This is a genomic window from Colwellia sp. 12G3 (assembly GCF_002836775.1).
GTDB lineage: Bacteria > Pseudomonadota > Gammaproteobacteria > Enterobacterales > Alteromonadaceae > Colwellia.
The window spans coordinates 461,372-519,042 of record NZ_PJAQ01000017.1; the positions used below are offsets into that span (position 1 = coordinate 461,372).

General features: G+C 37.1%; 46 protein-coding genes and 1 other RNA gene (2 of these 47 running past the window's edge). 15 read left to right on the plus strand and 32 right to left on the minus strand.

What is annotated here, in order from left to right; translation table 11 throughout:
- The 4 genes from CXF71_RS07480 to CXF71_RS07495 form a co-directional block, all read right to left on the minus strand.
- A protein-coding gene (locus tag CXF71_RS07480; RefSeq protein WP_101232426.1) for a glycoside hydrolase family 3 C-terminal domain-containing protein crosses the window boundary here: on the minus strand, positions 1 to 2,471 show its 5' portion. Its footprint begins 139 nt before the window's first position; the window shows 2,471 of its 2,610 coding nt (coding positions 1–2,471); the start codon lies at positions 2,469 to 2,471; the stop codon falls past the left edge of the window.
- A gap of 194 nt (positions 2,472 to 2,665) precedes the next feature.
- Positions 2,666 to 4,192 (minus strand): tryptophan halogenase family protein, encoded by a 1,527-nt coding sequence (locus CXF71_RS07485; RefSeq protein WP_101232319.1) that lies wholly within the window; start codon positions 4,190 to 4,192, stop codon positions 2,666 to 2,668.
- Positions 4,193 to 4,374: 182 nt separating this feature from the next.
- Entirely contained in the window at positions 4,375 to 7,431 is a 3,057-nt protein-coding gene (locus tag CXF71_RS07490; RefSeq protein ID WP_101232320.1) for a TonB-dependent receptor, read from the minus strand.
- A gap of 328 nt (positions 7,432 to 7,759) precedes the next feature.
- A complete protein-coding gene (locus tag CXF71_RS07495; RefSeq protein ID WP_101232321.1) occupies positions 7,760 to 8,521 on the minus strand; it encodes a sugar-binding protein in 762 nt (253 codons plus the stop codon).
- 702 nt (positions 8,522 to 9,223) lie between these two features.
- On the opposite strand from CXF71_RS07495, the gene CXF71_RS07500 reads away from it, so the two are divergent.
- The 7 genes from CXF71_RS07500 (at position 9,224) to CXF71_RS07530 (ending at position 19,094) form a co-directional block, all read left to right on the plus strand.
- Positions 9,224 to 12,256 (plus strand): TonB-dependent receptor, encoded by a 3,033-nt coding sequence (locus tag CXF71_RS07500; protein WP_101232322.1) that lies wholly within the window; start codon positions 9,224 to 9,226, stop codon positions 12,254 to 12,256.
- 307 nt (positions 12,257 to 12,563) lie between these two features.
- Positions 12,564 to 14,114 carry a tryptophan halogenase family protein gene (locus tag CXF71_RS07505; RefSeq protein ID WP_101232323.1) on the plus strand — a complete coding sequence of 517 codons (1,551 nt, stop codon included), beginning with the start codon at positions 12,564 to 12,566 and terminating at the stop codon, positions 14,112 to 14,114.
- Between the two features lie 39 nt (positions 14,115 to 14,153).
- A complete protein-coding gene (locus CXF71_RS07510; RefSeq protein WP_101232324.1) occupies positions 14,154 to 14,888 on the plus strand; it encodes a SapC family protein in 735 nt (244 codons plus the stop codon).
- Between the two features lie 20 nt (positions 14,889 to 14,908).
- Positions 14,909 to 15,925 (plus strand): cupin-like domain-containing protein, encoded by a 1,017-nt coding sequence (locus CXF71_RS07515; RefSeq protein WP_101232325.1) that lies wholly within the window; start codon positions 14,909 to 14,911, stop codon positions 15,923 to 15,925.
- Positions 15,926 to 15,936: 11 nt separating this feature from the next.
- Positions 15,937 to 17,427 (plus strand): tryptophan halogenase family protein, encoded by a 1,491-nt coding sequence (locus tag CXF71_RS07520; RefSeq protein ID WP_101232427.1) that lies wholly within the window; start codon positions 15,937 to 15,939, stop codon positions 17,425 to 17,427.
- 11 nt (positions 17,428 to 17,438) lie between these two features.
- Complete coding sequence (locus tag CXF71_RS07525) at positions 17,439 to 18,146, plus strand: DUF6445 family protein (protein ID WP_101232326.1); 708 nt, start codon at positions 17,439 to 17,441, stop codon at positions 18,144 to 18,146.
- A 399-nt stretch (positions 18,147 to 18,545) separates the two neighbouring features.
- Positions 18,546 to 19,094 carry a hypothetical protein gene (locus CXF71_RS07530; RefSeq protein ID WP_101232327.1) on the plus strand — a complete coding sequence of 183 codons (549 nt, stop codon included), beginning with the start codon at positions 18,546 to 18,548 and terminating at the stop codon, positions 19,092 to 19,094.
- Between the two features lie 47 nt (positions 19,095 to 19,141).
- On the opposite strand, the gene CXF71_RS07535 is transcribed toward CXF71_RS07530, so the two are convergent.
- The 3 genes from CXF71_RS07535 to CXF71_RS07545 form a co-directional block, all read right to left on the minus strand.
- Positions 19,142 to 20,014 carry a transporter substrate-binding domain-containing protein gene (locus CXF71_RS07535; protein ID WP_101232328.1) on the minus strand — a complete coding sequence of 291 codons (873 nt, stop codon included), beginning with the start codon at positions 20,012 to 20,014 and terminating at the stop codon, positions 19,142 to 19,144.
- A 107-nt stretch (positions 20,015 to 20,121) separates the two neighbouring features.
- Positions 20,122 to 22,698 (minus strand): glycoside hydrolase family 3 protein, encoded by a 2,577-nt coding sequence (locus CXF71_RS07540; RefSeq protein ID WP_101232329.1) that lies wholly within the window; start codon positions 22,696 to 22,698, stop codon positions 20,122 to 20,124.
- Between the two features lie 127 nt (positions 22,699 to 22,825).
- Positions 22,826 to 24,097 (minus strand): sugar MFS transporter, encoded by a 1,272-nt coding sequence (locus CXF71_RS07545; protein WP_101232330.1) that lies wholly within the window; start codon positions 24,095 to 24,097, stop codon positions 22,826 to 22,828.
- 321 nt (positions 24,098 to 24,418) lie between these two features.
- Here CXF71_RS07545 and CXF71_RS07550 point away from each other — a divergent pair, with 321 nt between their 5' ends.
- From CXF71_RS07550 to CXF71_RS07565, 4 genes are all read left to right on the plus strand, one after another.
- Positions 24,419 to 25,750 carry a GH1 family beta-glucosidase gene (locus CXF71_RS07550; RefSeq protein WP_101232331.1) on the plus strand — a complete coding sequence of 444 codons (1,332 nt, stop codon included), beginning with the start codon at positions 24,419 to 24,421 and terminating at the stop codon, positions 25,748 to 25,750.
- Positions 25,751 to 25,783: 33 nt separating this feature from the next.
- Positions 25,784 to 27,319, plus strand: a complete 1,536-nt coding sequence (locus tag CXF71_RS07555) for an MFS transporter (RefSeq protein ID WP_101232332.1) — start codon at positions 25,784 to 25,786, stop codon at positions 27,317 to 27,319.
- Between the two features lie 163 nt (positions 27,320 to 27,482).
- Entirely contained in the window at positions 27,483 to 28,484 is a 1,002-nt protein-coding gene (locus tag CXF71_RS07560; protein ID WP_101232333.1) for a LacI family DNA-binding transcriptional regulator, read from the plus strand.
- Between the two features lie 55 nt (positions 28,485 to 28,539).
- A complete protein-coding gene (locus tag CXF71_RS07565; RefSeq protein ID WP_101232334.1) occupies positions 28,540 to 29,523 on the plus strand; it encodes a glucokinase in 984 nt (327 codons plus the stop codon).
- Positions 29,524 to 29,610: 87 nt separating this feature from the next.
- Here CXF71_RS07565 and CXF71_RS07570 read toward each other — a convergent pair whose 3' ends face one another.
- From CXF71_RS07570 to CXF71_RS07645, 16 genes are all read right to left on the minus strand, one after another.
- Positions 29,611 to 29,940, minus strand: coding sequence for a YbaB/EbfC family nucleoid-associated protein (locus tag CXF71_RS07570; RefSeq protein ID WP_198559850.1), 330 nt, complete (start codon positions 29,938 to 29,940; stop codon positions 29,611 to 29,613).
- A 130-nt stretch (positions 29,941 to 30,070) separates the two neighbouring features.
- Positions 30,071 to 32,227 (minus strand): DNA polymerase III subunit gamma/tau, encoded by a 2,157-nt coding sequence (dnaX, locus tag CXF71_RS07575; RefSeq protein WP_101232336.1) that lies wholly within the window; start codon positions 32,225 to 32,227, stop codon positions 30,071 to 30,073.
- A 28-nt stretch (positions 32,228 to 32,255) separates the two neighbouring features.
- The gene (gene apt, locus CXF71_RS07580) at positions 32,256 to 32,801 is read right to left on the minus strand and encodes an adenine phosphoribosyltransferase (protein ID WP_101232337.1); all 546 of its coding nucleotides are present in this window, start codon (positions 32,799 to 32,801) and stop codon (positions 32,256 to 32,258) included.
- A 112-nt stretch (positions 32,802 to 32,913) separates the two neighbouring features.
- Positions 32,914 to 33,309, minus strand: a complete 396-nt coding sequence (locus CXF71_RS07585) for a response regulator (protein ID WP_101232338.1) — start codon at positions 33,307 to 33,309, stop codon at positions 32,914 to 32,916.
- A gap of 152 nt (positions 33,310 to 33,461) precedes the next feature.
- Positions 33,462 to 34,142: a DUF1456 family protein gene (locus CXF71_RS07590; RefSeq protein WP_101232339.1), complete on the minus strand. Its 681-nt coding sequence runs from the start codon at positions 34,140 to 34,142 to the stop codon at positions 33,462 to 33,464.
- A gap of 69 nt (positions 34,143 to 34,211) precedes the next feature.
- Complete coding sequence (locus CXF71_RS07595; protein ID WP_101232340.1) at positions 34,212 to 34,691, minus strand: aminoacyl-tRNA deacylase; 480 nt, start codon at positions 34,689 to 34,691, stop codon at positions 34,212 to 34,214.
- Between the two features lie 154 nt (positions 34,692 to 34,845).
- Positions 34,846 to 35,343, minus strand: coding sequence for an HvfA family oxazolone/thioamide-modified RiPP metallophore (locus CXF71_RS07600; protein ID WP_101232341.1), 498 nt, complete (start codon positions 35,341 to 35,343; stop codon positions 34,846 to 34,848).
- 201 nt (positions 35,344 to 35,544) lie between these two features.
- Positions 35,545 to 36,837, minus strand: coding sequence for a tetratricopeptide repeat protein (locus CXF71_RS07605; RefSeq protein ID WP_101232342.1), 1,293 nt, complete (start codon positions 36,835 to 36,837; stop codon positions 35,545 to 35,547).
- On the minus strand, positions 36,837 to 37,454 hold the full coding sequence (locus CXF71_RS07610; protein ID WP_101232343.1) for an energy transducer TonB: 618 nt from the start codon (positions 37,452 to 37,454) through the stop codon (positions 36,837 to 36,839). Before CXF71_RS07610 ends, CXF71_RS07605 begins: the two co-directional genes overlap by 1 nt.
- Before the next feature lie 3 nt (positions 37,455 to 37,457).
- On the minus strand, positions 37,458 to 37,859 hold the full coding sequence (locus CXF71_RS07615) for an ExbD/TolR family protein (RefSeq protein ID WP_033093352.1): 402 nt from the start codon (positions 37,857 to 37,859) through the stop codon (positions 37,458 to 37,460).
- Between the two features lie 12 nt (positions 37,860 to 37,871).
- A complete protein-coding gene (locus CXF71_RS07620; protein WP_101232344.1) occupies positions 37,872 to 38,396 on the minus strand; it encodes a MotA/TolQ/ExbB proton channel family protein in 525 nt (174 codons plus the stop codon).
- Positions 38,396 to 39,745 carry a MotA/TolQ/ExbB proton channel family protein gene (locus CXF71_RS07625; RefSeq protein ID WP_101232345.1) on the minus strand — a complete coding sequence of 450 codons (1,350 nt, stop codon included), beginning with the start codon at positions 39,743 to 39,745 and terminating at the stop codon, positions 38,396 to 38,398. The genes CXF71_RS07620 and CXF71_RS07625 overlap by 1 nt, the downstream gene beginning before the upstream one ends.
- A complete protein-coding gene (locus tag CXF71_RS07630) occupies positions 39,745 to 40,524 on the minus strand; it encodes a DUF3450 domain-containing protein (protein WP_101232346.1) in 780 nt (259 codons plus the stop codon). The genes CXF71_RS07625 and CXF71_RS07630 overlap by 1 nt, the downstream gene beginning before the upstream one ends.
- Before the next feature lie 547 nt (positions 40,525 to 41,071).
- Positions 41,072 to 41,527 (minus strand): hypothetical protein, encoded by a 456-nt coding sequence (locus tag CXF71_RS07635; RefSeq protein ID WP_101232347.1) that lies wholly within the window; start codon positions 41,525 to 41,527, stop codon positions 41,072 to 41,074.
- Between the two features lie 127 nt (positions 41,528 to 41,654).
- Complete coding sequence (locus tag CXF71_RS07640) at positions 41,655 to 42,629, minus strand: class I SAM-dependent methyltransferase (protein WP_101232348.1); 975 nt, start codon at positions 42,627 to 42,629, stop codon at positions 41,655 to 41,657.
- 126 nt (positions 42,630 to 42,755) lie between these two features.
- Positions 42,756 to 45,371: a TonB-dependent receptor gene (locus CXF71_RS07645; protein ID WP_101232349.1), complete on the minus strand. Its 2,616-nt coding sequence runs from the start codon at positions 45,369 to 45,371 to the stop codon at positions 42,756 to 42,758.
- Positions 45,372 to 46,020: 649 nt separating this feature from the next.
- Here CXF71_RS07645 and priC point away from each other — a divergent pair.
- Positions 46,021 to 46,713: a primosomal replication protein PriC gene (gene priC / locus CXF71_RS07650; protein WP_101232350.1), complete on the plus strand. Its 693-nt coding sequence runs from the start codon at positions 46,021 to 46,023 to the stop codon at positions 46,711 to 46,713.
- Positions 46,714 to 46,819: 106 nt separating this feature from the next.
- Positions 46,820 to 47,089: a late competence development ComFB family protein gene (locus CXF71_RS07655; protein ID WP_101232351.1), complete on the plus strand. Its 270-nt coding sequence runs from the start codon at positions 46,820 to 46,822 to the stop codon at positions 47,087 to 47,089.
- 310 nt (positions 47,090 to 47,399) lie between these two features.
- Here CXF71_RS07655 and CXF71_RS07660 read toward each other — a convergent pair whose 3' ends face one another.
- From CXF71_RS07660 to CXF71_RS07690, 5 genes are all read right to left on the minus strand, one after another.
- Positions 47,400 to 48,011 (minus strand): hypothetical protein, encoded by a 612-nt coding sequence (locus CXF71_RS07660; RefSeq protein ID WP_101232352.1) that lies wholly within the window; start codon positions 48,009 to 48,011, stop codon positions 47,400 to 47,402.
- Positions 48,008 to 49,036, minus strand: coding sequence for an AAA family ATPase (locus CXF71_RS07665; protein WP_101232353.1), 1,029 nt, complete (start codon positions 49,034 to 49,036; stop codon positions 48,008 to 48,010). The genes CXF71_RS07660 and CXF71_RS07665 overlap by 4 nt, the downstream gene beginning before the upstream one ends.
- A 3-nt stretch (positions 49,037 to 49,039) precedes the next feature.
- Positions 49,040 to 49,666, minus strand: a complete 627-nt coding sequence (locus tag CXF71_RS07670; RefSeq protein ID WP_101232354.1) for a recombinase family protein — start codon at positions 49,664 to 49,666, stop codon at positions 49,040 to 49,042.
- 781 nt (positions 49,667 to 50,447) lie between these two features.
- The gene (locus tag CXF71_RS07680) at positions 50,448 to 52,469 is read right to left on the minus strand and encodes a hypothetical protein (protein WP_157826706.1); all 2,022 of its coding nucleotides are present in this window, start codon (positions 52,467 to 52,469) and stop codon (positions 50,448 to 50,450) included.
- Positions 52,470 to 52,521: 52 nt separating this feature from the next.
- The gene (locus CXF71_RS07690) at positions 52,522 to 53,007 is read right to left on the minus strand and encodes a CC0125/CC1285 family lipoprotein (RefSeq protein WP_101232358.1); all 486 of its coding nucleotides are present in this window, start codon (positions 53,005 to 53,007) and stop codon (positions 52,522 to 52,524) included.
- A gap of 150 nt (positions 53,008 to 53,157) precedes the next feature.
- Between CXF71_RS07690 and CXF71_RS07695 the strand changes: the two genes are divergently transcribed.
- Positions 53,158 to 54,150, plus strand: a complete 993-nt coding sequence (locus tag CXF71_RS07695; RefSeq protein ID WP_101232359.1) for a helix-turn-helix transcriptional regulator — start codon at positions 53,158 to 53,160, stop codon at positions 54,148 to 54,150.
- Between the two features lie 225 nt (positions 54,151 to 54,375).
- Entirely contained in the window at positions 54,376 to 54,576 is a 201-nt protein-coding gene (locus CXF71_RS07700) for a hypothetical protein (protein WP_101232360.1), read from the plus strand.
- A gap of 6 nt (positions 54,577 to 54,582) precedes the next feature.
- On the opposite strand, the gene CXF71_RS07705 is transcribed toward CXF71_RS07700, so the two are convergent.
- From CXF71_RS07705 to maiA, 4 genes are all read right to left on the minus strand, one after another.
- Entirely contained in the window at positions 54,583 to 55,674 is a 1,092-nt protein-coding gene (locus tag CXF71_RS07705; RefSeq protein WP_157826707.1) for a site-specific integrase, read from the minus strand.
- Between the two features lie 69 nt (positions 55,675 to 55,743).
- An RNA gene (ffs, locus tag CXF71_RS07710) (signal recognition particle sRNA small type) lies at positions 55,744 to 55,840 on the minus strand.
- Positions 55,841 to 55,972: 132 nt separating this feature from the next.
- On the minus strand, positions 55,973 to 56,905 hold the full coding sequence (locus CXF71_RS07715) for a DUF3014 domain-containing protein (RefSeq protein WP_101232362.1): 933 nt from the start codon (positions 56,903 to 56,905) through the stop codon (positions 55,973 to 55,975).
- Between the two features lie 213 nt (positions 56,906 to 57,118).
- Positions 57,119 to 57,671, minus strand: partial view of a maleylacetoacetate isomerase gene (gene maiA, locus CXF71_RS07720; RefSeq protein WP_101232363.1) — the 3' portion only. The gene runs 89 nt beyond the window's last position; 553 of the gene's 642 nt are visible here — the last part of the coding sequence; the start codon falls outside the window, past its right edge — the gene reads right to left on this strand; it ends in the stop codon at positions 57,119 to 57,121.

Below are 57,671 nucleotides of genomic sequence, written 5' to 3' on the forward strand. Positions count from 1 at the left end.
ATGCTGATTTTTTTACTTTCACCTGGCGCTAAGAATACTTTAGCAAAACCTTTCAATTCTTTTGTTGGCCTATCAACACTTGACTCAACATCATGTAGATATAGTTGCACCACTTCAGCGCCAGCAACTTTACCGGTGTTTTTAACCATAGCGGTGACGGTAATATTTTCATCCGCACTGATATTTGATGCCGATAAAGCAATATCAGTTAAGGCAAAGTTGGTATATGAAAGACCATGACCAAACGCAAAGATTGGTTTGATATTTTGTTGTTCAAACCAACGATAGCCAATAAACACACCTTCTGTGTATAAGCTTTCTTTTGCGTTGTAATCATTAAGGGCAATAGGTGCAGTATCTTCTAGACGAGCCGGTAAGGTGATCGGCATTTTACCACTTGGGTTAACATCACCTGTTAAGATATCGGTAAAAGCATGACCTGCTTCCATACCACCATACCAACCCCAAACAATCGCGTTTGCTTGCTCTGCCCAAGGCATTTCAACGGCCGAGCCCGCAACCAGGAATACCACAGTTTTCTCATTAGCAGCAATGAGCTTACTTATAATCTCATCTTGTGAATTAGGTAGCTTCATATCAGGTCTATCTATTGATTCTCTGTCATCACCATGACTCAAACCACCAAAGTAAATAACAGCATCTGCCTTTTTAGCCGCAGCAATATACTCTGCTTCACTGCTGAATAACTCACCCGGTGCATCCCAACCTAAAGTGAAGTGCTCACTACCATCGTACTCAATTTCGAAGCTATAACTTTCACCTGCGTTTAACGAAATATCATGAGATAACACAATGGTATCAGCTGATGAATCAAAACTTTCTTTATGTTTAATCACAACGTCATCATTAATTTTTAACTGAAATCCACCTAGGGTTTCAACTTTTAATTGATGCGAGCCCGTAGTTAGCGGCTTGATCTTTGCCGTCATAGTGATGTGCTGAGTTATACTTGTGTCTTTCGCTTTAAACTTGGAATCAACTATCCAAGCCTTATCCGTTATATTTTCACGAACCGAGTCTTTAAAGTAGGATACATTCCAAGCAGGGGTTCCTGTCCAATGACGGCTTTCAACATAGTCACTCGCGATAGCTGCGAGTTCACTACTGCGTGCTCTCATTACCGTTATATTTACCTCATCACCAAACTTTGCTTTTAACCCTTCAAGTGGTGTTACCTCATATAAAGATTTCACTTCTGATGAGCCGCCACCTGTCCCATGTTTTTTATCCGCATTTGGCCCGAGTACAAGAATATTTTTAACTTTTTTGGTATCGAGTGGTAAAACAGCATTTTCGCCAACCGTTTCATTTTTCAATAACACCACACCTTCAGCGGCAATTTTACGAGCAGCTGCTTGATGTGCTTTAGTATTTCTAGCGCCTGGTAAACGATTTTCATCATACATACCGATACTATGTTGCACGCGTAAAATTCGTCTGGCTTTTTCATCGGCAACCGATTCATCAATTTTACCGGATTGAATCATCTCTAAAAAAGGTCTCGCCAAGAAGTAATCTTGATAATCATCAACTTGTGTGCCCATTTCTAAATCTAAACCATTTACCGCAGCATCATAGGTATTAATATCAACATGCCAATCGGTAAGTAATACGCCTTGATAGCCCCACTCGCCCTTTAATATATCCATGACTAAATGTTTGCTTTGGTTAGCATTAGTACCATAGTACTCATTATATGAGCCCATCATACCAAGCACGCCGCCTTCTTTAACCGCCGCTTCAAAAGCAGGTAAATAGACTTCTCGAAGAGTACGTTCATCCGGCTTGGCATTCACACCTGTTCGGTTTAGCTCTTGGGTATTTAATGCATAATGCTTCACGGTTGCGGCAACATCGTTAGCTTGGATGGCCTTAATTTGTGGTACCACTAATTTTGCCGCCAAAATGGGATCTTCTCCCATATATTCAAAATTTCGACCATATAAAGGTAAGCGCGCTAAATTCACACCGGGTCCTAAGATAAAGTCTTTTTTTCTGTCACGTGCTTCAGCGCCCAATACATGACCATGTAAACGAGCAATTTTAGGATCCCAACTTGCTGCTACAGAGGTAAGATGAGGTAAATAGGTAGAATGATCATCTGTCCAACCAGCCGACGCCCACGTATGACGTTCTATTTGATGACGCACACCATGAGGGCCATCTGATAACCACATTTCCGGAATACCAACACGTTCGATAGCATTAATATGGAATTTACCGCTGGCATGAGCTAGCGAGACTTTTTCAGGTAAAGTCATTTTTGCCAGTAACGCTTCAACGTCTTGCTCTACTGTTTTAAGACGAGCTTCTGATTTTTCAATACCTTGATCTTGCTTGGTACTTTTACTGGCAACATCGGCTTTGTTGTCATTTACACAACCCGAAAGACCGGAAGCTAGTGCCAATACAGTGGAAATTACCAATGTACTTTTTAGTTTAGTGTTCATAAGCATTACTTTCATTCTCTAACCTTTTTCAATTCATTTATTTAAGACGCAACAAAATGTAAGCGCTTTCATTTTATTGTTATAACATAATATCTCGTGATGTTTTTATCAAGTAAATATTGCTATTGATAAAATTTATCTACTTAATAATGTACACAATTACTACATGCCTAAATACTTAACAATGTGCATAGTTATGCCTTACAGTACTTATCAATAAAGTCTTTTTGCATTGGCATAGTCTCTACTGACTTTTGAATAACAGAGTAGATATGTTGCAGCCTGCGTTCTATTTCTTCTTCAGATAAAACATCAACTAACGGGTGATAACCACTAGGGGTTAGTCCTTGACCATGCATTACCGCTAACCAAGAGGTTTCATTAAACAACTCATTATCTTCGCGATAAATACGACCATTTTTTTGATATAAATCCATTTTAGCCTGCAAACGATCTGACACTTTCATTTGCTGACAATCACGCCAAAACTCTGAATCATCTCTATCCGTTGCTTTGTAATGTAATACGATAAAATCTTTGATATATTCAAGTTCAGTTTTTGTCTGTTGGTTGTAAGTATCAATGTCAATTTGATCAAACCCTTGATGAGGAAATAATGCCATTAACTTAGCAATTGACGATTGAATGAGGTGTAAACCGGTAGATTCCAACGGCTCAACAAACCCTGCGGAAAGACCAATAGCAATACAGTTTTTGTTCCAACTTTTTTTACGTACACCCGTTGTCCAACGCAAAAAATTCGGCTCGCCGATAGGCTCACCTTCCATTTGCTCTGTTAATATTTTTACTGCTTCTTCATCGCTAACAAACTTACTTGGGTAGACATAGCCATTTCCCACTCTATGCTGCAAAGGAATTCGCCATATCCAACCTGCCTTTTGAGCCTTAGCTTGGGTATAAGGATGCAATACATCGGCTTCTTTTGGCATACAAGGCATAGCAACAGCACGGTCACAAGGAAGCACATCACTCCAATCATCAAAGCCTGTTTTTAGCGCTCCCTCAATCAGTAAAGCTTTAAAACCACTGCAATCAATAAATAAATCTGCCGCTACTCGCTCACCATTTTCAAGGTAAACACTATCAATAAAGCCATCGCTGTCTCTAACTGAAACATTAACCACTTTACCCTCTGTTCGCGTTACGCCACGTTCAACAGAAAAATCTCGTAAATACTTTGCGTATAAGGTCGCATCAAAATGAAAAGCATAGTTAATCTGTGACAGCGGTGAATTGCCCCTGTTTTGTGGACGCATAAACTTGCCTTGTCTCGCGGCAACTGCAGCTAAGGAGTATTCTTCAAGATCAGGACCTTTACCTTGCTGGTGCATCTTAAGCCAATAATGATGAAATTGAATGGCATCCATGTTGGTACCATGGTCGCCAAAGGGATGCATATAACCACCGCCTTTTTTAGTCCAATCAATAAATTCGATACCTAACTTAAAGCTACCCTGAGTTTTTTTAACAAAGTCGTTTTCATCTATTCCAAGGATTTTGTTAAATAGTGATATTTGTGGAATAGTCGCTTCACCGACCGAAACCGTACTAATTTGGTCTGATTCGATTAATTGAATATCACAGTAATTTGATCCTAAAATTTTAGATAAAGCCGATGCGGTCATCCAACCTGCAGTGCCACCACCAACAATCACTATTTTTTTTATTTTATTTTGTCGATTTGCGGTTGATTGACTCATAACTGTCTCCCAGAAAAAATTTATAAATGAAGGAATTAAATAAAAAAGCCGTCCCTAACATCAGGGAACAATAGGGACGGCTAAAGGGTTGATAAGTGTCGATGTCATCAATGCCCAAAACATTGGCGATTCAATAGGATTACCCTTATTAAACCGCCATTTTACACTGTGTAACTAAGGTGCTAGAAAGTAGCGCGAACTACTAAGCTATAGCGACGATCATTGGTGAACCATGAACGTGTTTGTTTGTCACCTTCTTTATTTACTTGCATCAAGGTTTCTGTGACATTGTTATTAAGGTTGGTGCCTTGCAGACCTAACTTCCAGTTATCACTTACATCCCAGAATACTGATGCGTCTAACTGACCATTAGCTGAGTTATAAATGGGTAATTTAGTGATAACATCGCGGGTCGTAAGCAAGTACTCTGAACGCCAGTTGTAAGCAATACGTGCTGAAATACCAAACTTCTCATATAACAAAGCAGCATTAGCATTTTGCTCTGATAAACCTTCAAGCGGCAAATCATCAAAGGCGATATCACCAGCATCATCAGAGTTACCACTCGAGTCATTTAAACCAGAGTTTGGTGAACCATCTTCATTAATGTGGGTATAGTTTAACTGCACACCTAAGCCAGAAAATGCGCCAGGTAACATGTCGAAGAACTGTTGATAAGAAAGCTCAATACCACTAATACTACCTTCATCCCCGTTAGTTGCACCAGATACTTCAACCTGCTGAGTTACACCATTATTAGTATAGTCACGCACGGTAACACCATTTATAAAGTAGTTACTTAAGTCTTTATAAAACAATGAGGTAGTTAATGAGCCTGCCTCAGAAAAATACCACTCTAAAGATAAGTCATAGTTATATGACTCCATTGGTTTTAAGTATGGGTTACCTGAACTTGCCGTGTAGCGGTCATATTTTGCATAGACAGGAATCGGCTCTTCACCTTCAGGCACGTCAATATCATAAGTAACTTCCATCTCGGTACCACTGATGCCAACGTAATTACGCAAATGACCTAAAGATGGCAAAGCAATAGCTTCAGAAAAAGCAAAACGCATAAGTAACTCATCAGTGAGGTTCAGTTTAAAGTTTACGCTAGGCAATACATTACTGTATTCACTTGCGGCAACCATAGATTCAAAACCGGCATTACCAAAGGCAGCTTGCCCCTCATCCAAGACATTACCAATATCGGTAGGGTCATTTGGATCATTTGGTGCATCATCTGGGAAGCTCAAAAAGCCATGGGTATCATTTTCCAATTTAACGTAACGCATACCAATATTAGCGCTATAGTCTAAACCTGCGATGTCACCTTCAAAGTTAACTTTCAAATAGGCTGCGGTGCTAATTTCTTCAGTTTCATTTATTTCATTGTTAACAAAGTGCCCCATTGCACCATCGCGGTCGGCAAGTGGACTCCAACCCCAGTCAACCGCTTTTGCATCAGCTACAGCATCAGGTAAATTGTCATAATCCTTAACCATAGCAGCCGAAGGGAATAAGAAGTTATTGCCACCTTCTGCATTTAACACACCACCTCGAGCAAAGTTATCAAAGCTAACTTCGTCATAAGGTACATCAGTATCTGCATACCAAATATTTCCGCCAGCCCAACCTTCTGATAATACCGCCCAGTTCCAAGCAGACTGCCTTGTTGTTTGTTGACGATCAGAATAACGTGCACCAAATTGAACTGATTTAACTATACCTTCATCAAAGGTATATTCGGCATCTGCCTGAGTAGCAAATTCCGTTCCTTCATTATCAGAAATATGGTCCATAACATTACGCCAGAAATTAGTACTGGTATCAGTAAATGGCGTGCCTGGTACATAATCTGCTTGGCCATCATAACCAGGATCATGAAAGGTAATGTCTGGTAAGCCACTGCCTCGTAAATCCATACCAACAACAGCACGTGTTGCGCCTGCTACAGAGACATCTTCAATCTCCATCGTTGAGTCGACATATTGAACATCAAAATTAACTGCCCAGCTATCGTTTGGCATAAATTTGACGTTAAAGCTGTAGTCATTAACGGTTGACTCTTCATCTCTAACACGAGTTACCATCGCATGTTGCATACCGTAGCGCGAAGGTGCACCATCACCACGCCAGCCGGCTTCAGAGGTAATGACTCCACTTTCAAAATAACCATTTTCATCAAATTCAAAGCTAGTTCCATCTACGGGTAACATCGGATTAGCATCATCAGCATATTCAATCGCATTCTCATGCCAAATCAAACTCGCTTGTGAGCGAATATATTCACCAGTAAGTAAAATTGTTTTATCTGTATTTTCCCACTGCAATGATGTAGCGAAACCTTCGCGGTCACGATCATCTTGTTTTTTACTTAAGCGGGCTGATTGTGGCACAAATAAGGCTTGGCCATCGGCTCCCTGATATTCTTGTTCCTCATAACGACCAACTTGAGTAGCATTAGACTCAACTTTAGTTTGTGAGTTGGAGTAGTTAACCAAAAAACCTAAACGGCCAGAATCAAGGGTAAAAATATCACTATATAAACCTGAAAATGTTGGTGATACCTCTTCACGCATATCGGTATAAGTTGCATCGGCTGAAAAAGCAAAAACACGACCATCTGAATCAAAAGCTTTACGAGTATTAAGGTTTACTGTACCGGCAATACCGCCTTCAATCATATCAGCCGTTTGGTTTTTAAAGACTTCCACCGAGCCCATCAGCTCTGGCGATACATCTTGAAAACTTAAACCTCGGCCTGAATCGGCAGAGAAACTATCTCGACCATTAAACTCACTGCGAACATGGGTTAAACCACGCACAACAACTCCGCCACCTTCTACACCAAAATGATCTGGGTCATCTGCTGCTGAAAATCGTTCAATGGCAACACCTGGCATACGAGATATAGCTTCTAAAACACTTCTATCTGGCATCGAGCCCATATCAGCTGCAGAAATGGCATCCATTACCGTATCGGCATTCATTTTCATGTTTTGTGCTGAAATTAAATTACCACGTTGACCTTTAACCTCAATAACTTCAATAGTATCTTCTTTTATTTGAGCTTTAGTTTTTTCATCTGCCTCTGCAGCATAAACAGAAGCAGAGCTTAAACCTAAAATGGCCGATGCTATAATTGAATACGTAAAAGTACTATTATTTTTTCGTGAGTTAATATGTGAATTAGCGCGTGAATTTTTTCTGCACAAAGTGCCTGTTTGGTTTTGCATGTTCTTAATCCCCTTTAATATTTCCGCCTAACTCATTAGCTATATTAAGTTGCCTAAATAAGGCTTAATGAGCAGGTTGAATATTTTTATAATCGTTATTGCTCTTGGCGAGCTTACTCAACTTAGCAATAACAATTAGGGGGTTCGTCTCTACTTAAAAAAAAGCTCGAATTTGAACGTTCAACTTTATGTATACAGACATTTAAACTTGTGTATAAATGTAACAAACTGTTTTTTAATGACTTTATTTTAAAGACTCTTTTTGTACATTTTCACAATAAAGGTAAAGTGGCACCTTGAATTAGCTTTACTAAGCTAGTCAATCAAGTTATTTAACCAAGGTTAATTTTTGAAAAACATCAGCAGTGATATAGCCTAAATTCTTACTACCATTTACCGCTTTAATATCAACTGAGCCAATAAAGTGTTCACGCTCTTTACTGCCATCGTTATCACAATAGGCCAACATAAAGCCCAGCTTCTTACCCAATGATAATGTCACGGGTTGTGATTGCTTTATGTCCTTTGACGTTTTTAAAGTAAAGCTATCGCCATAAACACGAACCGCCAATTCCCAGATAACTTTATTAGGTGATTGTTCACTGCGACGCCATACACTACTAATATGATCATTGAGTAAAACAAAGTTATCTGAGCCATCAGCATTTTTTTCACCGATATCTACAGCTTGATTATCCAAAGCAACATGATAAGCAAAAGCGTTATAGTTAAACTGATGGTTGCCACCGGAGGCATCTTCATCAAGGAAAATCTCTAAACAATCATCATCCCAATATAAATGACGTGGATCCGCATGTTGATCAAATAAAATATCATCGGTAATTTCCACCAATAAATATAACTGCGCTTCATCCCACATTATTTTAAAGCGTCCAGAGAAATCTTCTTTACTCGGCATTTCACCCAAGATAAGTTGATCGATTGGCTGCCAACTGGCTAACTGCCAACTAGCTTCATCAGCAATGCCGTTAATAGCCATTTTTTCCGGTGACTTTTTGGCTTCGAGGGCTGATACATTGATAGAGAAAGCAACCAATAATGAGGTTACAAATTTCAAATAGTTAGACATTGTTTACATTCCTGTTTTTTGTTTTATTGCTAGTGACTTTTTAGTGATTACTTTTCTAGTGATCGATTGATAGACCCTATTTATTTCATTGGCAACCAATAAATAGGGTCTATCAATGTTTACTGTACTGACACATTGTTCACTGAGCAAAGATATTCACATCGCTTCAAATTGTCTATCAAGTAAATTAGCCGAAAAGAAGTGATTCACTCGCTGAGACATTCGCTTAGCAATAATAGCCTTTTTAGCTAAATTTGAGCTGATGTTCTTTTATTTTTGTTATCATTATTAGCTTCACCATCATTATTAAAAGTTACCTTTAGTCATGAAAACCAGTGGCACCCCGCTTACGCTTCATTATTGAACACAACACCAAATGTAAGCGCTTACAAATATACGGGTATTGGTATTATTTTCAACAATGTTTTTATTAGCAATAGTGTAAAATGAGCTAAATTACTATTAAATAACAACAATATAAATAAAAATAAAATATCGCAGCGATCAAAAAACATACATTTAGTGTATAAGCTTTAATTTACTTTTAAATATTTATTGACCTACTTTTATTAATGAATTACCTTTATGTAAGCGCTTACATAATACATTAACCGTTCAGGTTGTATTTTTTTTGTATCATATTGTAAGCGCTTACAATAAACTAATAATTAAAAAATGGTCGGCTAAGACTGGGGATTTAACATGATTCAGAAAACATTCACTAAAACAAGAATTGCAACAAGCTTGTCACTGATACTGGGTGCAACAGCACTACCTGCAATATCAGCAGAAGAAGCTAACATTAATGACAAGGTCGAAGTTATTGAAGTTACCGGTATCCGCGGTAGCTTAGTTAAATCGATGGACATCAAACGCAGTAGCTCAGGTGTTGTTGAAGCTATTAGTGCTGAAGATATTGGTAAATTTCCAGATACTAACTTAGCAGAGTCATTACAACGTATTTCAGGTGTAGCTATTGACCGTGATAACGGTGAAGGTAGTAAAGTAACCGTTCGTGGTTTTGGTCCAGATCGTAACTTAGTATTACTTAACGGTCGTCAAATGCCTACTAGCACCGGTGACCGTTCATTTGATTTTGCCAATATCGCCTCTGAAAGTATCAGTGGCGCTGAGGTTTACAAATCAAGTGATGCAACGATGGCAACGGGGGGGATTGGTGCAACAATCAATATTTTAACCCATAAACCATTAAACAACCCTGAGTTAGTGGCTACTGTTGGTATTAAAGCAGTAAATGATACTTCTGCTAGTGATGGAAGTGTTACACCGGAATTATCCGGCTTATACTCAAATACATTTGCTGATGACACCTTTGGTGTTTCAATTTCAGCGTCATATGCAAAACGTGAAAGTGGTAACCAACAAGCTGAAGTAGGTACAGGTTGGCGTTCATTCCCTGGTACTAAAGACCAAGATTGGTCAGGTGCACCAGGTGCAGATCCAACATGGGGCGGTGTTCCAAAAGAAAACCAAGTAAACCGCGTTACAGGTGCTGATGAAATTTACTCAGTGCCACAAACCACAATTTACAAATTTGAAGAACAACAACGTGAACGTGTTAATGGTCAAGTTGTATTCCAATACGCACCAACAGATAACTTCACTGCAACTGTAGATTACACCATGATGACTAATGAAGTAGATCGTCAATATAACGATGTCTCTGCATGGTTTACTTTTGCACCATCTGAAAGCGTATGGACTGATGGTCCTAATTCATCACCGTTATATTATACAGAAACTTATGGTGCTGATAATAAACAAGATTTCTCTATGGGTGCTTCATCTTCAGCCACTAAAGCTCAATCTCAGTCTATTGGTCTAAATTTAGCATGGCAAGTTAGTGAAAACTTATGGGTAGAGCTTGATCATCATTCATCAACAGCTGAACAAACACCAAATAGCCCATACGGTAGCTCAAACACTATCGGTACAGCTGGTTACATTCGAGAAGCTGCTGCAACTGACTTTACTGGTGATTTTCCAGTGTTAGCAGTAACAGGTGCTAACAGTGTAACTAAAGCCGATATGTTAGTATCAGGTTCTTGGTTTAGAAATGAAGACAATCGCTCTGAAATTGATCAAACACAAATTAATGGTAACTACGTAATTGAGGAGTTTGGTGACATCGATTTTGGTGTTGGTATGATGACCTCTAACAAGCGTAACCTAGCCGTTCAAGTACAACGTAACGATTGGGGCGGTGTTGGAACTGTTGGTGACTTAGCAGGCATTGGTGGTGACATCGACAGTGTGCAGGGTCAATTTGATGATGTGAGCGGTGGTAATTTTGAAAACCACCCTGATGGCCCTGATGGTTTTGAAATTGTTGATACCATCTTTATGTGGGACTTTGATGAACTTCGTAACTATGCAGAAGCAAATTACACACCTGCTGATGTATCAGGTGCCGGTGATTGTGGTACTTTATTCTGCCCATCTACTGATTACGCCCGTGATACTGACCGTTTTGTAGAAGAAGAAATAATCTCTGTTTACGCACAGTGGAACTATGACGGTGAGATTGGTGATATGCCATTCGATGTTCATGTTGGTGTTCGTTACGAAGAAACTGAAATCCATTCTACATCAGTTGTCCCTGACTTCACTGGTGCAACAACTCAGTGGGAAGGCGACACTGAAATTGTAATCGGTCAAACTGGTAATACTGCTGCTCTTAGTAAATCTGGCACATACGATCACCTACTTCCTAACTTTAACTTTAACTTAGAAATTACTGACGATGTTATATTACGTGCTGCTTTTAGTGAAACTATTGGTCGTGCCGGATACACTGATTTACAAGGTGGTACAACTATTGGTACCACTTTTAATAAGTCGGGCGGTAGTGGTAACTCAGGTAACCCTAGTCTTAAGCCATTAGAGTCAACTAATATAGACCTTTCTGCAGAGTGGTATTATGGTGAAGCAAGTTATGTATCTTTAGGTTACTTCAAAAAAGACGTAACAAACTGGATTTCACAAGGACAAGTTAACGAACAATTATTTAGTTTAAACAGCCCTGTTGATGGTCCTAAATATGATGAAGCACAACAAATAAGTGGCGATGCTGGTGAGCAACGTCAGTACATCTATGATACATACGGCGCATCTAACGATGAAGTTTACATGCTAGATGGTAAAATCATTATTGAAGGTGTTCCTGAAGATGAGCTAGTTAGCTTTTTAATCAACGTACCAGTAAATGACAGTATAAAAAATACTTTTGACGGTCTTGAATTTGCAGTCCAACATGTATTTGGTGAATCTGGTTTTGGTGCGTTTGCTAACTACACTATGGTTGATGCCGGTGATGATTATAACAACTTGCTTTTATCTGGCGAGTTTGACAATACTGAACTTATTGGCGACACAAACGATGGTGTTCAAGCAGGTATTTCTGATACAGCTAACTTTGTTTTATTCTATGAAAACTACGGTGTTTCAGCGCGTGTCGCTTATAACTGGCGTGATGAGTACTTAGAAGGTTTTGGTCAAGGTACTGGTGGAAATCCAACTTATGTTGAAGAATACTCTCAAATCGATTTCAACGTAAATTACACGTTCCAAGATATTGAAAACTTATCTGTTTTTGTTGAAGGCATCAACATTACAAATGAGTACCGTCGTAAAATCGGTCGTAGCTCTTCTCAAGTACTTAACGTAACTCAGCAAGGTGCACGTTATAGCATTGGTGCTCGTTATACTTTCTAAGTAGTTAACGGTTTAATGTTGTAAATTAACGAATTAAGCCGCTACTTGTAGCGGCTTTTATTTTCTTTAATCATTGATTGTTTTACTTTTTCAAAAAAGCCCATTTATTTTAATCTAGTGACTAAACGCTGTTTGTAAATTGCTATAACTATCCCCCCATAGGGCTATATAGTTATAGATAGAAGCCCAAAAGACAGATATAGTGATTATAATTTAGGCTTTTTTAAAAGCGTACAACTGTTTGACTAAACATGATAAAACGCAAAAAAATCAACTTTTTACTCGTAAGAAATCCCAATGAAACAGTATGAATAATTCAATCAAAAAAATAACAATTGTAGGTGGAGGCTCAGCTGGTTGGTTAACTGCCGGCATTCTTGCAAGTGAATTTAAAACGCAAGGGGATTTGGCCGTTGAGATAACGTTAATTGAATCGCCAGACGTGCCAACAGTTGGTGTAGGTGAAGGCACTTGGCCGTCAATGCGACAAACATTGAAAAAAATAGGGGTAAGCGAAGCTGATTTTTTAATGGAATGTGATGCCACTTTTAAACAAGCGTCAAAATTTGATAATTGGATAAATGGCACAAACGACAGCTACTTCCACCCTTTTACTCTACCAAGTGGTTTTTTTGAAACAAATATTGCTGAATTCTGGCAGCAACATAGCAAACAAGTTTCATTTGCAGACGCGACAACAGTACAAAGTCATTTATGTAAGAATGGATTAGCGCCAAAGCAAATATCAACGCCTGAATATGCATTTGCTTGCAATTATGGTTACCACTTAGATGCAGGCAAGTTTAGTACATTTTTACAAAAGCATTGTTGTGAGAAACTAGGCGTTAAGCATATCTTAGATCATGTGGTTAAAATAAATAGCCATGAAAATGGTGATATAGCTTCGGTTAGTAGTAAATTACATGGCGATATAGATGGTGATTTATTTATCGATTGTACTGGTTTTAAATCGTTATTGCTGGGTGAACATTACGGTGTCGAGTTTATTAGCCAAAAACATGTATTATTTAATGACACCGCACTTGCAGTGCACGTACCCTACCCTCACGAAAATAGCCCTATTGCCTCACACACTATTTCAACAGCACAGACAAGTGGCTGGATATGGGATATAGGTTTACCCTCTCGACGTGGTGTAGGTCATGTATATTCAAGCGCTCATATTAGCGATGATGAAGCAGAGCAGCAGCTTAGATCATATATATCACCATCATTAGGCAAAAATCAAAAGTTAGCGGACATTAGAAAAATATCTATTAACCCTGGTTTTCGAAGCAAATTTTGGCATAAAAACTGTGTTGCAATAGGTATGTCATCAGGTTTTATTGAACCGCTAGAAGCCTCAGCATTAGCACTTATTGAGCTTTCAGCCAAAATGGTAGCGGATCAATTACCGGCGAATCGTCAGGTGATGGACATTACAGCAAAACGTTTTAACGAAAAATTTAGCTATCGCTGGCAACGCATTATTGAGTTTTTAAAGCTTCATTATGTACTGTCTTCTAGGCAAGAAACTTATTGGCAAGATAATCGTTGTGAAAACAGCATTCCCGAGCACTTAAATGAACTTATAGCGCTATGGAAATATCAAACGCCTTATGGTTATGACACTCATCATACAGAAGAGTTATTTCCTGCAGCGAGTTTCCAGTATATTTTATACGGAATGGGATTTAAAACCGATTTAGCCTTGCGCCAAAAAAGAGAAGATAAAAAAGAAATCGCAAATAAATTTTTTAATGACAATATCGCTCATACACATAAATTGATGAATGCAATGTCATCAAATAGAGAATTACTTAACAAAATAAAACAATATGGATTAAGTAAAGTATAACTTTACCAATCGATATAAAAAATAATAACGGAGAATAAAATGGCGAATCATGCACTCGTGAGCCCTGTAGCACACAAAGATGTAAAAATAATTACCGACCGCAGTGCTAAATACGGCGACAACCTTTGGTATGCTCTTACATTTCCTCGAGAATTTAGAAGCGTCCAAGCCCATTACCCAATCTTTTTCAATAAAAATCCAAGCACAGGTAAGTTTATATCCGTTGCTCTATTTGGCTTTAAAGAACATGAAAACTTATTCCTTGATGATAATGGTTGGAACGCTGACTATATTCCTACATCAGTATTACGTAGCCCTTTTTTAATTGGTAAACAAAAAACTACTGAGAACGGCGTAGAAGAAGAACAACGCATGTTAACGTTAGATATGGATAACCCGCGTGTGAGCAATATTGAAGGTGAAGCACTATTTTTACCTTTTGGTGGTCATTCTGATTTCTTGGATAAGACCTCAAGTATGATGGAAGCATTGCATTTAGGTGCAATTGATGGCCAAGCATTCACTCAAAAACTCGAAGATTTAGAACTATTAGAGCCATGTACATTAGATATTACTTTAGATAATGGCCTTAAAAATCAAATGATTGGCTTTTATGTTATTAACGAAGACAAAGTTGACGCGTTAACAATTGAGCAAATTCAAGATTTACGTGAATCTAAATATTTACAAGCAATCTATATGGCTATTGCCTCACAAAGCAACATACGCTCGTTAGTTACCAAGAAAAATGCTTTAGTCGCAGCGCAAGACTAACCTACACTGAACTATTTATTATGTTGAACATCACTAACCAAGTGGAAGAACTGCACGATATAAAGGTTGATGATATACCTGACTGGCTACTCTTATCTGATAAACCTATGGTTTTAAGAGGTTTTGCCAGTCAATGGCCTTTAGTGCAAGCGGCTTTAAAATCATCACAACATGCTTGTGATTTACTGCGTACTTACTATAAGGGCACGCCAGTTAATACTTGCTATGCTGAGCCTGACATTAACGGTAGAGTATTTTACAACGAACAAGTAGATGGCTTTAATTATCGGGCAAGTAAAGCCGATTTAAATCTCGTTTTAGATAAACTATTAAGCCACCAGCAAGATGAGAAACCACCAACAATGTATGTTGGTTCAACCGAAGTAAATAGTTTTTTACCCGGATTTAAAGAGCAGCACCAAACATCGATAGATAATTACAGCCCCTTAACAAGCCTATGGATTGGTAATCAAAGTAAAATTGCTGCGCACTATGACTTTCCATTAAATTTGGCCTGCTGTGTTGTTGGCAAACGTCGATTTACCTTATTTCCTCCCGATCAAATAGATAATTTATATGTAGGTCCGATGGAGTTTGCTCCTGGTGGCCAAGATATTTCTATGGTCGATTTTGACAATCCAGACTTTGATAAATATCCTAAATTTAAAACAGCCATTAAACATGCCCTTGTTGCCGAATTAAACCCAGGCGATGCGCTATTTTTACCGAGTATGTGGTGGCATCACGTTGAAGGACTTGAAGCAATAAATATGCTTGTTACCCATTGGTGGCGAAATACACCAGCATTCATGGGACGTCCAAACAATGCATTATTAATGGCAATGTTAAGCTTAAGAAACTTACCTAAAGATCAACGTAAAGCATGGAAGAGCATATTTAACCATTATATATTTGAACATGACGAACAATCTAACGATCATATCCCAGACGATGCAAAAGGCATGTTGAAAATGCCCATTGATGAGCTTACTGCTCGAAAGATAAGAGCTGAACTAATAGAGAAGTTAAAACGATGAATGATAATAATATGAATAACACACCAATAAAAAATGTTGTTATTGCCGGAGGGGGCACCGCAGGTTGGATGGCTGCGGCCGCACTAAGTAAATTATTAGGTAAAGCCATTAACGTTACCTTAGTTGAATCTGATGATATTCCAACCGTTGGTGTTGGTGAAGCAACAATCCCTACCCTGCATATTTTTCATCAACTACTGGGTATTAACGAAGCCGAATTTATGGCGGCCACTAACGCAACATTTAAGCTTGGCATTTCATTTGAGAGTTGGCGCGATGTAAATAAAGATTACATACATTCATTTGGCTATTTAGGTCAAGATTGTTGGGCTTGTGGTTTTCAACATTTTTGGCTTAAAGGACTGAAAAAAGGCATCGTATCGGATATCGGAGATTATTGTCCTGAACATTTAGCAAGCCGAGAAGGTCGCTTTGCTGTTCTTGCTAACCAAGATTTAAACCATGCCTATCATTTAGATGCTGGCTTATATGCGAAGTTTTTGCAAAAAATAGCAGACAAGTTTGGTTGCCAACGCATTGAAGGTAAAATTAATAAGGTAAACCTTGATGAGAAAACAGGCAATATAACGAGTTTAAACCTAGAAAACGGTAAAGTGGTAGAAGGCGATCTATTCATTGATTGTACCGGTTTTAGAGGCTTGTTAATTGAAGATGCCTTACATACAGGATATGACGATTGGAGCCACTATTTACCTTGTGATAGTGCAATAGCAGTACAAACAGAAACAGTTAATAAGCCAGTACCCTATACACGTTCAATCGCCAGAGATTCTGGTTGGCAGTGGCGTATTCCATTACAAAACCGCACGGGTAATGGTTTTGTTTTTTGTAGTAAGTACATGACCGACGAAGAAGCCAAAAAAACGCTATTAGATAATGTCGAAGGTAAGTTGTTAAATGAGCCTAGAGTGATCAAATACAAAACCGGTGCTCGCCGTAAACACTGGAATAAAAATTGTATTGCCATAGGTTTATCATCTGGATTTATTGAACCTTTAGAGTCTACAGGTATTCATTTATTTCAAAAAGCGATTGTGCGTTTATTGCAAATGTTTCCATCGCAAGGTATCAACCAGTCAGATGTTGATGAGTATAATGATCAAACGAAAAAAGAAGCTGACAATATTCGTGATTTTATTATATTGCATTACCATTTAACCGATCGCCGGGACACCCGGTTTTGGCGGTATTGTGCAATGATGCCAATTCCGGATTCGCTGGCACATCGAATGAAATTATTTAAAGAGTCAGGGCGAGTATTTAAAAAAGCCAATGACTTATTTGGTGAGACATCTTGGGTACAAGTAATGATGGGACAAGGGTTGATGCCAGAGCAATATCACCCCATTGTCGATATGATGAGTGATGATGAGCTAAAAACGTTTTTAGACAAAATTAAAAACGGCGTGCATAAACGTGTTGCCAACTGGCCTGATCATAATGACTTTATTAATCACTACTGTAAATCAAGCAATGGTTAATCATTTATATAATGACAGAATTTAAAGTAAACCCTAATATAAATCCTGTCATAAAGAAGGTAGGTAAAGAGCAAACACCAGTGATAATCATCGACGATTTTATCACTGACCTTACCCCTATATTAAATGATGCATATCACAACCAAACATTTTCGACGGACTCTAACTCATTCTACCCAGGTATTAGGAGCAGGTTACCCACCGCGTATGTTTTGGAAATTCTAAAAGCTGTCTATCAAGGCATCTATCAAGTTTATGGTATTCCCCGTTCATTGAAGCTCAAGCTAATGCTTAATTATTTCTCTTTAATAAATAAGCCAGAAGAGGAACTTGTGCTACTGCAACGTATTCCTCATTTTGATACCAATAACCCATACCACTTTGCGATATTGCACTACCTTAATCCGAATGAACATGGTGGAACGGGCTTATTTAGGCATACAGCTACGGATTTTGAACGAATAAGTGAAGAGAGAGTTAGTCGCTATATAAAAAGCTGTGAACAATTTATGGAATTAAATGGCAAGCCAGATGCTAAGTACCACAATAGCAGTTCAGATTTATTTAAGCTTTATGATGAAGTTGCATACAAGCAAAATCGGTTAGTTATTTACCCTGGAAACCTGCTACATTCAACTATTGTTGATTTAAAAAAAGATATTGATGAAAACCCTCAAACAGGTCGGTTAACGAGTAATATATTTGTCGATTTCATCTAAGACGAGCTTATACCAATTTGATTAAATTTCTTCCCTACTCAGAACTACATTGCTGAGCTTAGAATAAGCAAAATTTGTCAAACATAGTTATTCTATATTTCATTAATTTTGTGATGTTATTAGTTTACCAATGAGTTCCCAGAGGGCTATTTTAAAAGGTAGTTTCTACTTATCATTAGCCTCCCCTGCTTTTCAAAATAGAAAGCAATAGTGGAAAAAAACAGCTAAAAACGGACATGAATTGGGTAACCATACGATTAATCATGCCTGTAGAGGTTCTTTGCCAAATAGAGACTAGGTAGATACCTTTCGTAATATAAGTTTGCATATAAATAACCACTAAAATGATATCTTACTTCTATAAGTCTTCACTTTTAAATAAATTTTCGAGTAATTATAATGCAAGTAGAAATTCAACATCATGAGTTTAATAAAAACTTGTTTTTTTATGACCTAGTGTCAAGTTTCTCCATCTCTTTATGCGGTTGTCCGGTAATCTTTGAAGAGGAAATAGAAGTATATAAAATGGCTAATCAAATATTGAGTTTTCCTGGTGCTTATTCTCAAACAAAGCACCTATCGCCATTCCAATTGAGAAAGCAAGCGCTTAGAGGTGATATAAACAAAAGCAAACATATCGTTTCGTGTTGCATGATGCTGGCTAATACTGCTTATGAGTCAGTAAAACAATATAATGATGGCTCTGAAGTTTTCGAATTCTTCAGACATATTCGTAATGCATCTTCCCACTTAAATGTTTTTCAATTCAATCACAAAGAGCCTGCTCACCCAGCACAATGGCGAGGTGCGATTATTGAGCATCAACAAAAGGGTGATAAAAATTCGCTTTTTGCTAAGCCTTGTTTTGGCCACTTTATCGGTGTGGCTGATTTACTTGATTTGTTAATGGATATTGAGCACAAGATAATTAAGCAACAAAATAAATAAGTAAAGTGAACGCTAAAATACCTTACTTAATGGTTAATGGTTAATGGTTAATTTAAGAAGGAGTGAAATAAGGCTATTTTTTCTACCACTTGTTGAGTCTCTGATGACATAAAGCGGTTATTCAGTTTAAATACTTTTCTCTGTCCCAACTTGGCAGAAGCTAACATGTTTTTTGTTACAGGATGGCTATCAAATAGCTTTTTAAAACTTCCATTTTTTTCAGCTTTTCTTAGACCTACTTCTATACGACTTTTAAGCTTTGGGTTGTCGTTACTTACAAAAAAATAATAAGGCGATGGGTAATGCAGTGCTAATGAAGATTCAACCTGTAAACCTTCAAAAATTTCCACTTCATTCCATGCCTCATGCAATGCTCTTGGCATATAATCAAAGCGGCCATGCTGCAACATATTAAATAAAGTTTTATGGCCTGGCCCGGTAATTAACCGATAATTATTATCGGTTAAAATTGTTGAGTCTGGCCAATCATACCCTTGTCCCGCAAAGAGTTTTTTAAGTTGTTTCGCTGTCTTAATTTGAGAGAACTTATCTTGCTGGCCCTGCTTTATTAAAAATATACGATAACCACCTAACCCTCTTAGTAGCGGTATTCTGATAGGGTTTACTGCTATTTCACGCTCTTTCGAGGTCATAGTCCAAGTAACACTCACGTTGCGATTATATTTAATCTCAACAAGTGAGCGACCCTGATACATTGGTTGAATCGCCTTTTGAAGCTGATATTCACCAAACTCCTCTTTAGAGCTTTCAAGAGCAAGTTTAAGTAAGGCGATATAGTACGCATCTTCTTTAAATTGCCCTTCATCGAACCAAGGATAATAAATAATATCTTTAGCTTGAGACACGCTGCTAACCGTGACAAAAAACAACATAAACAAAACAATATAACGACTACGCATTACATAAACCTCCATCAATTACTGAAATACATTACTGGCATAACTATGAACAATATTTGTTATGAGTTATGCCAGTTATACTTGATAGCATTACTAAGGTGGATTATTTATTGACAGTTAATCGTTGCATTTTTTGCTTTATTAGCTTGCAATTTCAATGTTGAAAATGACACAACACCTTGGCCTGCGGTGGTGATACCAAATGGCACAGTAACTCGGCCAAAATTAACACCTTGTTTAACAAAGCAATTAAGATCAACGCTAAGCTCTTGCCATTCATGCATAGTAAAACCTTTTATTACTGCGCTGATATCAACCGATTTTTGACAATCAGCTTCATCACAATGCATTTCAAGCATTATAGACTCACTAAATTCTTGGTCTTTACGCACCAGAACAGTTAACGCTGAATCGTTTTCGATATATTGACGTAAATCTTCAACAAAAGTACTTTGTAATCTCACTGAAGCAGATTCTTTACCAGTAAAGCTTAAGGTTCGAGCATCTTCTTGTACATCTTTATCCATGGTACTTAACGTAACACCCGGCAGTTCAACAACCGAACTAGATACACCAATCGCTTGCTCACCTGAAATAACATTTAGCGACCACGGCGCTTTTACCGCATGTTCAAATAACACCAAAGACTGCTCGGCATTAGCCGACTTTTCAACAACTACACTTAAATCATCAGGTAACGTATTGTCGTCACCATATTGCAGACCAAAACCATAAGGTAATAAAGGTGCATAATCTTCATCAAAGCGGTTTACAACGGCTTGTGTCGCCGATTTAGGCCAAGAGAAAGACAGCTTTCCTTTAAAGTTATGGTGAATTTCACCATCTGCTTTAGTGAATAATACATCACTTACGCCAACACCTTCACTACCTGGTAACCAAGCAGCAACGAATGCATCAGACGCATTTAGCTCGGCGTTAACCCACATAGGACGACCAGAGATAAATACAGAAACAACTTTAATGCCTTCAGCTTTAAGCTTTTTAAGTAACGCTAAATCAGTTTTATTACCGCGTTGATAATCAAGATTGTCAATGTCACCTATACCTTCTGCGTAAGGTTGTTCACCAAACACAACAATAGCAACCTCTGGTTTTTGTGTATAAATGCCATCAACCGCTAATTCAATATTACCACCCGCACTGTTTACCACTTGCTTAAAGCCATCATAAATTGAACTGCCACCAGGGAAGTCAGAATTTACATTGCCAGTGCCTTGCCATGTTACCGACCAACCACCAGATTGTTGGCCTATATTGTCAGCTCCACTACCAGAAACTAGAACATTAGTGTTTGGTTTAATTGGTAAAATGTTGTTTTTATTTTTAAGTAAAACAAGTGATTCTCGTACTGCTTGACGCGCAACTTGGCGATGTTCGGCTGCACCAATGAGTTCAAGTTTTCCTGAGATAGCACGATTTTCAGGACTTGGCTTATCAAAGATGCCAGCTCTAAACTTCACCCGTAAAATACGGCTGACTGCATCATCAATACGTGACATTTTAATTTCACCCGACTTAACTTGACCAATGGTATTTTCATACAAAGGTTTCCAAGCATCGGTCGGCACCATAAATATATCTAGGCCAGCATTTACGGTTTGACTACAACTCTCGTTTGTACAGCCTGGAATTTGGCCATGGCCATTCCAATCACCAACGACAAAGCCATCAAAGCCCATTTTTTCTTTTAATACGTTGGTTATTAAATATTTATTGCCATGCAATTTTTCACCATGCCAACTATTAAATGATGCCATTACCGATTGCGCACCAGCCTCTAAGCCACCTACATAACCTTGGGCATGAATATCAAATAATTCCTGTTCTGAAGAAAGGTTATTACCTTGATCATCTCCGCTCTCAGTACCACCATCACCTAAAAAGTGTTTGATAGTGGATATCACGCGTGAATCACCTAAGAAATCTTTATCTGCATGTCCTTGCAAACCTTTTACAATAGCCGCTGAATACTCACGAACTATCTCTGGGTCTTCTGAATAACCTTCATAAGTTCTGCCCCAGCGATCATCACGAACAACAGCAACCGTAGGTGCAAACACCCAATCGATACCTGTAACCATCACTTCGGTGGCAGTAACAGCAGCAATTTTTTCAATAAGTGCAGAGTTATTTGCAGCACCTAAACCAATGTTATGTGGAAACAAAGTGGCGCCTATAACATTGTTATGACCATGTACGGCATCGGTGCCCCAGATAGTAGGAATACTATTGCCATCCAAGCTGTCATCAACTGATGCTTGATACATAGCTTCAGCTAATTTGATCCAATCAGCGGGTGTTGCATGTTTATCATTGTTAGGAAAAGCGCCACCACCATTTAAATATGAGCCAAAGCCATATTTACGCATATCTTCAACAGTAATATCGCGTATTTCTGGTTGGATCATCTGCGCAACTTTTTGTTCAAGTGTCATAGTGGCTAATAATGACGCCACTTTAGCTTCAATCTCTGCATCCGGCTTTACGGCAATATCAAGTACAGGCCAGATATCAATATTCGATGAAGCTGCTGGTTGTGATACTGATTCAACGGTCGCCTCAGCTGTTTCCGAAGAGGCTTGTTTTTGAGCATTACAACCCACAATGAGTGACGACATCGCCAGATAAAGCATACTGGTCTTAATTGATTTATTTTTTATCATAGTTTTACTTCTTGTTTTTATTGATTATATATATTAATTGTTAATTTATATCGTTGCTTTTTATAGCTAACTTTTTATTGTTAGCTTCTTATAAATATTAACGAGGGTACTTCTGATAACCCTGCAGTTATTTGGCTATCGATTTTACTTTGCTGCCTGAAAGACCGTAATAAGCAATAAAAACATAGCAAACAATAGGTAATAAAAGTGCAGGTTGTATACCTACACTATCCACTAAAAACCCTTGCATCAGTGGAATAATAGCGCCACCAACAATAGCTAAACATAAAATTCCTGAGCCTTGGCTGGTATGTTTACCTAGGCCGTTAATCGCTAAACTAAATATCGTTGGAAACATAATTGAATTACATAAACCAACTAATAAAATGGCTACCATAGCAACTGTGCCTGAAGTGAATACAGCAGTTAAAACTAATACAATAGCGACACTCGCGTTGAACAATAACGCCTTACCGCCTGCAATTTTTTGCATAACAGCCGCGCCAATAAAACGACCGACCATAGCGCCACCAAAATAATAAGCGATATATTTTGCGGCTTTAGATTCTTCTAACCCGGCAATACTAGGTTCAGCTAAAAAGCTCACTAACAAACTACCAATTGAAACTTCAGCACCAACATAAACAAAAATACCAACAGCGCCTAAAACCAAATGGCGATATTGCCATGCACTTCCTTCAATTTCCGTAACGTTTTTTTCTTCAGTGCTATCATCAGATACAGATAAGTTAGGTAATTTTAACCAAGCAAAAACGGCAGCAAGCACTAACAACATAGCCGCAAGTAAAACGTAAGGCATTTGTACAGATTCTGCAGATGCTTGTTCAGAAATAGCACCCGCGGCTTCATTTAAGATCAAATAAGCACCAAAGAATGGTGCTACGGTTGTACCCAAGGCATTAAAAGCTTGTGTCATGGTTAAACGGGATGAAGCTGTTTTTGCATCGCCTAACAAACTAACATAAGGGTTTGCTGAAACTTGTAATAAGGTAATGCCACTGGCAAGAATAAATAATGCCATTAAAAATACAGGGTAGCTGTGCATACTTGCTGCAGGATAAAAGCATAAACAACCGGTGGCAGCTATCACTAATCCCAAGACAATCCCTTTTTGATAGCCTAATTTTTTAACAATTGCACCTGCGGGTAGTGACACGATGAAATAGGCACCAAAGAAGCAAAACTGTACTAACATGGCTTGAGCATAGGTTAAATTAAACACACCTTTTAAGTGCGGAATTAAAATGTCGTTTAAACAAGTAATAAACCCCCACATAAAAAATAATGACGTTAGCGACGTTAATGCAAATGTATAATTATTAGCTGGCTGCATTTCACCCACTTGCTCGAAAGTACCTGAATTTGACTGCATTGACATAATTTACCTCTTAAAATTATTTTATTATTAGTTATTAACGCATTTTAGTCTGAGCAAAATATTGACTATTACATTAATTAGAAAACACTTACCTACGAGTGATTAAGTACCAATTTTCAATAACTTAATTATATTTAATTTAAAACTAAGTGAAAGTGGTTGACCTAAGTCATAGAAAGCTCTAATCTAAATGTAAGCGCTTACATGGTTGCATTAAAGAACATCTAGATACTTTTATCAACCTTTTTATAAACGCTACATAAAAATAAAATACAGATAATCGCCAAGTTAACTTGGCTTACAGAAATAGGTAACTCATTCATGACTGTCAAACTTACTCTACCCGCCCAATCTAAAATGTTATCAAAAGATTTCATCTATGGTGTAGCAACGGCTTCATTTCAAATTGAGGGTGGCAAAGACGCAAGACTTCCATGCATTTGGGATACTTTTTGTAATACACCCAATAAAATTATTGATGGCTCAAATGGTGAAGTGGCGTGTGATCATTTTAATCTTTGGCAAGACGATGTTGAGCTAATTGATTCATTGGGGGTTGATGCTTATCGATTATCTATTTCATGGCCACGTGTAATAACCGAATCTGGTGAGTTAAATCAGGCTGGTGTTAATTATTATCTAAATATTTTAGATAGATTGAAATCTAAGAATATTAAAGCGTTTGTCACCCTTTATCATTGGGACTTACCTCAACACCTTGAAGATAAAGGTGGCTGGTTAAATAGAGAAACGGCTTATAAATTTCAAAACTATGCAGACCTAATTTCAAAAGTTTTTGGTGATAGAGTTTATGCCTATGCAACACTAAATGAACCTTTTTGTAGTGCCTTTTTAGGTTACGAAGCCGGCGTTCATGCACCTGGGATTGTTGGTAAAGAATTTGGTAAAAAGGCTGCGCATCATTTATTACTTGCCCACGGTTTGGCCATGCAAGTATTAGCAAAAAATAGCCCAAGTAGCCAAAATGGTATCGTGCTAAATTTTACTCCTTGCTACCCAGAGTCTGATTCAGCAGCCGATATAAAAGCAACTTCATTTGCCGATGATTATTTCAACCAGTGGTATATTAAACCTTTATTTGACGGTGATTATCCTGAAATAATGGCTGAACTGCCTAAAGAAAATCATCCAGAAATTCTTGAAGGTGATATGGCTATCATTTCACATCACATTGATTTCTTAGGGGTCAATTTTTATACCCGTGCAATTTATCGTGCCGATGCTGAAGAACACTTTTTGCAAATTAAGCCACCTGCGCCTCGTACCGATATTGGCTGGGAGATTTATCCAAAAGCGTTTACTGAGTTATTAGTATCACTCAATGACAAGTATGTACTTCCTCCTGTTTACATCACAGAAAATGGTGCCGCAATGGCTGATAAACTGGTTGATGGTGTTATTAATGATTTAGATCGTATAGATTATTACCACAACCACCTGAATGCAGTGAATGATGCAATTGTGCAAGGTGTACAAGTGAATGGCTATTTCGCCTGGAGTTTAATGGACAACTTTGAATGGGCAGAGGGTTACTTAAAACGCTTTGGTATCGTTTATGTTGATTATGATAGTCAAGTAAGAACGATTAAAGCCAGTGGACTTGCTTATAAAGCATTAATAACCAATAGATAAAAATTAGTATTAATCTAAGCGATTGGAACCAAAATGACTAAATTACCGTTTTATGAAAAAGTAGGTTACGCCATGGGCGATGCCGCTGCTAACTTAGTGTGGCGTGGCGCTTTAGCTTACTTAGCAGTGTTTTATACCGATACGTTTGGTTTAACTGCCGCAGCTGCCGCTATGCTTTTTTTAGTCGTTCGTTTATCCGATGGTGTCACTGATATCATCATGGGAATGATAGCTGACAGAACCAATACTAAATGGGGTAAATTTCGCCCTTGGATATTATGGTCAACTCCCTTTTTAGCCATATTTATGGTGTTATCTTTCACCACCCCTGATTTAAGTTATACCGGCAAGCTTATTTACGCCTATGTCACTTATATTGGTTTAACCCTTGCTTACACACTTAATAACGTGCCCTATTCAGCGTTGATGGGCGTAATGACACCAAGCGATACCGAACGTACCAGTTTATCAGGTTTTCGTTTCGCTGGTGCCTTTGCAGGTGGTTTGTTAGTGATGGGTTTTTTACCTGATTTAGTCGCTTATTTTGGTGATGGCAATGATGCCATGGGCTATCAATATTCCATGTATTTATTTGCCGCTATTTTAATTGTATTAATGGTGATAACTTTTGCTAGTACCCAAGAGCGTATTACCCCCGAAATAGACGAATCAGTGAGTTTAAAATCAGAATTAGGAGACTTACTTAAGAACTTACCTTTTATTATTTTACCGTTACTATCCGTGACTTTATTCTTCTATTATCGCGACATTTATAGTGGCCTATTTTTTATTGTGGTCATGGCTTCTATGTGGATACTAATTAAAGGATTAATTAAAAAATCGCCTGATGACATGAGCGGTACACAACGAGACATGGTTGATTTACTGACAAATAAACCTTGGTTAATATTACTCGGCATGGGTTTTTTAACCATGATGTTTAACGGTATAAAGTACGGCACTATTGCCTATTACTTTAAATACCAAGTAGGCGATGAACTCATGGCTGGACAATATTTTATCGCATTGTTGATGGTGTCTATTTTAGGCGCATTAGCCACTGGATATCTTTCGAAAAAATTAGGTAAACGTAACTTATTTATTGTATCACTTATCCTCAGTGGCTTACTTACGGCTGGTTTTTATTGGGTACCTAAAGGTAATATTAGTGCCATCTTCATTTTAGGATGTAGTGCTGAGTTTTTTGCCGCAATGATGCCAACACTATTCTTTACCATGTTAGGTGATTCAGCTGATTACTCTGAATGGAAAAATGGTCGTCGCGCTACGGGACTTATTTATTCTGCAGGCACGTTTGTCCAAAAAACGGGTGGTGGCTTTGCCGGTGCATTAGTATTAGTAGTGCTTGCAGGTTATGGCTACGACGGCATGGACAAAGCTACGGTCGAAGCGTCGTTACCTGGCATGCAATTACTGATGAGTTGGATACCCGCAGCTTTCGCTTTTTCTGGTGCTGCATTAATGATTTTTTATCCCTTAACAAGTAAAGAAAATAAACAGATTGGTGATGAATTAATACAACGTAGAGCTAATTTAGTCAGCGTTTAAGTGTATTGACTGCATTAGGTTAAACATACATCGGTATGTTTAATAGATTATCTATCAAGCAGAATTAACACGGCTTCTAGTTAATCCATTGGTAAACATGCTAGAATTTTGCGGTTACAATTCAATATATTTTTACAACTAGATTGCTCTACTTAGGAATAACATGGCGACAATATACGAAGTTTCAACACTGGCAGGGGTTTCATTAGCAACCGTTTCTCGTGTGATAAATAAAAATTCACGCGTTAGCGATAAAACACGCCAAAAAGTTTTAGACGCGATGGCTGAACTTGGTTATCGTCCTAACTCTATTGCCCAATCCCTTGCTTCTAACAGAAGTAATAGTGTTGGTATATTAGTCTCTGAATTACATGGTGCTTTCTTTGGTCAAATGATGGCAGGCATTGAGTCTGAATTAAGAGCTGCGGGTAAACATGTCATTATAACCACAGGTCACAGTGAAGAAGATAAAGAAAAGGACGGTATTGAGTTTCTAATTAGTAGAAATTGTGATGCTATTATCTTACATGTTGAAGCGGTAAGTGATGAATATCTTATTGAGCTATGTAAAGGCAGCACACCTATTTATTTAATGAGCCGTTACGTTGATGAAATTAGTGATAATTGTATTAGTTTAAATAATGAATTAGGTGGCTTCCTTGCAACCCAGTCAGTGATAGAACAAGGACACACAAATATTGCTTATATTGCCGGACCACAATTTAAAGCCGATTCAAGAGACCGTTTGGCTGGTCATAAACGTGCACTGACTGAAAATAATATTGCTTTTAATAACGCATTATATTTTGAAGGGGATTTTAAAGAAACAGGCGGCAGTGATGGTTTAAAGCACTTCATCGCAAATAAACAAGCTTACAGTGCCTTAGTTTGTGCCAATGATGAAATGGCTTCTGGTGCTATAACTTATGCCAGAGAACAAGGGTTTTCCTTGCCAAACGATTTATCAATAATAGGCTTTGATAATATAAACTTTGCGAGACATACCTACCCTAAATTAACAACTATAGACAATCCGGTAAATTTAATGGGTCATATGGCCGCAAAGTTGGTGTTAAAAAACAATTATAAACAAAAGGACATAGCCATTACCCACTATTTTGAACCAACACTGATAACCAGAGATTCAGTTATTGGCAAAACCTAACGCAACGGCTAGTAAAATTTAATATATTCCCATTGAACGAAAAGTAATAGAGAAGATGATGAACTCACAAAATACTCAAATAGTTAATTTAGTGGCTGATATTGGTGGCACTAATATCAGGTTAGCAATCACTGATAAGAACAATAATATTAATGAAATTGAAACCTATCAGTGCCAAGATTTCCCACATTTAAGTAATGTAATTCATCACTATTTAAAGGAGAAATCGTTACTTAATTCCAAAGTTAATGCTTGTTTAGCCATTGCTTGTCCTGTCGATACAGATTCAATATCCATGACAAATTTACCATGGAAGTTTTCACAAAAGCAGCTTAAAGAAGAGCTTAAATTAAATAGCTTAACGCTAATAAATGATTACACAGCAATAGCGATGGCGATTCCTTTGCTAAATGATCAGCAGAAAATAAAGATTGGCCAAGGAGAAACAGTAGATAAACAACCTATAGCGGTATGTGGGCCAGGTACAGGTCTTGGCGTTGCTAATTTAGTCAACATTAACAATCACTGGCACTGCTTGGGTGGCGAAGGTGGTCATACAGATTTTGCGCCTGTTGATGAACTCGATGTAAAAATATTTCAACAGTTAAAAACAACTAAAAATCGCCTCTCTTATGAACAGCTGCTTTCTGGTTATGGTTTAGAACAAATATACCAAGCCTTAGTTGTGATCAATAATGAAGATACCAAGAATACTAAACTAACCGCTAAAGATATTAGTACTCAAGCAATCGCTGGAACCTGCCTAATTTGCCGACAAGCATTGTCACAGTTTTGTAAAATTTTAGGCAGTTTTGCTGGTAACTTAGCCTTAACCACAGGGTCACTTGGTGGAGTATATATCGCGGGTGGGATAGTGCCGAGGTTTATCGAGTATGTAAAAAACAGTGAGTTTAGAGAACGATTTGAAACTAAAGGTCGTATGTCTCATATAAATAAACAAACACCAACTTATATTATAACAGAAAGCCAACCGGGGTTAATTGGTGCTGCCGCTTACCTTAATCAGATTTGCCAATAGTTAGAGCAAAATATGGCGTTACAAGAACAAAAAAGCTCAAGAGTATCTTGAGCTTTTTTTATGGTAAGTACTACTTTTAAAAGCAGTTTAAAATGGCATTTTCATCCCTGGTGGTAATTGCATACCGCCAGTAAGTGCGCCCATTTTATCTTTGTTTTGCTCTTCAACACGACGTACTGCATCATTTACCGCTGCAGCAAGTAAATCTTCAATCATGTCTTTGTCATCACTCATTAAGCTTTCATCAAGCTCAACACGGCGAACACTATGATTACCAGTCATCGTTACTTTCACCATACCGGCTCCAGCTTCACCAACAACTTCCATATGAGCTAACTCTTCTTGCGCTTTAGCCATTTTTGCTTGCATTTGTTGGGCTTGTTTCATTAAGTTGCCCATTCCGCCTTTCATCATAATCTTTTCTCCAATATTATTAGGTTAACTATTTTATAAATTATTTTGTCATTTTACCCTAAAGCAACCAAGTTTTGAATATTAACTCGGGGTAATTATTCTACTAATGGCAAAGCTGTTACTAACTATTTTGCTACTGGCGTGGAGAAATACTCTCTTCATCCAAACGCGCTTGGAAAGTTTCTTGTAATGCAATCACAATAACATCTTCTTTTAACTGTGTTTTGGCGTATTCAAGACGCTTATCATTTATTTGACCTTGAATTTGATAAGGATCTGCAACCGTTTCATCAACAATATTAAGGGTAACTGTGATTTGTTTTGACAAGAAATCACAAATAGAATCCTGTAATAATTGTTGAGCTACTTCAGTATACAAATGTCGAGTCGCTTGGTTTAATTGAAGTATCAAATTATCATCGGTGGACTCTTCACTGATTGTTGCATGTATTGCTAACTGCCTAATACGTGCAGTAAGCTGCATAGAGTCAATCATATGCGCCCACTTATCGACCTGATTAGCTTTGATAATTTTTGAAGGGTCAATATTATCTTGATGAAAAGGTACTATCGGCTCAGGTGCCATAACCAAGGGCTCAGGTGATACCACTTGCGGTTCAACTGTTGAGTTAGCACTATCGTTACTACTTTCTGCCTTATTAGGTTGACGCGGAGCTGCGTCACGGGGCTTTTTTGTTTGCTTCTCCAACTCTTTCTTTCGACTACGCAACATGTTTCGTGTTGCTAGCACTGACCCTACAGGACTATTAATACTAAGCTGCCCTGCTGGCTCATTAGATACAAGAGGCGGTTTAATTTGTTGTTCTGGAACACTTGTTACCGATGACACAGACTGGGTAGGTGCGACTTGTAAAGCAGCGACTGGCTCTGCAGGAACTCGGTTTAACTGCTCACTCTCATTTTGCTTAAGTTCTATAGCTTGCTGTTCAATAGCAAGCATTTCATCATTTAAGTCGGTTTGTTGAGTATTTTCTGTTGTAACAGATAGTCCATGAGTAACCGCTGCAACTTCAGATAATTTACTTGGAAATATTTCGCTAACAGGCTCATCAACTAGCACGGTATCGATAACTGTATGAATTGAAGTTAATTCAATCGGTTTGTTAATACTGATTTCATCAAAGCTTACATCGTTAACCTGTACACTACTCTCAACTATAGATTCGTTAACAAGCTGTGATTTTTTCATTGGTTTGAAAGCAAACAATCTCAATAATGTCATATCAAAAGCCGCTTGTTCATCAAAAGCGTACGGTAAATCTTTTCGGCCATTTAGACTTATTTGATAATAAAGCTGAACATCTTCAGCGGACATAGCTTTACTAAATTTTTTCAATAAAGCTAATAAATCAGCAGGTAAATCAAAATGCTGTTCAACTATTTGCAGCAACGCAATTTGATGGAATAATTGAATTAATTCTGCAAACAAACGACTATAGCTAGGTGCATAAGAGGCTATCTCTTGAGATAAAGCCATCAACGCTTGGCTGTCTTGCTTTAGTAAAGCAATAACGACTTGATAAACCCAGTTTTGATCTATACCACCTAGCATTTGTTGAATATTGGCTAAACTAATATTCCCTTGCCCTTGAGCAATAGCTTGATCGGTTAAACTCAATGAATCACGCATACTACCGCGAGCAGCTTTAGCTAACAAAGTTAAACAGCCTTGCTCATGGCTTACTTTTTCTTGAGATAATATATCAGCAAGTTTAACTTCAATCTGTTTAACCGTTAATGCTTTTAAATGGAACTGTAAGCAGCGGGATAATACAGTAATCGGCAATTTTTGAGGATCAGTTGTCGCTAAAATGAATTTAACGTGCTCTGGTGGCTCTTCGAGCGTTTTAAGTAGTGCGTTAAAGCTGTGACGAGATAACATATGTACTTCATCTATCAGGTAAACTTTAAATCGACCTCGACTTGGTGCATATTGAACATTATCAAGAATTTCACGCGTATCATCAACTTTCGTTTTCGAAGCAGCATCTATTTCTAAAAGATCAACAAAGCGTCCTTGGTCAATATCAATACAAGCATCGCATTGTCCGCAGGGCTTATCTGTAATACCTAGGTCACAATTTAAACTTTTAGCAAATATTCTGGCAATAGTCGTCTTTCCAACACCACGTGTACCCGTAAAAAGATAGGCATGATGTAAGCGTTTTTGGGATAAGGCATTTGCAAGTACTGTAACGACATGCTCCTGGCCCATCAATTGCTGAAAGTTCTTAGGTCGCCATTTTCTTGCTAAAACTTGATAACTCATATTAAATTACTTTTTATCCATGGATAAACTATTCGCCTTGATATTGTATCAGTGAATAAGGCGTAATATTTAGCTCTGCTAAACGCTTTTCTCCACCTAAATCAGGTAAAGATATAACAAAACCGGCATCTTGTACTTGCGCACCTAGACGACGGATTAATTTAGATGTCGCTTCAATGGTGCCACCCGTTGCTAATAAATCATCAATGATAAGCACTTTATCTTCTGAACTCAGTGCATCTTGATGAATCTCTAAAACGTCTTCACCATATTCTAATTGATAAGCCTGCGCGTAGGTATCTCGAGGAAGTTTTCCTGGTTTTCTTACGGGAATAAAACCGATATTTAAGGCTAACGCTAAAGGGGCACCAAAAATAAAGCCACGAGCTTCAGTACCAACTATTTTGGTAAAGCCTTTATTCCTATAAGTCTCGGCCAATAATTCAATCGTTAAGGTAAAAGCGTCTGCGTCTTCTAATATACCGGTAACATCACGGAACATGACGCCTTTTACGGGATAATCTGGGATAGTATGTATTGCATTAACCAGTTGCTGCTGTTGTGTATTATTCATGATAGTAAGTAAGAAAACCTTAAGTTGATTTTCTATAATATTAATAAATAGATAGACAAAGCATAAAGCAATTCATGTCACTTTTACAGGGATAAAAGGACCTTAAATAATATTATGCATTAACTTGCAGTGTTTCACTCTCAAAGTCAGTGCCGGCTATTGCCGATAAAATACTAAGAAAGCGCTCTTCGTTAATTGGCTTATCAATAACTTGATCAAATAGGCTAAACTCAACTAGTTTTTTCAGGGTATGTATCCCTTGCGTGGTCATAAAAATGACTGGCACTTGTGCAGATAGTTGACTAGCTTTAAGGTTTTTAGTGAGTTGTACACCATTCATCAACGGCATTAAATGATCAATGACAAATAGTTGGTAGTTTCCTTGTTGTGCTTTTCCTAATGCGTCCAGACCATTAATGGCTAGATCGACATTATGTCCTTGTGAAATGATAAGCGCTGCAAGCTTTTCTTGCACAGCTTTATTATCATCAACAACTAATATATTCATATAGAATTTTTAATAGTAATAACTAATTTGGGCGGATCTTACCCTATAATTATTTGAGTATATAGGGCTTTATTAGATCAATGACGAAACAAATTGATATTAATGTAACGAGAACTTAGCACTAATGTATAATTTATTTGCCAATACTGAAATTACTTAGACAGTTTTAGACGTTGGCGTTTGGGTGTAGTGGTGCTATTGGGGTTAACATAAACATTACTCGCATTAGGTCTAGCACCTTCTACCCATGGTGTTGAAGGTGCAGGTTTATTAACTTTTTTCTTAGCATAAACCTTTTTATCACTGCTCGGTTTTGAATTCCCTGCCGATACTTTAGAAAGCGATGTAGCAGGATTAACTATTTTATTCGTTCTCTCAACATGATAAGTTTTATCAATTGCGTGCAAAAGATTTCGTAAAACTTGATCTTTACATTCACGGTAGTGCTGATGGTCAACTTTACGCGAAAAGGCACTCAACTCTGGCTTACTGATTCTAAAATCGACTTCTTCTAATAACGAAATGATTTGTTCAGCTTGCAGGTTTAGTGCAATTTTAAGCTTAGTCAAAATGATATTATTTGATAAACGTTTTTCTGGTATTGCTTGAGGTCCAGGTTTTTTCCCACGTTTTTCATTTATAAAACCGTTTAAAAACACAGCTAATTTGGTATCAAATAAGGCGACAAAGTCACTATCACTGTCCTTTTTCAGCCATTGACTGACTTCCTCACGGCTCACTTCCTCACCTGCCGAAGCAAAGATAGCTACCATTTGTTTATCATTAAAATTAAAGGTATAACGCAATTTGCGTAAAACATCATTATTATTCACGGTAAAATCCAATACATAAGCATAATGCAGCTATTATACACGCTAAGTGTATGCGCTAATACCTATCTGCTAATGAAATACTTGATGACTAAAATTTATGTGCTTACCCGAAGCCATAAGGGTATGAAAACCGTCTTGGGTGACACAAAGCAATGTCTCGTGGTCCCCTGCTTCTAGATATACTTTTGACAGTTTGTCTAGTTTTTCGTCACAAACCATATTCATATTGTAAGCATCGGCTGCGGGAGGTATTGCCCCTAAATTACAGTCAGAAAACACTTGATACACCTCTTTTTCTTTCATCAACTGATACTGTCCATATAAACTATCATTAAGAGCAGACAAGCTTATTTTATGGTCCGCGGGTAATATTGCCATTAGCTTCCTATCTTCGTGATTTTTGAGTAAGACGGCTTTCGCAATTTCCTTTAATGAAATATTTGACGTTATTGCGGTTCCAATAGAACTGTTTGAGTGGGAGTGTTCAACCTCTTGATATGGAATTTTGTTGTCAATTAAATAGCGAGTCAGTCTTGTTGATATGTTCATATTAACCTCGAATATAGTTGATACACTTATACAGTATAGCTAAAAAGTCATAATTCCGTATCTATAATAAGTCACTTATCAAAAGAGGCTTTCTTATCATAAAAAAACGAGCCTGAAGCTCGTTTCTTTTAAATGAATAGAAAAAGTTAACTAATTAGCCACCACATTTTTTGCTCTTTTCTTTCATTTTATCTTCGCCACATTTACCATCTTTAGCGTCTTTCATTTTACCTTCGCCACATTTTCCTTCCTTAGCGTCTTTCATTTTTCCTTCACCGCATTTACCTTTTGTAGCGTCTTTCATCTTACCTTCGCCACATTTTCCTTCACCGCACTTACCTTTTTTAGCCGCTTTCATTTTATCTTCGCCGCACTTAGCTTTAGTGGCATCTTTCATTTTGCCTTCACCACACTTGCCTTTGGCATCGTCTTTCATTTTACCTTCACCGCATTTTCCTTCCCCACACTTGCCTTTCTTTTCGTCTTTAGCTTTACCTTCACCACATTTTCCGTCTGCATGATCTGATACTATAGTGACTAATTCATTCTGTGCAAAAGGGTTAGATTCCGCTTTAGCTATATTGCTAGTGAAAAGGCTAAATGCTAGTAAACTCATTACGGCAGTGATTGATGATTTTTTAACGATATTCATGATGTATTTCCTTTAAAAGTGCTTATATTGGAGTTGTCTCATTATTATTGAGATTTAGTTATATGACATTAAACATAGACCTGCAAGGAATAATAAAAATTTCATCCCTGTGAAATTTAGACAAAAAAAACCAGCATTACCTATAAAAGGTATGCTGGCTTTTAATTACATTATTTAATTAACTAACTGAATTAGTCAGTATTAAATAGTAACGTTCTTTCTTTTAGCCGTATCAACAATAAAACTTTTCCAACCCTTAGCAGATTTACGTGTACCAGGATCTTCCATTGCTTTTTGAATAGCCGCGTATGCTTGTTTGTACTTTTCAAGATAGAAGTACGATTCAGCAATACTCATTTGAATTCGGCCTTGATTAGATACACCAAGTTCAATAGCCTTATTTAAAGCAACAACAGCTTTAGCAAATTGCTCATCTTGTTTTAACAACATACCTTGTTTACGATAATGCTTCGCACTACTTGTCATTTTGGCTAATTCACCATAATAACTTGCCGCTTTATCAATATGTTGTGCAGAGTGCCAAGCATTCGCTAATGTGGCGATATTTTTATCATCACGCTTAACTAGACCAGAAGCAATATATTTCTCTAATAGCATAGCCGCTTTATAAGGCGCTTCACTTTGAGAATACAAATTTGCTAACATCTTGATTTGACTTTCTTTATCCAAGTGACCAAGTTTATACGCTAAATCAAGGGTTTGAGTAGCTTTCTCATAATTTTCAACTAATAAATAGAACGATGGTAATTGTGTCCACCATTGTTTATTTTCAGGGAAAATTTGTATTACAGTTTCTAAAACCTTAACAGCTTCTTTATACATCTTACGTTCATAGTAAGATGTAAGTTTCAAGATGTACGGGTTTTGATTTGGCTTATCACCAAAGGCTGCAATAGCTTTGTCAGCCGGTTCAATTACTTTATCTAATTGTTTTAATGAGTAATACGCATTAGCAATTTTGATATAAGTTTGACCATCTTCTTTACCAGAGAAATCCATCCAAGCATAAAAAGCTTTTAACGCACCTTCATAGTCTTTGGTTTGCATTTGCATGTCACCCAACAACTTTAAAGATTCGCTTTGATCACCTTCATTTAGTAAATCAGGCTCTATCGCTTTTTTAAGATATTCAATAGTTTTTTGCTCATTGTCACCTAACGTTGCATACATAACCGCAATCATACGGGCTACATAAGCGATGTCGTAAGGTTTTGAAGCGTCAATATCAAGCAAGACATCTAGGGCACCTTTGACATCGTCAGTACTATAAAGCTCAAAGGCTGCTTGTACTTTCTTACCAACACGAGGGCCAACTAATTGCGTAGGACGCTTTTTTTTCTCTGCTTGATCAGCACCAGCAGCTTCTGCATAATTTGCAAAAGGTGCTTGCGCAACAAGTAGAGAGGCAACAACAATAAGAGAAGTTGATAACTTTTTAAGTTTTAAGTTTTTAAACACTAATTTATTAAACATTATTCTCCCCCTCCCATTTTGAAGTCAAGTTGAACTGTTAAGCCCTTTTGTACAAGCGCCTTACCATCAACAACCTTAGGTCTATATTTCCACTTCCTAAGTGCGCGTTTGGCTTCTTTATCAAAGACACGTTTAGGCTGAGCGTCCAAAACTTCAACGTCTTCAACACCACCAATTTGGTTAATGGTAAAAGAAAGAATAACATAACCTTCCTTACCATCTCGAGCAGCTTGGATCGGATACTTAGGCTCGATGCGAACAATTGGTGTTGCATCGCCATCACGTCCTATACCTGCACCAGGAGCACTTAAGCCAGTAGACGCACCTGACATTTGAACACCTGGCATATTGAAGTTTAATCCTGCAGTATTATTACTGGCTTCAGGTTCAGGTGTTTGCTGCTTCGGCGGCGCTTTTGGCGGCGGTGGAGGCGGCGGTGGTACTCGTCGACGCTGTTCTGCTGCAGACTTTGGCGGCGTAGTATTTACTTCTACGATAATATTTTCTTGTTGCTCTTCTTTGTTTCTATCACCGCTAGAAACAAGAAAAGCCATAAAAGCAAATAAACCAAAGGTAACTACAACGCCTAGTAGTATTGATACTAAAAAGCGAACCATATTCTACCCCTTCGCAGCCGCGATAGAAATACGATCTATACCAGCCTCTTTAATTGCATCCATTACTTTAACAACTATACCGTGTTTGGCATCTTTGTCAGCTTGAATGATTACAACATCGGTAGGTTGCTCAGCAAGTAATTTTTCAATTCTTGCTCCAACACGCTCAATATCAACTCGACCTTTATCTAACCAAATTTCACCATTATCTTTGATTGCAACAAAGATATTGGCATTTTTTTGCTTAGTTTGATTAGCCGCTTTAGGTTTATTTACTTCAATACCAGCTTCTTTTACAAATGAAGTGGTTACGATGAAGAAGATCAGCATGATAAAGACGATGTCGAGCATCGGTGTCATATCAATCACTGCTTCTTCGTCTTCACGAATACGTTTACGTGCCATGAAAATATCTCTCTAGTGGTGAGGTAAACTGTCAACCAGTTTAGCCTTTGCTAGTTTAACTTTAGCGTCTAATCTTGAACTAAAGAACACACCTGATAACGCAGCTACCATACCCGCCATAGTCGGAATTGTTGCTTGCGATATACCAGCGGCCATTAGACGCGGATTACCAGTACCTTGTTCAGCCATAACTTCAAATACGCCTATCATACCTGTTACTGTTCCCAGTAAGCCGATAAGAGGACACATTGCCACTAAAGTTCTAATGGTTATCATACGCTGTTCAAGTAACTCGTCTGCTTCGGAGATCCAAGTCTCTCTAATTCGATGTGCATACCAAGATGTTGTATCTTGGCGTGCGTCCCAACGAGAGATGATATCATCTCTCATAGTTGGGTAGGTTGATGTTAAGAACCAAAAGCGCTCTATCATCAAAATCCACATCAATAAGAGTGCGAAAGCTACAACGTAAAGTACGTTACCACCTGTCGCAATAAAACCCCTGACAGATTCCCAAAGCTCTATCAGGAATAACATTATTTAGACCCCTTCTCTGCGATAGCAGCAATTAAACCGGCGCTTTGCTCGTCTAACTTTTGTAATACAGACTTACTCTTACCAGCAACGATTGAGTGGATTAAAATAAGTGGTAATGCACAAATTAGACCTAATGCTGTAGTTACAAGTGCAAGTGAGATGTTACCAGCCATAATTTTCGGGTCACCAGTACCAAACAAAGTAATTGTTTGGAAGGTCATAATCATACCGATTACTGTCCCTAATAGACCCATAAGAGGGGCAACAGCAGCAAACATTTTGATTAAGTTAACACCACGGTCAACTTTTGGTGTTTCACGAAGGATAGCTTCATCAAGTTTCAATTCTAACGTTTCAGCATCAACTGATTGGTTGTCATAGAAAACTTTAAGTAAACGACCAAGAGGGTTGTTTTCATTTGGCTTATCAAGATTTTTCTCTTGAGCTTTAATTTTGCTACTCATACCACCTAAAACAATCATACGTTCAAGCGCAATTAAAAGACCAATAATTAATAGTACTGTTATAGCATAACCAACTTCTTTACCTTCGTGGAAGAATTCTTCTACTGTCTTCTTACGTGTTTCTAAAGATAAGATACCACCACGTGAAGGATCAACATAAAGAGCACGGTAGCCCGAGGTAGTTGAAGAAAAGTTGCTTGCAGTATCAGCGATATAGCCTGCTGGTTGCTTAGGTAGTGGTTGAACTTGACCAACTTCATCGTTATAGGTTAAATAACCGTTATTTGAAACTAAGTTAAATGTACCGATACGCGTAATCGTTTCAGTAGACTTAGTACCATCAAGGTTAGTTACATCAACGCTGAATTGTGAGATTTTACCAGATTCAGTCATTTCAGTTTGTAAAGCAAACCATAGTTCTTCTAAATCAGCAATGCTTGGAATTTCTTTCGCGTTTGCGATGCGGTTTAGCGCTTCACCACGGTTAGGAAACTCAGCACTTACAATAGAAGTACTGATTTGGCCGAATGCATTAGCTGCTGCAGCACGAGAAACACCGAACATTTCACCTAAAGTACCCGTAGCATTACTTAATTCAAGTTCTTTTTGCGCTAATAATATTTCATTAGATGCATATTCTTTAGTTAAGCGTGTGTTACGAACGTTTTGGTCTGCTAGTTCTTTCTCTGCTTTACTTAGTAAAGCGCTTTTATCAGCTCGTGCAGATAAAAATTCCGCTTCACGTTTTTTGTCAAGTTTAGCTTCTGATACACGATCAGCTTTTACTTGCTTAAGTAAATCATCTAACTGATTAGCTTGAGTGGTTGCTACAAAACCAGTCGTCAAAGACGCTGCTAGCAATACAAAATTAATAAGTTTTTTCATTATTTTGCTCCTGCTGCAAATACTGGTAATTTAGTTAAATCTTTTGGAAGTTGTTTACGCGCCATACGAATAGCATCGGTAACAGGTTTTAAGTATTCGTCACCTAACTCTTCCCATGCACGGCTATTATTGTTCCATAACCAAGAATGCTTAGCATCAAGAGATTGAGCAACCAAAGCAATACGTCCCATATGAACGAAATCAGCAGTTAGTGTTCGACCGCCTAGATCAATTTCGCCTTGGTAAGCATCAAAGATTGTGCCGTAGCTTGATTCAATCTCATACGCTTCAAGCACTAAACGAAATTGCTCAGATGTTGTAACGTTTGAATCATCCATTACATCACGAAGCTTAGCAACACGTTCTATACGACGATCAATATTCATAGGAACATCTAGTTTAATGAATGTTTCCAGGGTATCAATCATCTTGTACATTAGCGGAACAAGACCTTGCTTAATTTCATCAATACTATCAATTTGCTTTTGTAATGAAACAACATTAGCTTTTTGATCATTAACCATACGTTGAACGTGATCGTTATAACCACGTAATACATCAGCTTCATCAACAGTGTTACGGTACTCACCAAGAAGATCTTGAGTTTGTTCGTAAATGCTATTGATTTTCACTTGTGATTTTTTTGATTGCTTGAAGATTTTCGCTTCAGCTTTTTGAAGGTCTGTTAATGCATCAGCAGCAGCGATATTACTACCTGCTAGTGCTAGTACGCCAACTATCGCTGTGGCGATGAGGCTTTTCTTACTTACTTTGGACATAGTTCCCAACCATTGCTATTTTAATTTTGATAATCCGAATTAACAAACATTTGTTAATTCATTGCTTACCGCAAATATAAAAGTCTGTCGTTTTTTAAATGTAACTTTTTATGAGTACAACTAATCAATAATCCCAAATGACAGCTGCGCTGTCAAGGTGAGTCTTTAAAAGACGATGTTATGTGTTTTTTTATTAAGCTATCTTTAAGAGTAAGACCAAAACTTAGTGTTATAGAATCACTAAAAGTAGATAGACTAATAAAAAAATATATCTTCATACTATCAAAATTACTTAAATTTAGATGAATTTAAAATCTGAATTTAAGGGACAAAAATTTTGTAGATGTATGTTTTACTAACATCTTCGTAGTAAGTCAAATTTTTTTGTCTAAAATGGTGTAAAAAGGTGTTAATTTTAGCGAAATAAGATTCTATGATGTGAGGATATAGAAGGATATAGATATATTTACTTAACTCATCAGATGAAAGTAATAAATATGACATGCTTCTAACATGCCTTATTTATTAGTCATTTAGGAATATAAATCTAGACTTTACATTCAACATTACTCGTTTTCCAAACTGAAGGTGTCCAGTACTCACCTGACTTATATTTTGAACGATTTTTACGAATATATTTAGCACCTAATGAGTATTTTTTATTTGCTTCTACTTCAAATTCGATGATATGAAAATTTTTGGCTTCGCCGCGACGACGAGTAAGAGATTCTTCAGTAATATGCTCTTGTACGCGAAGAATATGCTTACCTGGAGATAAATTAAAACTCTGTGCAGTACTGCTTATATTATGCCCATCAATTGAAACTATACTCGCAAAGTGCATATTCCGGGTTGATGGGGGTTTGTTATAAAGCACAATTGCACCACAACTTTGATTCTCTTGTGACTTTGTTGCTTCTTCACCAGCTAGATTTCCTTCTGCTGATACTGAAAAAGCCAAAGTCATGGCTAAAATTGTGGTTATAGATATTATTGCTTTCATGTTTTATTTCCTTATTTTGTTTTGTTCCTGAATATTAACCACTGTTGTCCTTTTAACAAAGAGAACAACTGTAACCAAATATTATCTTTGAAACATTTAGGATAATAAAATTATAATTGACGGTCCTTTATTCTTTGACGGCTGATATTCTACAAGCTATTTTACCATCTTCATTTACAACATCATTTACACTCAATTTAGATAATTGATTCTTTTTCAGTAGATTTTTTAATGTGGCTAGTTGTTCTTTAGTTAATGCGGAGTTAATCATGGCCGTTAGTCTAGCTTTATGACTGTGTAAATCAGCTTTAAATAAACTTAATGCCTGTTGTTTATCTTCACATTGACTATTTAATAAATACCTTAAAAACCCAATAAAATCAGACTCCTGAAAAGGCTTTTTAAAGGTGTCAGCCATATAGGTAATACTTTCATTTAGTTCAAGTCTAACACGTTCAGCTATTTTGCATGCCTCTTGAAACTTCATTATTTGCTCGGCACTCTTCTGAGGATTATTAACCTCTCGATCTGTTAGGGCGTCAATCAACTCCGTTAGATTATCTAAAACATCACTGGGACAGAACATTTGTATAAGCATTTCCAATTCGTGTCTATTACTTTTTATCAAAATAGAATCATGGCAATGGCAGACAAATTGAAGCTCTCCACCTGATAAAAGTACTCTTGAAGCTTCAGCAACTGATTGACTTAAATCACTATATTCAATACCAAAATTAGAGATAACGTAATTGAAAATTTTATTTTCAAAGGGCAATTTTTCTATATTTATACCAAATATTAAATTGATTCCTGCTTGACCGCCAAAGCCATCGGTAGTGTCTATTTGCGCATAATCAACACCAGTAAAGCTAATACCTCGTATCCTATGTTGTGAATTTTGGGCTAACCTTAATAATGAAGCATTACCCGTACAAAGATCTAAAACTTGGCTATTATCTCTTAAGCTATCAAAATAATCTTCCCATATGTTTTTTATAATACCTTCATAGCCGTTGATAAACGTACCACCAAAAGAAGTTTTATGCCCTTGTGACCAATAATCATTCCAATATTCACTATCATTTTTATTTATATATCCCACTGTTCACCTCTTAAATGCGGTAATTATTTACTGTTACCCACATTTTAGTTTGTGAGTAAACATCAAAAAAAATGTAAAAAAAAGACCCTGACGGGTCTTTTCTAGTATTTGCTAACTAATTAATTATTAGAAAGAAATTGAGTAACGAGCTGTGTATTCACGACCGTAGTTGTTATAAAGATCAGCATTTTCATACTTACCATCTGAAGATAAAACAGGATCTTCATCTGTTAAGTTATTAATACCTAACATAACACGTCCGTGGCTACCAATATCATAAGTGTAACTTAAGTTATGGATTAACCAAGAGTCTAATTTACCTTCTTCTTTATTTTCATATGTACTACCGATGTAGTTCATATTCCAAGAAATATTATGATCTCCAACTAAATATTGAGTAGTAAATACTGACTTATATTCAGGTTGTCCAGCCCAGCCTGCGGTGTTTATTGCTTCACCACCACCAGATACCTCAATAATATAATCAGTAATAAAACTGTTAGTCCAATTTACACTAAAGTCACCAACACTTGTTTCAAATGAGCCATTAAATGCTAAATCGATACCAGTGATTTGCATTTTATCGCCATTACCATAACCAGTACCAACTTCTAATGCTTTACCAATTAGGCCATTTGCATCATTAGGAGCACGATTAACATAGAAAGTATCTGTAGTTGCTAATGAACCATCATAAAGACCTTCCATTACGTTAGTAATTGAACGACGAGATATAACATTGTCAATATTTAAATCGAAGTAATCAAGTTTAATACCAAAGTCGTCACTAATATCATAAGCAGCACCTAAATTAATATACTCAGATGTTTCTGGACCTAGGTCCGCATTCGGTCTGATATAAGTATTAATTTGTCCTGAACTACAATCAGTATCTGATATATCACGTTCTCCACAGAACGGATAATCAGTACCCGTGTCTGCACTGAACGTTGTTGCTGCATATAAACGATCAAGTTGTGGTGCACGGAACGATTCTGAGTATGAAGCACGTATAACTAAGCTATCAAGTGCTTGCCAACGTATGTTTACTTTTGGTGAAACATTGCCACCAAAATCAGAATAATCATCGTAACGAGCAGCGATATTCATTTCTACTGTATCAGTAATTGGCAATGCTGCTTCATAGAACAATGCAAATACTTGACGATCACCACCGGCAGAGTTACCCGCACTGCCGCCTATAAGACCGGCTTCTGATTGTGCATCATATACTTCAGAGAAAGTTGTATCGAAATATTCAATACCTACGAAGTGAGCTGCATCACCACCCGGTAATTCAAACAAATCAAATCCTAAACCTGCGTTATACTGGTGGAAATCTGCTGTTCCTTGAGTCAGGGTCGTAGCCTTCATATTATTTTGGCCGTCAACTGAACTAAGCGGAATATCATTTGCAATATTGTGAGCAAGACCACCATAACTTAAGTAGTACTCACCAATAGATTTGTTATCAGCCTGATTGTAATGGTAGTAAACTTCCCATGTTGCATTTAAGAAATCTAACTCACCACGAAGACCTGTTAAGAAATCTTGATTGTAGTCATGAACATTACCATCACGTGTACCAATACCAGCCCAACGATACAAACCGTTTGTCGTAACATCATAAGGGTTATCTGGATGGTCTGCTGGCATATCACTCCAAACAGCTGCTGGTGGTGCATAACGACCCATAGATGTATTTTGGGTAAACATAGTTCGACCATACCACTCTACATCATCAGATAGAGCATAATCAGCATCTACATAAACAGTATTACGTTCTGTTGAAGCTTTGTTGTATGAAACATTACCGTATGCATACATACAATATTCAGCGCCTGGCGTACCCCAGTCTTCATCTGCAGCAGTTTTACGGAAAGTATCAGCTCCATACTCAGCAGCTAAAGCATCACAAGATGCTGCAGCTGAAGTTGTGCTCCAGTCTGGAGAAGCAATAGTTGCACCAAAATAACTCCAACCATCAGTTTCATTGTAAGCTTGAATAGTTCCGTCACCATCTAGGTCACGTTGCCATGGAGCTGTAAATTCACGGTCTGCATCCGCAATGCCGTCACGGCTTTGGTGATCTACTGCGAAAGTAACGCCACCTTTATCATTCTGCCAACCGCCAACAATTGAGAATTCTTTAGAAGTTAAGCCGCCGTCACGCTCACGACTACCACCACCAATGTTAAACTCTAAACCTTCAAAGTTCTTTTTCATGATGATGTTAACAACACCAGCCATTGCATCAGAACCGTAAGTTGAAGAAGCACCATCTGTTAGAATTTCGATACGTTCAACTGCAGCCATAGGGATAGCGTTTAAGTTTGCAGAACCACCACCTAATGTAGGAGAGCCTGGGAAACGTTTACCGTCAATCAATACTAAAGTACGGTTAGAGCCTGCACCACGTAAGTTAATTGTTGCTTGAGATTGCGCAGAACTACCTGAACGTTCAGAGAAAGAACCAAAAGAGTTAAGGTTAGAGTTACGAAGTGCATCAGCAACTGTTAAGTTACCTTCCATTTTCATATCTGCAGCAGTAATTATTGTAACAGGAGAAGCACCTTCAAGGTCACTACGTTTAATACGTGAACCTGTTACTTCGATTTTCTCTATTTTTTCTTCTGCGCCTTCTTCGGCTGCAAAAGTTGGTGCTGAGATTGCTGCTGCAGCGCCGGCGCCGAACATCATTGCTACACGAATTGCTTTAGCTACTTTACTATTGTTATACATGTTTACTCCCTGGATCACATACGTGATTGGTTGTTTATTAGTTTGTTTTTATTTTAAAAAGACTCAAGGCTATACTGCCTCGTTAATCTTTTATCAAGTCATATACCTGATCTGTCGGTTAGGATAGTAAACGGGAATAACAGGAATCGTCAACACCAAATGCAACAGATTGGTAATCTTTTTAACATCTAGACACATTTAGACACACACAAAAAACCGTTAAAGCCACAGACAAGACAATCATAACATACTGATATAAATGAACTTAACCTTATATTTACATTGTAAAAAAATTGTGATTTTTATTTATAAATAAAAGATAAAAAAACCCAATAGCTACATTTACAATATTATAACAAATACAGAAAACCCAATAATTACAATTACATAGATACTACATCTAAAAGTAGCACACAAAACAGCTCAATAAACATACAAAAAAGAAAAATCATTTATAACAATGTAAAACAGTAACTTAAAGCCAAAAGAACACTTTTTGTAAATTTATAATTACAAAAGCATTCTTTTTAATAGATGACAAATTATATTCATTGCTACATTTACTCATTAACATAAAATATTGATACTGTTTTTTCTTTAATAGGAACTACGGTATGATTGCTACTCCTAAAACTTCATCTATTAATATATGCAAAATACTCGACACGAACTTGCTATTAGCCGTTTATCAACGCTTATTGATCATTTAAGTGTACAAGCAAAGCAAACTGATCAATTAAACAGCAGGCATAAATCTCATCGTCTAATTGAAAATAACGACCTTTTCTCACGACATTTATTTACGACTGAAAGTGATAAAATTTTTCTATACGTTGAAGAAGTAAAAAAAAGATTAAATAATTTTTCTCGCTTATATAGCCTTTATAGCTTAAGTAGTGACAATGCTAACAAAGCTGAATTTGCTAAATCGTCACTTCTGCAAATAGAACAACAAATTTCAGCCTTAATGAATGCTATCCAAGCGAACCCTGCTATGCACCAAGCTGCTCAGGCAAGTTTTGATGCCAGAAAAAAAGTACAAATAAAGTCCGCGCAAGCGACTCAATTAAAGCAAAATGAAAAATATAGTAAAATGGCTAAATCAGTTTTACTGTCAAGCCACCAACTATATCAGCAGCTAAGTGAGCACCATGAGTTTGAAAGAAGGCTTATGGAAATGATCACGGAGCGTGAGCAACAACGTCAACGCAGCAAAAATGCTAATAGTGAAAAACTATCTCAAGAAGTACTTGCTTTGCATCAACGCTTAGGTCGGTGTCGTAAAGCCATTTCCGAAATTGAACGCAATATAGAGCAATCAGAAAAAAGTAACCTCAGATAGCAACGAAATCATCATCTTATATATTCGCATTTTGTTTTAACTCAGGTTATTCTTTGTATACGCTAATGAGGGCATAACTTGCCCAAATATTTTTACAAGAGGTTCTATGAAAATTTCAGATGATATTCATAACTATTATGAAAAATTAGTTGTGCAGCACTTTGCTATGGGAAAGTTTGATGATAAGTATGATGTTGATTTTATTGCTGACTTAACTTGTGTGGTTCTAAATCAATTACCAACTCGTTATATTCGACATGAAGTCGACATGGCATTTTATTTACCACCTTCAGAGCGTTTTGATATGGAAACTAAGGTAAAAAAAGCTATTGCTAAAGCGCTTGAATTTATGGATGCAAATAAAATAAGTAACTAGAGGGGAGAAATTGGGTGGCAACCCAAACATCAAGCACGCTCGTCACGTTCTACTTAAAATCAAATAGTTAGAGAGTAAATTTAAATTTGATTGTATCAACTATCGTAGCAAATAAACAATATTAATATATCTTGTTATAGCTCTTATTAAGAAGCAGCTTTTCATTAAAAAGAAAGCAGCCTGTAAGAATAGGGCTGTTTTGCAGTTTATATACGAATAACGATTAAATTCTCAAGTTTATTCCTTCCTAACCATATATAGGTAGAGCTGTTTAATACCATTTTCAGGGATCAGTAAAGATGCCCTATTCCTACTGGCTGTTTTCACTAAGCTGATTTATATATGTTCTTATAAAGTTGGTCGAATACTCAGCCATTTCTAATCTTCTTTCAGTTAACACAAGTTGCTCGTACATCCCGTATTTATTTTTAAACTCGTGAGGTGTTAGCATCTCAATACGATTTCTATTAGCATGCTGAAAGGTCAGTCTAAGGTTTTTATTTCCACCAACTGATTTTACTTTATGCTTTTGCATTTTAGGATTAACTACGACTAACTTTACAGAAGTGCCTACCATCCATTTTTTAGCCCATTGCAATACAGCTATTTGTTTATGGATTGAGTTACTCCAGCTGTGAAGTCGAATGAATGATTCCGGTTTGACTATAAATTTATCTAGCCTTAATCGCTGTTGCGCATTTTCAGCAGCGTGGTAGTAAGTATATGTATTAAGTTCACTATTGTGCTTATATTCAACAACAATCAATTCATTACGCTTGTCAGAATATAAAATCAAATCAGGATAGGCTCGTTTACTTTTGCCTTCTTTATCCACATATACGATAGGAATATCTTGATCTTTATTATAACCGTTATCAGACAACCATTTCCTTTCGCCTATTGAGCTTGCATATCTACTCATGGTGTAACCTCAAATACAGGTTGATTATCCTTTGATTCTGAGGGGAGTATTCCATTCGATAATAAAGTCACAAATGATTTAAAATTGATCTGTTCATCCAGCGTTTCCCACATATGTTGTGAAGTACTCCAAACAGAGCTACGGTTTAGATTCTTACCTACACCTAAACTTAGCATTCTATTCATGGCCTGTAACTTATCGCGATTATTACTATTTAAGTGACTCCTGAGCCAGTACAAGAAAGTTTCTAGCTGATCTATAATGCTTTGGCTGTAATCAAAAATACTTAGACCTTCTTTACCCACATTAAAAGCGATTTCATTTATAGCTTGATTCCAACTGTGTCCACTGCGACCTTCTTTGTCTCCTTTAGCTAATGAAAATGAAGCTTCACCAATTTTATATATACCACAAGTTCTGTCTACTACAGTGACAGCATTACCAGAGCCTGCCCAAGTTAACTCACCATCAGATTTATAAGCTTCTTTAGTTGTATGATGAACCATTATCACACTAGCACCAGCGGCTCTTAATCTGAAGATCAAATCATTAACTATTCTCCATGACTCAGCATTGTTTTCATCAAGTAGCTGAAATAGCGTACGTACATTATCAATAACGACTAAATCATACTTATTCTTAACGACCAAATTAATTAGGTCTTCAAAATCGCTCTCCTGAGATAAATTTATTGGTTGTGTTGAATTTGCAACCATATCTGTACTTGATAGATAATCTAACTTATCGCTACAACCAAGAGAGTCAAAACGATCACAAATAGTGTTGTAGTGCATTTCCCCATCAATATATAAAACCTTCTTATTCGTAGCACAATCTATACCTAAAAATGAGCCCGAGTCTCCTGCAATTTCTACGGCTAAGGAATATACAAATAAGCTCTTACCACTTCCGCTAGCACCATAGAAAAACATAGATTCAGATTCATACAGGAAGCCATCAAGCAATGGTTTCATCTCAGTTTTATGATCGTAAAAATAAGCACTTTTCCTTAAGAAGGCTTCCATTATCTATTCATCACTATTTAAAGATGGGTAATGATGCTGAATTGTTGTTGATGAACTCGTTACACTTGAAGCAATTTCTTTTATCAGTTCATTCCTGATTTTATAAAAGCTCGTTTTACCTATATCTAGTTTAGCCATTATTTCTTTAGGCTTAAGGCCTTGCTCAACAAGCTGTTTAAACTCTTCCTGTTTAGCCATAGCTGTAGGTTTACGACCTTTATATTTACCTTCTGCCTTAGCCTTAGCTATTCCCTCCCTCTGCCGTTCTAACATAATTTCACGCTCAAACTGAGCTACCGCACCAAAAACACTTAGCATCATCTTGCCTTGTGGGGTTGATGTGTCAAAATTCATGTCTAATATTCTTAACTGACAACCCTTCCCTTCAATCTCTTTAACTATTGATAATAAGTTTGAGACACTACGTGCTAATCGATCTAGCTTAGTAACAGCCAGCACATCACCATTCCTTAAAAAGGATAAGCAAGCATCAAGTTGCTCTCGCTTACCAACACTACTAACTTGTTCTTGAAAAACCTTTTCACAACTAACTTTAGCTAACTCTTTAAGCTGTGACTCTATACCTGATTTTTGTTCAACAGTGCTTGTTCTCGCATAACCTATTAACATACATAAGCCCTATAAGTTCGTTTACCTACATGGAGTCTATACGAAATCGGTTCATAAAGTCAAATACAACTTTAAACGAACCACTTTATAAAGTGTTATTTTGTTCGGCTAAGCCCTGCCCCAAACGAACAAGGAGAAGGTAAAGCGCTCCATGCCTATAGTTGCCCAAACAACCAATTTTGACTTCCCCCTTTAAGTCCCTTGCTACACGTGTACTTGAGCCATATCCCGACTTTGGGTTTCAAAAATAAGGGGATACCCTTTTATTAGCTATGAAATATATATTGATAAAAATCTTGTGAATATTATGATTTTTAATCAATGAGTTACAAGTATCCTAAACACTTTGTCACGGCTTCTGAGGGGGATTTGAGGGGTACTTATCGCAGCTTTGACTTTGCTGTCTTTAAGATACATGCTATTACCCCCCCTAATAAGCCCTTTAATAAACTGATTTCATTGACTTACTACTATGAAATTTTATCATTGGACCTTATGGAAGGGAAAGGTAAAAAACACACTCTACAACCCCTTAAGAATAAGGGGTAACAGAACACCTTATTTGACTGCTATGTAAACATGCAGGAATAGGGTTATTCCTTACAGCTATTGGGTAATCACTGCCATTTAGATATTTAATGGACGTAACGCTACTTAAAAGAAAAAAGCCCTCTACACACCTTTATTAGTATAGGGTACAGAGGACTGAAATCATTCCTTGATTGAATTAATTCTGAAAGAGCCTTAGTCAGAGGACACTCAGGATAGAAAAAAACAAAAATCAATCAATAGTATTCAACTTGAAATTAAGTAACTCGAAATCACCATTAATGCTTATAGCTGATGCATAATTCCCACTATAAGGTGCTATAACACAACTGGATCCATTATTTCTAACGAAGTTATCAATTGTGTCATCCCAGTTTTGACTACTATACCAAGACAAACTAGATTGATGCCCTCCACAACTAATACTAACCGAAAACGCCTCCCCATTAGCCATAATCACAGTAGGTTCACTTAAATTCGAAAACAACTCACCATGTAGGTCATTTGAATATATCATTACACTTTCAAAGTCTTGTGATGTTACTTTTGAACCACTACAAATACTTGGATCATCACTCACATCTATTTGTTTCCCCATTGCAGTATACCTTGCTAAAACGAGGTACTTGCACTCCAAGTCATCAACTAAGTCTACATTATCTCCAATACCGTCTAAATCTGAATCAAGCCATTCGTTAGGATCTAATGGAAAAGCATCATCAATGTCTAATACACCATCATTGTCATCATCTGTATCAGTATTGTTACCTAAACCATCTAAATCAGTATCTATAGATTCAGAAGCATTAAGTGGAAAAGCGTCATCAACATCTAAAACATTATCATTGTCATCATCGGTATCAGTAACATTGGGTAAGCCATCTTTATCAGTATCAAGAGCACAAACACCCTCTTCATCTCTAGCATAACCGTCAAGACATTCAATAGGTGTTATACCTATTGATTCTGATAAATTAGGATCTAATGGAAAAGCATCATCAATGTCTAATACACCATCATTGTCATCATCTGTATCAGTATTGTTACCTAAACCATCTAAATCAGTATCTATAGATTCAGAAGCATTAAGTGGAAAAGCGTCATCAACATCTAAAACATTATCATTGTCATCATCGGTATCAGTAACATTGGGTACGCCATCTTTATCAGTATCAAGAGCACAAACACCCTCTTCATCTCTAGCATAACCGTCAAGACACTCAATAGGTGTTATACCTATTGATTCTGATAAATTAGGATCTAATGGAAAAGCATCATCAATGTCTAATACACCATCATTGTCATCATCTGTATCAGTATCATTACCAAGTCCATCGTTATCGCTATCTAAAACACACTCATTAACTTCCGTACTTTGAACAAAACCACTTTCACAATAATCCTCTGGAGAAGAGAGTTCATCAATGAATGTAAATGTATCAACCGAAGTAACATAAGGTGTTTCTAGCTGATAAATAAATAAATTACCATTAGCACTCGGTATCAGTGTTCCCATCCCTGTACCTTCGATAGGATCTCGATTGTCACATTGCCCACCAGTAAAATCAAAAGTATACAAATTGATGTTACTATCAGGAATATCAACTACACCGACATAAAAATCACAATCACCGACAAACATACGAATTATGCCTTCTTCATTTATCTCTAACGAGATTTGAATGTCATTTTCATAATAGCCTTGAAGTACATCTAGGCTAGCTCGAGCATTGGAGTGAATAGACTTGAATAGACTAAAGTTACTTGTTTCTGACCCGTAAAATGTTGCAACTCCATCTAAATGACCATCTGAATAGGTTCCTACTAGTGTCCCCTCCGCCGTGCCATCAAAATACTCTTTAACTGTAGCTGTGTAACTCCCACTATCTGTCAAAGAAATATTTATTGTTTGGTGAGATAAAATAACGCCATCAGAATCTTGAATAAAAAATCTTCCATCGCCATTCGGTGCAACTAATCCCAACAATTTATGAGAATTACCGTTGATTTTATCGGTTACGCTACCTTCCCAAACCCCAGAAGGCATTACCATAGGATCAGGAATAACAACTGGAGGTGCAGTTACAGGAGGGGCTTCAACTACAGGTGGCACTTCAACTACAGGTGGCACTTCAACAACTGGTGGAACTTCAACTACTGGTGGAACTTCAACTACTGGTGGTTGTTCTTCTGACTCACCACCTCCACAAGCACTAAGCGTAATGCTTAGTAGTAAAATGTATAATAATTTCATAATAAATCCTTAAAATATAACTTGGTTAATCCGTATTTTTTAAATTAAATATTTAAGCTTCAATGTCATATTTTGTTTTTAAGCTTTTAACCAAGTATTTTGCAGAATATGAAAAGCTTTCTGGCTTTACTTTAAAGCCAACAATAGTGTTTGAGTTTGTAGGCTTAGAATAATTGTAAGTTTGCCCACCTGTATTTGTTGTATGGGCTTTCATATATCCTGTATTTGATACTTGGCCTGTAGTTGTTGAATTAGAAGCTGTCGTATAGCTGCTCTCTTCGGAGTAGGCACTTTTATCAATAATGACAAAGTATGGGTAACCATTCTCTAAAGCTAACTCAGCACTTCGTAAAAGGACAAAGTCTTTAACTTTTTCTTTTGATGTATACCCGTTTCCCTTGAATGAAACTGTAAACACATTTTCATCTAACTGACTTGAAGAGTACCCTCCTGTAAACCCATTAGATTGATAGCTAGTAGAACAGCCCGATAATAATGAAAAACCTAATAAACTAATAACCAATATGTTTGTGTTCATTCTTAGTACTCCTATTAATGGCTAAATAAGTGATGCCACTATTTCTTTTAAGTTTGATAAATCTAAATTCAAATTTTACGTTTAAGTTACAAACAAAATTGATATATTACGAACACGCATGCTATTTACTATTAATGAGGGAGTGTTTCAATGAAGAATGAGTACTACATACCTTCGTCGGTCATACTTGCATTTATTGAAACCTGTCAAATTCATAAACTAAACCCATACTCTCTTTTAGCTGAACGAGGTATAACCCCAAATAAAGCAAAAACTAATAAGAGGGATTTTAAGGTACAGGACTTGGCTATGTTATTAGATAGGGCTTGTACGGCATTTGGATCTTATTCATTTGCGATAACATTCGCTAAGCAATATGAGTGGTATAAGTTTGATGAAAAAATATTAGTATTATCAAAGCAAGATGACTTACATACCCTTACCTTAATATTTAATGCCTTATTGACACAACAATCTGCTGGTCCAGAGTTATTACTTACACAAATGGGAAATATCGCTACTTATAGAATAAAGCTACCAACGTTTGGTGATATTGATATGACACCTTATAGCCTAGTGATGATTGCTATATGGGATGATGTAATGTCTCAAGTAATGGGAGCAGATTGGTCTCCGGACAAGTTCAATATATCTGGTGTCGCTAACCACCTCCTTACAGAGCATATTAAAATATCTGATCTACCTGTATTTTTTGATAGCAAGACAACCTCAATTGAATTCAATGCAAAATTAATTCACCGCAAATTATCTTTTGATATAAGTAGAAGGGATAACCTAATAAAAACCTACAGTCAGCTACTAGATGTAATGCCTATTGATGTTTTATCCGCAGAATTATTAAAGATGGTCATCAGTAGTGGCAATACGTCAATTGAGCATATATCACTGATGATTGGTACAAGCCCAAGACTGTTACAGAAAAAACTTAAAGGATTAAATACTAACTTTTCAAGTATCTTATCTAATGTGAGAATTAACATAGCTAAAGAGCTTTTACTAAACACGTCATACTCTGTTAGTGAAATCGCTTACCATTTAGCCTTTAAGTCTTCTGAAACTTTTGTACGATTTTTTAAATTAAATGAGAGTATTACGCCACTTCAATGGCGAAAGAATAAATAGGCTTTACTCCTATAGTTCTAACTGAAAACTAAAGCACTTATTATTTTTCTTAAAACTAAAAATCAACCTGTTCGTAAAATATCAATTTATGTTTTTGTGCGTATGTATTATTTAACTCATAGAGAAATAAATAACTCTTCTATAGAAGCTGATTACACTTCAGTTCAGACAATTCTGTAAACATGCCTTCGGCATTAATTAGTAATTTTTTAAGGAAATCTAACTATGAGAATTTTATTATCAATACCATTTTTTATTTTAGCCGCTGCCCTTGGGTTGGTATGGCTTTATTCTGGCATTACTATGCTCGGCTCGTTAATGTCGTATAATCACGAGCCATTTTTCAGGGTGTTAATTTTTACAATGTTATGGGGCGCTGCGGCTATGGGTACATTTTCAATCGCCATAACCGTTGCAGACAAATAACATTACCTATTCAATACATAGCACAGCCTCCATTAATGATGCAATATTGATACTTTTACCATACCTATCATAAGTAATATTGCCATTACTATGACCTAGTATCTGAGCTGCATACTGACTAGGTACACCAGCTTGTTTTAATTCAGTAGCAACAGTGTGTCTTAATGAATGAAAATCAACATCTGCCTTCTCCCCTTTAACCCCTGATTTGAAAGGATTATTACGACTAAACCAACGACTACCAGCATGGCTATAAGAGCCTCTGACAGGCCTCCATTCATGGAATAAGCGATCTTTGGTACAATGCCCTACCCACTCTAATAAGCCTCTCTCAATGAGCTTAGGATGCGTAGGAATAACACGTTTAGCGTTATCTGTTTTAAGGACATCACCCCTTATATGTATAGCCTCAGCAGTAATGTCAGATGGTTTCAATTGGCATATTTCGTTCATTCTAGCGCCTGTATACCGACCAATCATAATCAACCAGTATTGAATACTCTTGTTACCGTACTTGTCAGCAAACTTAAACAACACATCTAACTGTTCTTTGGTGTAAGCCTTACGTTTACTGGCTGATGATGTTCTCTTCTCAATGACTTTTAAACCATCAAAGGGGTTAATAGTGACATCTGCATTATTTGATATAAGCCAGCGATAAAAGGCATTGAAGTATTTTAGGTAACGATTAAAAGTGGCTACTGTCTTTGACTGTAACAGCGATTGCTTTAGCTGAATGGCTTTTTCTTTAGTAATACTAGAACGAGGTAATAGCTTTAAGGTGTTTTCTATACGTGTGTATTCTCTCACTGACCATCGGTCACCGTTCTCTTTCAGGTATGCGTTAATTAGAACACTGATTTTAGGAGCAGACGCAACCGCAGCAGACGATTGTGGCTTGGGTGCTTTAGCATCACAAGACACCACTTGGTTGGTAGATTTATCTGCCACACCACTCATCGTGCCGTATAGACATTTAATGAGTAAATTAAAGGCTTCTTTTTTACAACGTGTTCTTAAGGACTTCCAAACGGAGTTATTTCGGTAGTAATAAATACCATTACGTATGTACAAATGGGGGATATTTGACGACTTCATTGTAGCAACCATTGTAGCAGTTAAGCTATATTAGGTCTAAGTCATTGATTTCTTTGAATTGGGTGGCAACCCAAACAGCCACACCTCGGCACATGAGTCGTCTGCTGCGGTTGCTTCCTTCCGGATCTGGCCGAGTTCACAGAGTATCATTGCGAGGGGACCGAAAGGGTCACCATAGAAGCTTTAAAAACAAGTTAGCTCTTAAAGCGCCGAGAATTATCGCTAATCATATTAGTAGATGCAAGCACAAGTTATCAAAAGCTGACTACTTGATGCTTTTTTAATCTGATTACGGATATTAGCCATTATCATTTACGCGTTTTGTGAGTTTTTCGTTAACTTCTAATAACACCGACTTAATAATCAGTAGGTTTTCTTTGCCTATACGTAACATAAGTTTGTCACTATCGTCTAATGCTTCTAATTGAGGATCCTGGTATTTATACATAACACTCGTTCGAGTTACATCCATTGCAGATTTGGGTAACTCCATATCAAGAACCCTAGTTATTGCGTCTTGTAATGTATAAGTAAAATCTTCTTCGTAGCCCAGTTCAAGGTATGCTTCATCGATCAGCGGTTTGATATCAACATACAAATTAACGAGTGTTGTACTATCAACAGAGCGAAGCAAATCGACATACAGATCAAAACGTTTGCTTGTTTCACTATCCCATTGCCATACATTCTGCTCCCCATCAACATTTGACAACTGCTCATCTACAGAGAACTTCACTTTAGGCTGAATAAACAAACTATGATCATAAGCCAGTAGACCCTGGGTAAAGTTGTCAGTAAAAACGACAAAACGGCGAATAATATCTTCAGTAATTAACAATGACAGCAATTCATTTCGCCAAGTTAGCTCTGGCAGCTTTTCTTGTATCCAATCATCACTCTTATCTAATGCAGGTAGAATAATAGTAATTTCCTGCTCAATAATGGTTTCTTGGACCCTTGGCGTAACATTTTCAGTAATAGGTGGGATTGGCGGTAATTCAATCAGGCCTTTATCTTCTTCTAACTTTTGAGCAGGAGGAGATACTGACACTATAGGCTCTTGTTTTAATAACTCACCTGAGTCCATAGGACGCTTTTCAGTTTTTCCACCTGAAAACTGCCATATAGCCACAACAACTAATATAAAAGTAACAATAAAAATAATCATCGGACCTGAATTTCTGTCACTCTTGCCCTGCTCTATTTGCGGTGTAGATTCTGAATTATCCATGGCTATCCAAGTTATAGTTGTTAAATGATGAGTTAGTTATTATTGCAACGCTTTTTGCCTTGTGATGCAAGCATCAAAACGTTTTTTATTGTTTTTGGTACTTTTTTTGTGTTACTTAAAACATTTTTGTAAATATGTATTCTTTAAAAATAGCCTACTCCTTTACCGAAGGCTATTTAATCTCTTTATTTTTAAAAGCATCAAGAAGTTTAATTATCTTACTGCGTCTGACTGATTTTCAGGTAAGGCCTTAATAAAGGCAGGTAATTCATTACAATTGTTAACTATTTTGTTGATTAATGGGTAAGGACTCATATCTACATTAAACCGATGGGCATTATACACTTGTGCCACTAAGCAAATATCAGCAACACTTACCGTATCTGCAAAGCAATATTGGCCTGCACTTATACCTAACTGCCTTTCTATAGCTATAAAACCGACATTCATCCAGTGCTCTACCCATGCCTGCTTAGCTTCATCAGTGACTGCTAATGAGTTAGCTAAGTACTGCTGTACACGTAAGTTATTGAGGGGATGAATTTCGCATGCTATATCTAACGCTAAAGCTTGTACTTTAGCTCTATTTTTAATATCAGGGGGATATAAAGCATTATCGCTATTACGCTGATCTAAATAATCAATAATGGCCAACGATTGGTTTAGCGAAAAATCACCATCAACTAAAGTAGGTACCAAATTATTAGGATTAAGTTCACTATAGTCGTTACTATGTTGTTCTCCACCATTTTTAACAAGATGCACC

What these genes read in the sequence shown, in the direction of transcription:
- CXF71_RS07485 (WP_101232319.1), bottom strand. Translation starts at nt 4,192, where the DNA reads ATGAGTCAATCAACCGCAAATCGACAAAATAAAATAAAAAAAATAGTG.
- CXF71_RS07490 (WP_101232320.1), bottom strand. Translation starts at nt 7,431, where the DNA reads ATGCAAAACCAAACAGGCACTTTGTGCAGAAAAAATTCACGCGCTAAT.
- CXF71_RS07495 (WP_101232321.1), bottom strand. Translation starts at nt 8,521, where the DNA reads ATGTCTAACTATTTGAAATTTGTAACCTCATTATTGGTTGCTTTCTCT.
- CXF71_RS07500 (WP_101232322.1), top strand. Translation starts at nt 9,224, where the DNA reads ATGATTCAGAAAACATTCACTAAAACAAGAATTGCAACAAGCTTGTCA.
- CXF71_RS07505 (WP_101232323.1), top strand. Translation starts at nt 12,564, where the DNA reads ATGAATAATTCAATCAAAAAAATAACAATTGTAGGTGGAGGCTCAGCT.
- CXF71_RS07510 (WP_101232324.1), top strand. Translation starts at nt 14,154, where the DNA reads ATGGCGAATCATGCACTCGTGAGCCCTGTAGCACACAAAGATGTAAAA.
- CXF71_RS07515 (WP_101232325.1), top strand. Translation starts at nt 14,909, where the DNA reads ATGTTGAACATCACTAACCAAGTGGAAGAACTGCACGATATAAAGGTT.
- CXF71_RS07520 (WP_101232427.1), top strand. Translation starts at nt 15,937, where the DNA reads ATGAATAACACACCAATAAAAAATGTTGTTATTGCCGGAGGGGGCACC.
- CXF71_RS07525 (WP_101232326.1), top strand. Translation starts at nt 17,439, where the DNA reads ATGACAGAATTTAAAGTAAACCCTAATATAAATCCTGTCATAAAGAAG.
- CXF71_RS07530 (WP_101232327.1), top strand. Translation starts at nt 18,546, where the DNA reads ATGCAAGTAGAAATTCAACATCATGAGTTTAATAAAAACTTGTTTTTT.
- CXF71_RS07535 (WP_101232328.1), bottom strand. Translation starts at nt 20,014, where the DNA reads ATGCGTAGTCGTTATATTGTTTTGTTTATGTTGTTTTTTGTCACGGTT.
- CXF71_RS07540 (WP_101232329.1), bottom strand. Translation starts at nt 22,698, where the DNA reads ATGATAAAAAATAAATCAATTAAGACCAGTATGCTTTATCTGGCGATG.
- CXF71_RS07545 (WP_101232330.1), bottom strand. Translation starts at nt 24,097, where the DNA reads ATGTCAATGCAGTCAAATTCAGGTACTTTCGAGCAAGTGGGTGAAATG.
- CXF71_RS07550 (WP_101232331.1), top strand. Translation starts at nt 24,419, where the DNA reads ATGACTGTCAAACTTACTCTACCCGCCCAATCTAAAATGTTATCAAAA.
- CXF71_RS07555 (WP_101232332.1), top strand. Translation starts at nt 25,784, where the DNA reads ATGACTAAATTACCGTTTTATGAAAAAGTAGGTTACGCCATGGGCGAT.
- CXF71_RS07560 (WP_101232333.1), top strand. Translation starts at nt 27,483, where the DNA reads ATGGCGACAATATACGAAGTTTCAACACTGGCAGGGGTTTCATTAGCA.
- CXF71_RS07565 (WP_101232334.1), top strand. Translation starts at nt 28,540, where the DNA reads ATGATGAACTCACAAAATACTCAAATAGTTAATTTAGTGGCTGATATT.
- dnaX (WP_101232336.1), bottom strand. Translation starts at nt 32,227, where the DNA reads ATGAGTTATCAAGTTTTAGCAAGAAAATGGCGACCTAAGAACTTTCAG.
- apt (WP_101232337.1), bottom strand. Translation starts at nt 32,801, where the DNA reads ATGAATAATACACAACAGCAGCAACTGGTTAATGCAATACATACTATC.
- CXF71_RS07585 (WP_101232338.1), bottom strand. Translation starts at nt 33,309, where the DNA reads ATGAATATATTAGTTGTTGATGATAATAAAGCTGTGCAAGAAAAGCTT.
- CXF71_RS07595 (WP_101232340.1), bottom strand. Translation starts at nt 34,691, where the DNA reads ATGAACATATCAACAAGACTGACTCGCTATTTAATTGACAACAAAATT.
- CXF71_RS07600 (WP_101232341.1), bottom strand. Translation starts at nt 35,343, where the DNA reads ATGAATATCGTTAAAAAATCATCAATCACTGCCGTAATGAGTTTACTA.
- CXF71_RS07605 (WP_101232342.1), bottom strand. Translation starts at nt 36,837, where the DNA reads ATGTTTAATAAATTAGTGTTTAAAAACTTAAAACTTAAAAAGTTATCA.
- CXF71_RS07610 (WP_101232343.1), bottom strand. Translation starts at nt 37,454, where the DNA reads ATGGTTCGCTTTTTAGTATCAATACTACTAGGCGTTGTAGTTACCTTT.
- CXF71_RS07615 (WP_033093352.1), bottom strand. Translation starts at nt 37,859, where the DNA reads ATGGCACGTAAACGTATTCGTGAAGACGAAGAAGCAGTGATTGATATG.
- CXF71_RS07620 (WP_101232344.1), bottom strand. Translation starts at nt 38,396, where the DNA reads ATGTTATTCCTGATAGAGCTTTGGGAATCTGTCAGGGGTTTTATTGCG.
- CXF71_RS07625 (WP_101232345.1), bottom strand. Translation starts at nt 39,745, where the DNA reads ATGAAAAAACTTATTAATTTTGTATTGCTAGCAGCGTCTTTGACGACT.
- CXF71_RS07630 (WP_101232346.1), bottom strand. Translation starts at nt 40,524, where the DNA reads ATGTCCAAAGTAAGTAAGAAAAGCCTCATCGCCACAGCGATAGTTGGC.
- CXF71_RS07635 (WP_101232347.1), bottom strand. Translation starts at nt 41,527, where the DNA reads ATGAAAGCAATAATATCTATAACCACAATTTTAGCCATGACTTTGGCT.
- CXF71_RS07645 (WP_101232349.1), bottom strand. Translation starts at nt 45,371, where the DNA reads ATGTATAACAATAGTAAAGTAGCTAAAGCAATTCGTGTAGCAATGATG.
- priC (WP_101232350.1), top strand. Translation starts at nt 46,021, where the DNA reads ATGCAAAATACTCGACACGAACTTGCTATTAGCCGTTTATCAACGCTT.
- CXF71_RS07655 (WP_101232351.1), top strand. Translation starts at nt 46,820, where the DNA reads ATGAAAATTTCAGATGATATTCATAACTATTATGAAAAATTAGTTGTG.
- CXF71_RS07660 (WP_101232352.1), bottom strand. Translation starts at nt 48,011, where the DNA reads ATGAGTAGATATGCAAGCTCAATAGGCGAAAGGAAATGGTTGTCTGAT.
- CXF71_RS07665 (WP_101232353.1), bottom strand. Translation starts at nt 49,036, where the DNA reads ATGGAAGCCTTCTTAAGGAAAAGTGCTTATTTTTACGATCATAAAACT.
- CXF71_RS07670 (WP_101232354.1), bottom strand. Translation starts at nt 49,666, where the DNA reads ATGTTAATAGGTTATGCGAGAACAAGCACTGTTGAACAAAAATCAGGT.
- CXF71_RS07680 (WP_157826706.1), bottom strand. Translation starts at nt 52,469, where the DNA reads ATGAAATTATTATACATTTTACTACTAAGCATTACGCTTAGTGCTTGT.
- CXF71_RS07690 (WP_101232358.1), bottom strand. Translation starts at nt 53,007, where the DNA reads ATGAACACAAACATATTGGTTATTAGTTTATTAGGTTTTTCATTATTA.
- CXF71_RS07695 (WP_101232359.1), top strand. Translation starts at nt 53,158, where the DNA reads ATGAAGAATGAGTACTACATACCTTCGTCGGTCATACTTGCATTTATT.
- CXF71_RS07700 (WP_101232360.1), top strand. Translation starts at nt 54,376, where the DNA reads ATGAGAATTTTATTATCAATACCATTTTTTATTTTAGCCGCTGCCCTT.
- CXF71_RS07705 (WP_157826707.1), bottom strand. Translation starts at nt 55,674, where the DNA reads ATGAAGTCGTCAAATATCCCCCATTTGTACATACGTAATGGTATTTAT.
- CXF71_RS07715 (WP_101232362.1), bottom strand. Translation starts at nt 56,905, where the DNA reads ATGGATAATTCAGAATCTACACCGCAAATAGAGCAGGGCAAGAGTGAC.